The sequence below is a fragment of the Aquidulcibacter sp. genome (assembly GCF_020253525.1).
Taxonomy (GTDB): Bacteria; Pseudomonadota; Alphaproteobacteria; order Caulobacterales; family Aquidulcibacteraceae; genus Aquidulcibacter.
The window spans coordinates 1-55,130 of record NZ_JADCBK010000037.1 but is presented as its reverse complement, the minus strand read 5'-3'; the positions used below and the strand labels follow the sequence as shown (position 1 = coordinate 55,130).

The following is a 55,130-nucleotide window of genomic DNA, read 5'->3' as shown; positions in this document are numbered from 1 at the left end:
TGAGATTGGTCGCGTCAATATCGCAGCCCGCTCGGTCGGGATCGCCAAGCGCGCTTTGGCCGAAAGCGTCAAATATGCCCAAATGCGCAAGACCATGGGCAAACCGATCTGTGAGCATCAGGCCATCCAGCTGAAGCTGGGCGAAATGGCCGCCAAGACACGCGCCGCCGAACTTCTGACCCAGGATGCCGCTGCCGCCTTTGACCGGGGTGAGCGGATCGACATGGAAGCAGGCATGGCGAAATTCTTCGCCTCGGAAACCGCTGTCGAAGTCTCGCTGGAAGCCATGCGCATCCATGGCGGCTATGGCTATTCCAAAGAATATGTCATCGAACGCCTCTATCGCGACGCGCCTTTGATGTGCATCGGCGAAGGCACCAACGAAATGCAACGCATCATCATCGCCAAGCAATTGGTGGCCCGCAATCCGATTTAGGGGGGTGGAATGAAAGAGCGAATGCGGATGAAGCCACCCTCAATTCTTAGGGCTCTTGTCATGAGGAATTTAGCGTACTCTTTGTTGCTGATTGGATCGCTAGTGCCTTTAAGCGGTGCTGCTTCTGATCGAATTGTGGCGCCAAGCGATCGGGATTTGTCACCCGTCCTGCCATTGTTATGGATTTTGCCGGTCAATGAAGGCACCGCGGCAACCAATGAAAGCGAAGGTCAACCAATTGTTGAAGTTAATGTCGTCCCTGACGGTGGGGTCGAGTTAACGTCGCCAAAGGGCGCAGAGTTTCTTGACCCAGCTTTGCCGATTGGAACAAGGCTCGCCAAAGTGCGTGGCGGAAGTAATGCTACAGTTTATTGCGATACGCGGTTCAGCTCGACCGTGCGCCGATGTTTTGGCGATTCGAAGAATAGCGGCACCCTTGATTATGTTTGCACGACGAAAGGTGGAGGCACATTTCAGACATCCTGGTTGCCGGCAAGAATGCAATTTGGCACTATGGGCGTCGGATTATGTATCTATATCGATGCTAAAAATCGGGCCACATACCGCCCTATCGGTCGCGAGGCGTTCACACCCGATACCATTTGGTTCAAAGTTGAGCGTGGATATGTAAAGTGGGACTATCGCCTCCACTGGGGTTTCAAGAACCAAAATGGTGATGAGGAGCTATTTGGCTTATTACCGTTCAAATGGAACGAAACCGATCAAACAATTACCCAACGCTTCGGTGGTGTGACAATTGAACTCTTGCGGCCTTCCGAGATTGGCAAGCCCGTTATGCTCCGTATTCAGTCTATTGATCCTAGCCGTCCTCTTGGGTGCTTCTCACCAATTTCGCGCCTTGGTAGCGGTGGGCCCTTGATGCCGGAGACGACTGGGTCACTGACTTCATTATGTTTAGAGAAGATTGCCTTGCAGCGCTTACAACGTGAGGCAGGTGTCCCAAACCCATGATGTCTGAAGGCGAAGGTACCAACGAAATGCAACGCATCATCATCGCCAAGCAATTGGTGGCCCGCAATCCGATTTAGGGGGGTGGACCGCAATGATCCTAGAGACCGCCCGGCTAATTCTGCGCCCTCCCGCCGAAGCGGATTTTGAGGCTTGGGCCGCCCTTTTGGCCGATCCAGACTTGCTTGAAGAGGGCGAAAAGCCAGTAACTGGCCCTGAAGCTTGGCGTGCGTTTGCGGCGGCGGCTGGGTCTTGGTATCTGCGTGGCTATGGCGTGTTTGGGGTTTTTGAGCGGGAAAGTGGGTCATTCATTGGCCGTGTTGGACCTCATAAGCCCTATGGCTGGCCAGACCGAGAACTCGGATGGGTCATTGCGCCGCGTTACCAAGGTCAGGGCTATGCCGTCGAGGCCGCAAGCGCGTGTCGTGACTGGATTTTTGATGTCCTGAAATGGCCCCACATTATCCATACGATTCGTCCTGAAAATCTTGCTTCTTGTGCCATCGCGACGAAAATCGGATCCAGAAATTTAGGGCCGGTCCAATTGCCGCCCCCCTATGACAAAGTCCAAAATGACAAATGGGGCCAAACCCGAGACGCGTATTTGAAGCGGGAGCGCCATGTTTGACGGCTTATCCTAATAAGATTTCTCACCCGTAGCCCCTAACCCGGCAATCATGTATATACATGTATATACGACCATTGGAGGACAGGACCATGGCACCCTACAGAACCAAGACCTTCAAAAGCGGCAATAGCCAAGCGGTTCGCTTGCCAAAGGCGCTGGCCTTTCCGGATGGCACGGAGCTGGAGATGGAACGCGAAGGGGATGTTATTACCCTGCGACCAACCCCGCGGTCCGGCAAGATTAGTTTCCAACAAATGCTAGCAGAGCTCCGTAACCTGCCTGACGTCGCCGACATTGAAGCGCGCGATCCCGATATCTTTCCTGAACGCGAGGGGTTATGAGCCCGCTTTACCTGCTCGATACCAGCGTTGCCCTTGAAGTTCGCGATCGCAGTCGGGACATTCTAGATAAGCTGCAAAGTTTAAGCGGGCGGCTTGCGATTTCTGTCATCACGCGTGTTGAGCTTGAGGGTGGCGTACACCGAGAGCCATCGTCCGCAGCACTTAGGCGACAGCGACTTGATGTATTCCTTTCCTTCATGCCCGTGCTCCCCTTCGAAGAAAAAGACGCCGAGAAATATGGCCTCATCTTACGATCACGTGGGTTTTCACGTCGCAAAATCCTAGACCGGATGATTGCTGCCCAAGCCCTAAATGCACAGGCCACATTGGTGACGCTCAATCCGCAAGACTTTGAAGAAATCACGGACTTAGAGGTGTTGGGATGGTAAAGACTTGGCGCACCGGCTCGTGCCATTGTGGCGACGTGCGCTTTCGCGTGTTCACCTCCGATGCGGTTGAAGCCGAAGCCTGCAATTGTTCCATCTGTACACGGACGGGCTTTGTACATCTGATTGTGCCGATGGCGCATTTTGAGCTAACGGCTGGCGCGGATAAGCTGACGTCTTATCGGTTCAACACCGGAGTCGCCAATCATACCTTTTGCACCCGATGTGGCGTGAAAGCTTTCTATACCCCGCGCTCTAACCCCGATGGGGTCAGCGTCAACGCTAATTGCTTTGATCCCGGTCAAGCGCCTGTCCTTTCGATTGTGCCCTTTGATGGTCAGAATTGGGAAGCCAATGCCGCCAAACTGGCCCATAAGTCTGCTCCACCCACGGAAGGGGAAACAGCATGAGAATTTCACTTTTGGCCTCCATTCTGGCGGGCTGCGTTGCACTATCGGGCTGCATTGCCGGAACCATGGGGCGGGCAAAGGATGCCGCACCCCCCACCACGGTCGCCGCTGTTGATCTTAATCGCTATGCTGGCAAATGGTATGAGATTGCCCGCTACCCTAATAGTTTCCAGAAAAAGTGCGAGGGCGTGACCGCCGAATATGCCCTGCGCCCCGATGGTCGGGTCAGCGTCACCAACACCTGTGCGACAGGCACCAGCGACGGCAAACCGCGCAGCGCGCAAGGGGTGGCCGCGGTCATTGCGGGCTCGAACAATGCGAAGCTGGCGGTCAATTTCGCGCCGATTCCCCTGCCAAAGGGGCAAGGCAATTATTGGGTGATTTATCTCGACCCCGAGTATCAGACGGCCTTGGTTGGCAGCCCTAATGGCGCTTACCTCTGGCTATTGGCCCGCACCAAGACCATCACCGCCGAGCAGCGCGCCGCGTTGAATGCAGCAGCAGAGCGCAATGGCTTTCGCACAGACCTCCTCAAAGAGACGGTTCAGCCCTAATGCAGACATCTGGCCTTCCCCTAACGGGCATTAAAATCCTGTCGATTGAGCAATATGGCGCAGGCCCCTATGGCACGATGTTGCTGGCGGATCTGGGTGCCGAAGTCATCAAGATTGAGGCACCCAGCATGGGCGGCGATGTGAGCCGCGCGACAGGCCCTTACTTTCTGGGCGAGCAAGACAGCCAATTCTATCAGACCTTTTCGCGCGGCAAATCCTCCATCGCGCTCGAGATCAAGACTGCCGAAGGCCGGGCGCAGTTTGAGGCATTGGTCAAAGAGGCCGATGCTGTGGCCAATAATCTGCGTGGCGATCAGCCTGCCAAGATGGCCATCACCTATGAAGATTTGAAAGCCATCAATCCCAAGATCGTCTGCGCACATCTTTCCGCCTACGGACGGGATAATGAGCGGGCATCTTGGCCCGGTTATGATTATCTGATGCAGGCCGAAGCGGGCCTAATGTCGATGAGTGGCGAACCCGATGGCCCACCGGTTCGGTGCGGTCTGTCGATCATTGATTTTCACACTGGAAGCCAATTGGCCGTGGGCCTTCTGGCGGGCATTTTGGGTGCGCACCGTACCGGTCAAGGCTGTGACATCGATGTGGCATTGTTTGATACCGCGCTTCACCAACTCTCCTATCCCGCCACGTGGTATTTGAATGAGGGCGTCGAAGTGGGCCGCTTGCCGCGCGGAGCGCACCCGTCCATTGCGCCCAGCCAAGCCTTTAAGACCCAAGATGGCTGGTTGATGCTGATGTGCCAGACCCCCAAATTCTGGGAGATTTTTTGCGCCAAAGTCGGCCGCCCAGACCTGCTTACCGATCCCCGCTTTGCCAGCATCCCGGCGCGACGCCAGAATCTGGCGGATTTGACAGCGGTTTTGGATGACGTGCTGGGCAGAGATACAACGGCTGCGTGGATCGCGCTTTTGGGCGGCCACGTCCCTGTCGCGCCCATTTATGACATCGGCCAAGCCCTCGACAGCACCCATGTGAAGGCCATTGGCATGACCGATGCGGTCGACCATCCCGACGCACCGGGTGGCCGCTTGCGCATGCTGGCCAGCCCGATCAAAGTCAATGGCAAGCGGCCCGTTGGAAAACGGGCACCCAAAATGGGAGAACATTGAGCGATGAAACTCCAAGGCCTCAAAGTTCTGGACCTCTCCGCCTTTTTGCCAGGGCCCCATATGACCATGATGATGGCTGACCATGGGGCCGATGTGGTGATGGTAGAGCCTGCCAATGGCGTGGGCGAACCGACCCGCGTGATCGGCTATAAGACCGAAGACGGCGTGTCGGTCTGGTTTCGCAATATCGCGCGGGGCAAGCGCAGCCTGAAGATCAATCTGAAAGATCCTGAGGCGCGTGCGCTGTTCTTGAAGCTGGCCGCAGAGGCGGATGTGATTGTTGAAGCTTTCCGTCCGGGCGTCGTGAAGCGGCTTGGCGTGGATTATGACACGATTGCCGCGATCAATCCGCGCATCGTCTACTGCTCTATCGCGGGCTTTGGCCAAGACGGCAAATATGTGAACAAACCCGGTCATGATCTCACCATGGAAGCCATGGCGGGGCTGGTTGATCTGAACCGGGGCCTGACCGACAATAAGCCCGCCAGCCCGTCTATCCCGGCGGCGGATATGGCCGCGAGCCTGATGGCATTTGCCGCGATCATGATGGCCCTCTATCGCCGCGCAGAAACGGGCAAGGGCGATTATATCGATCTTTCTATGTATGATGCCCTTCTGGCTTGGACGCCCAATGTTCTTGGGCCCGTCTTTGCCGATAATGCCCATCCCGTAGCAAAGGAGATGCGGCCATTTGGTGGCGCGGCCATGTATCGGCCTTATGAGACCAAGGATGGAAAGTTCTTGGTCTTGGGTGGGTCCGAGCATCATTTCGCGAAAAACTTGCTCGACGCGTTGGGCCGGCCTGATCTGTTCGACTATGCCAAGCTTGAGCCCGGCCCCGGCCAAGACCCGCTCAAGCGCTATTTTGAGGAAACCTTTGCCAGCAAGACCTTGGACGAGTGGAGCGACTTTCTAAAGGACGTCGATCTGTGCTGGGCCCCCGTGCGCAGCCTAAAGGATGCGATGGAAGACCCCTATACAATCTCGCGCGGCATGGTGCTGACCGATGCAGACGGACATAAGCATTTGGGCATTCCCATTCGCTTCCGTGATGAGCCGGGCGAAGCGCGCTTGACCTTGCCAGACTATGGGGCCGATTCGGAAAGCTTGGCGGCAGAGGCAGGCCTTGATGCCAGCGCAATTGCGGCCTTGAAGGCGCGTGGTGCGATCTGATGGTAGATGTCACAATCCCAGAGGCTCTGCGACAACAAGCCATTTGGTGCAAAGCGTTCGACTCCCCCTTTACAGCCCAGCTCTGCGACATCATGGCCGCGGACTTTGAAGCGGGTGGCATCATCGCAGACTTGACGCAGGCGTGGATAACCCATCCGATCCAAGATGCTTTGGCGCTGCGCTTGGCAGGTGCCCTGCATGCCCTTGTCCTGACCGATCCTGATGGCAGTTTGGCGCAAGTCTGGCCGCAGCAAGGCCGCCCTTGGTCTATGGCGGAAGCTTGGCCGGTCGCGGTGGAAAGCCTGCGCATGCGAGGGGCGTGGGTGCGCGAATTTCTAAAGTCCCCACCACAGACCAATGAAGTGCGCCGCGCTATGGGCCTGTGGCCCGGCCTGTGTGCCGCCGCTGAGGCTTTTGACGGGCCGATAGACGTGCTGGAGCTTGGGGCATCGGCCGGGCTCAATCTCAGCATGGACCGCTTTCATTATGATTTTGGCAGCTGGCAGTGGGACAGCCCCATCGCGGGACCGCGCGTCGAACTCTCAACCCAGTGGAGCGGCCCTGCTCCGCGCTTTCCAGCCCATGCCGCCATCCGCAACCGCGCGGCCTGCGACCAAAACCCCCTGAACGCGGCTTTGCCAGAAGACCGTTTGCGCTTACGCGCCTATATCTGGCCTGACCAGCCCGAGCGGTTAGAGCGGTTGAATGCGGCGATGGAAATTGCCGCGGCTCAGTCCATCACACCCGACAAAGGCGATGCAGGTGACTGGATTAAGGCCAAGCTTGCGGCCCGCGCGAAAGATGCTTTGACGGTCATCTATCATTCCGTCTTCTTCCAATATCCGCCGCAAGCCGTACGCGATGCCATCACGCTGGCCATTGAGACCGAAGGCGCACGCGCCACGCCTGAGGCCCCGCTGGCGTGGTTACGGTATGAGCCCGGTGGGATTTTGGGACGGGCTCAAGATGGTGCCAGCATGACTCTGGAACTGATCGAGTGGCCGTCTGGGCGCAAGCGGGTGCTGGCAGATATTGATCCCCATGGCCGCTTTGTGCACTGGCATGGGGCCTAAAGCGAACTCACCTCAATAATGCGGTGGCTTTTGATCCGGCGGTGGCGGTTCTGAGCTGTCGTGCTGGCGCTGCGCCTCCCGCTCTAACAGGAGTTCCAGCCGACGGTTGAGGCGCTTAATCTCATCGGCTTGCTGATGGGATAGGTCCGACAGCTCTTCAACGGTGCGCATCAAATGCATGACGTGAACTTCTAAGGCTTCCACGCGTTCTTCCATACTTCCTGCCCTCTTTATGCCCTGCTCTTAAAGCAAGATTGCTGAATGGGTGACATTATTGTCAGCACAAGCCGCCTTGTTTCTGCCGCCGCCTCAGACCATGTTCGCACCATCCCTTTAGGAAAGTAGAATTTATGCGCCTCGTCCTGACCCTCTCTGCCTTGAGCCTGCTATCGTCTGCCGCCTTGGCCCAAACCCCTACCCCCGCGACAGCACCAACAGCCCCTGCCGCAGCTGTGACACCTGCTGCACCGGCCTTCACGCAAGTGGCTCTGCCCTATGCTTATGGCGCTCTGGAGCCGATCATTGATGAAGCCACCATGCGCCTCCATTTTGAGCGTCACCATGGCGCACAAGTCGCGGGTCTCAATGCCGCTATCAGTGCCAATCCAGCCTATGCAGGCAAAAGCTTAGAAGCACTGCTGGCCTCGGCCTCTACCGCGCCAGCCGCCATCCGCAATAATGCTGGCGGGCATTGGAACCACAGCTTTTTCTGGAAGATCATGACCCCTGTGGGTACGGGCGGCGCGCCTTCACCCGAACTGACCGCCGCAATCAACCGCGACTTTGGTTCGCTGGATGCCTTTAAGGCCCAGTTCCGCGCGGCATCCATGGGCCGTTTTGGCTCTGGTTGGGCTTGGTTGATCGTGAAGCCAGACGGCAAATTGGCGGTCGGCTCTACCCCCAATCAGGATAATCCTCTGATGGATATTGGCGATTTCCGCGGCAAGCCGATCCTTGGCAATGATGTGTGGGAACACGCCTATTATCTGAAGTACCAAAACAAGCGCGCCGATTATGTCGATGCGTGGTGGAGCCTGATTAACTGGAACCAAGTCTCCAAACTCTATGCGGAGGCCGTAAAGCCTTAGGGTTCAGAGTGAGGCTGATTTATAGACGACACGTGGAAGGCTTTGGTGAGGCATAGGCCGTACCAAAGCCATGTCCAGACGAGTCGAAACAAACACCCCGCTAAACCTGCGGCGGAAGCACGATCACATAGTGCTTTTCCATATCTTCCAGCACGTCCCACACGCCCTCAAACCCGTTAGGAATGACAAAGCCATCTCCGGCTTGCACCTCAATGACCTCGCCCGCAGACGATGTTAGACGCGCGCGGCCCTTGGTGATGTGGCAATATTCCATCTCGTCATAGACAACCCGCCACGCGCCACGTGTGGCATGCCAAATGCCAGCAAAGACCCGTCCATCAGGGCTTTCATATAAATTCTGCGTTCCCCCTGCCGCCCCAGCCTGCACCACACGATCCGGCGCAGGCTGCCAGGGTTCGACTGGTTCCACCGCATCGCGAAACAGGATGATCCGCATCAGGTCTTCGCGGCTGTGGAAGCGGGGGACGGCGCGGCCGGAGCTGGAGCCACCGTTGGCACCGGGGCCGGGGGCGGGATAATACGTGGGGCCAAATTCGTCTTCACATCCCGCGCATCATAAGCATCGGCGCGGTCTGTTGGTTTTGGACCCTTGCCAAGGATGATCTCTGCGGTGGCTTGAAACCGTGTGATCTCTTCGGTGTCAAACCGATCGAAGAACGGATCATAAAAGCCGTTAGACCAGAAGGGATCATAATAGCTGACCCAGCCATAGCGGGGATGGAAGGTCCGGAAGGAAGAATAGCCAAATCCGCCGCCAAACGCCCATCGCGACCTCAATTGAGGGCGGCTATAGGTCTTGGGATCGGTCGCGCGTTGGGCAATCTGAAACCAATCATAGCCGTTATCAATGGTCACATCGGCAGCGCGTAGCAAGAGCGAATCTTCAACCCGTTGGCGGGTCGTCTTGCTATTGCCTTCAAACGTAATGCGATAGCGATTGGCTTCAATCCGTTGATCCGTGAAGCCAAATTTGCCTGTTGCTGCGGCCTGATAAGGCGTTGGTCCTGACTTCGTCGTCGTTGTGGCACAGGCCGATAGGCCGACCGTCGCAGCAAGGGCAATCAAAGTTACAAGCGTTTTCATCTCATCTCTCCACTTGCCCGTCCCAAGGCTAAACATGCGCGCAAGCGCCGCATTCGGCAAGGGTTAACCACTGTTCCGGCGGACATATTTTTGTGTTTGGTGGACCCGGATGGCAACACCCACACCACCACCCAAAACAATGTCATCCCCACCGGAACGAAGTGGAGAGCGGAGACCTCAGGGGACTTTGCGGCAGGAGATCCCGGATCGGCTACGCCGTCCGGGATGACATCGCCCTTGGTGTCATCAAGGCGAACCCCGCGCCTTGCCCCACAAGGCCTCGCGCGCTAAAGCCAGCCGATGACAGACGCACTTGAAAAAACCATTCCCAAAGTTGGCATTGTATCGCTGGGCTGCCCGAAGGCGCTGGTGGATAGTGAGCGGATTATCACGCGCTTGCGGGCTGAAGGCTATCAGATTGCCCCCGATTATAGCGGGGCAGACCTGGTGTTGGTGAATACCTGTGGCTTTCTCGACTCGGCACGCGAAGAAAGCTTGGATGCCATTGGCGAGGCGATTGCCGAAAATGGCAAAGTCATCGTCACCGGCTGTCTGGGGGCAGAGCCGGATGTGATCCGCGAGCGTCATCCAAAGGTTTTGGCGATCACCGGCCCGCAGCAATATGAGAGCGTGATGTCGGCGGTGCACACCGCGCTGCCGCCCAGCCATGACCCGTTCTTGGATCTGGTGCCCGAAGGCGGGGTTAAGCTGACGCCGCGCCATTATGCCTATTTGAAAATCTCTGAGGGCTGCAACAATCGCTGTTCCTTCTGCATCATCCCCAAGCTGCGCGGTGATCTCGTGTCGCGCCCCGCCGCCCATGTCATGGCAGAGGCTGAGAAATTGGTGGGCGCAGGCGTGAAAGAACTCTTGGTGATCAGCCAAGATACCTCCGCCTATGGCCTCGATATTGGCTATGCCACCAGCAGCTGGAAGGACCGCGAGTATCGCGCGAAATTCTATGATCTCTGCAAGGACTTAGGCAGTTTGGGTGCGTGGGTGCGCCTGCATTATGTCTATCCGTACCCCCATGTAGATGAAGCCATTCATCTGATGGCAGAGGGCAAAATCCTGCCTTACCTCGACATTCCGTTTCAGCACGCAAGCCCGCGTGTGTTGAAGGCGATGCGCCGCCCTGCCAATCAAGACAAGCAGGCCGCCCGCATTGCCAAATGGCGGTCAGAATGCCCTGATCTTGCGATCCGCTCGACCTTTATCGTTGGCTTCCCCGGCGAGACGGAGGAAGATTTCAGCCTCTTGCTCGACTTCATGCGCGAAGGCCAAATCGACCGAGTTGGCTGTTTCAAATATGAAAATGTCGTCCATGCCGCCTCGCGCGACCTTGAAGGCCAAGTGCCCGAGGAAGTGAAGGAAGAACGCTGGCACCGCTTTATGGAAGTCGCCCGCGAAGTCTCCGAACAGCGTTTGGCCACCAAGATCGGGAAAGAAGTCGATGTCATCATTGATGAGGTTGATGATGAAGGCCCGATTGGCCGTACGGTTTGGGATGCGCCAGAAGTGGATGGCGCGATTGAGCTGCACGGCTTTAAGAAGGCCAAGCCCGGCGATATCGTGCGGGCGCGCGTGGTAGATGCGGGTGATTATGATCTGGTTGGCGAAGCGATCTAGTTTTTCGTCGCCAACCACCAGCCGCCAAAACTGAGGCCCAGCACCAGGGTCAATAGGACGGCCTGTTGGCTGAGGCCGTAAGCAGCAGCACTTCCCAGAACGGCCGATTGGATAATGGGCAGACCCGTGGGGGCCAGATAGGCAAGCAGGCTCAAAACGATCACCATGAGCATGATCCCAGTCACGTCGCGCCAAACCTGTTTGCGCGCGATATCGGCTTGAACTTCCTTCATGACGCCCGCCACAAAGGCTTCGTTAGAGGCAGCTTCTTCAAAAGCCTGGGCTTCCAAGAATAAGGATTTGAGAGCGAGATCGTCTTGGTTCATGGCTGATGGCTTTCTGACAGATCGAATTTGGCCGTTGGGGCCGCGGGGCGCAAGTCCCGCATGACTTCGAGGGCGCGTTCTCGCCCGCGCTGGGCGTGGCTTTTGACGGTGCCAAGCGGCATGGACAAAGCTTGGGCGGCTTCGGCATGGGACAGGCCAGCCCCGAAGCAGAGGGAAACCACCAATCGCTGATCGGGGGAGAGGGCTTCTAGCACTTTATCGAGGTCGAGCTTGGCGGCGAGGCCTGCTTCTTGGGTGCCAATTTGGTCTTGATCGGCGAGCCAATCGGTGTCGCGCTTTTGCGACCGGGCTTGGCTGCGACGTTGGTCATGGGCGGCATTGACGGCGATGGAAAACAGCCAACCCCGAAAACTGCCCCCCGCTTGGTCTGCCCCGCGCCAACGCGAGAGATTTCTCCAAGCTTTCAAAAAAGTCTCCTGTGCCAGATCGTCGGCCAAGCTTGGCTCTTGGACCATCCGGCACAGGAAGCCACGAACGGCGGCTTGATGACGGCGCACCAGCTGGTCAAACGCGTTGGAGGAACCCGTGCGGGCGCGCTTGACCAAGGCTTCATCAATATCGCTGACAAGCGTTTGACTGGTGTGCATGGTCATGACCGAGTTCGCGTTTCCCCTCGTCTTATTGCGGTTCAGACGAAGGAGCAGGGCGGCGCAAGCGCCAGCTCAAAAGCTGACCTGCGCCGGTAAAGGCCAAAACAACACCAATCAGGATCAAGATTGTGCCCACGCCGAAGCCTTCGTCATTGCCTGTTAGCATCACAATTCCACCTGCAACACAAAAGCCCAAGCCCATCATCAGGCTGATAATGCCAGCGCGAAGGTCCATTTCTGGCGAGTTGGGGGCCTTCACCATGAGCTTTAGCGTGGTCTCATCCAGCTTTTGGCCAGAGGCGATGACTTGGCGCAGGGTTTCTTGCTGGCCTTCGCGGACTTTGGCGTTCCAATAGAGCGTCGCGAGTACCCCGACGGTGATGCAGAAGAAGAGCATGAAGGGGACGAATTCACCAACATTTTCCATTTTTTATTCCTTTTCTCATGTGCGGCGACGGCAAAAATAGGTGACGCCGCCGCAGCTGGATTTGGATGCAGCCAAGCTGCATTCTTTAGGACTAACGAGCAAGCGTGGCTTGGGCGGGGGCCGAGGCGGTGGCAATCACCACCAGATCATAGGTCTCTAGCCGCTCTCGTACGCTTAAGGGCAAGGACAGCCAAACCGCACGATTGGCTTTCAAGGCCTTGATATCGATGGCCTGGCCTTCCGCCGTCGGTTTCGGCGACAGCTGGGTTAGGATTGAGCAGGTCTTGGCACTAAAGGCTTGGCGGCCCGTGGGTTGGCACAAGGTATGTCGGCTGACGGGGTGAGCTAAGTCTTTTGCCCACGCCAATTGGGCAGGCTTTAGGGGGGTGACGACCTGTTGTGGTTTGGCTTTCGCCTGCGGAATGGCTGCAAATACGGGGCTTGCGAGGCCTAGGCTCAAGCAAAAATGGCCGGTGGCGAGGATCAGGGGGAGGGTTTTCATGTTGGTATCCTTATTGTTGGTTGGATACAGATAAGACGCCACTGCCCGAGGATTTGGATGCGCCAGATTTCCGCATGGGATGATATTTTTCGTGTTGGCAAAACTAGTCTATAGGATTTGCTATGGCTGATGACGTTTCCCCCCTCTCGACAGCGCAATCCATCACTTCTGATGGGCTGTTGCTAGATTGCTGGTATTTTGCCGCGACGTCGGCAGAGCTGAAGGCGGGCAAGCAATTCCGGCGCATGATTGTGGGCGAGCCCGTGCTTTTGGGCCGAACCGCACAGGGTGAGGTTTTGGCGATCCGCGACGTCTGCCCGCATCGCGCGGTGCCCTTGTCGGCTGGGCGTCAAGTTGAGACCAATGGCCAAGCCACCATTGAATGCCCCTATCATGGTTGGCGCTTTGGCGGCGATGGCGTTTGCAAGCTGATGCCGTCCTTGGTCGAAGGCCAACCCTATGACCCGTCCAAAGTGAAGGTCCGGCGCTATCCCCATGCAGAGCGCAATGGCCTCGTCTTTATCTATCTCTCGTCCGACCCCCGGTTTGACGGCACGCCCGACCTTCCCCCACCAGATTTCGGGATTAAAGCGGATAAGCCCAAATTCGTGGTCAGTCGGGTGTTTGAAGCCCATATGGACAATGCGGTGGTGGGGCTGATGGACCCGGCCCACGTGCCCTTTGTGCATAATCAATGGTGGTGGCGGCCGCCGTCTGTTGGCCTCAAGATCAAGGAAAAGCAATTTGAGCCGCGGCTGTATGGCTGGGCCATTGCGCGGCACGCCCCGTCGTCAAACTCTCTGGCCTATCGCCTCTTGTTCGGGGAAGGGGTGACGACCGAGATTGTGTTCATGGTGCCGGGCTTTCGCTGGGAAGTGGTGGAAAATGACAAGAGCCAATTCTTTACGCTGACCTGTCTCACGCCAATCGACGGCAAATCGACGCTGATTACTCAAATTAGCTATTGGACGGCGGCCCCACTGCTCGATCTGATCAAGCCGATTTTAATCCCCGCAGCCCGCGAATTTCTGGACCAAGATGGCCGCATGGTGGACCTGCAGAATAAAGGCCTGCCATTTACCAAAGGCATGCTTTGGATTGACGACATCGACGTACAAGCTAAGTGGTACAACAAACTCAAGCGGGAATGGGCGCAAAGTCGGGCTGAGGGGCGGCCCTTTTCTAACCCTATCCGTCCACAAAGCTTGAAGTGGCGCAGTTGATTTAACGCACGTGCGACGAATAGGCTTGCGTCAACGCGGTAGGTCAGCCATCGTGTTAACAAAGCACGTGCAGGGGCTCAGGGGAGATTAAGCTTCATGCGAATAGCCATATTGAAGGAAACGCGCGACGGGGAAACCCGGGTGGCGGCCTCGCCAGAAACGATCAAGAAACTTACCGCAGCGGGCCATCAGATCGTGATCGAAACCGGTGCCGGGGATCAGGCCTCTTCGCCAGACCGTCTATTCGTCGAAGCTGGCGCTGAAATCGCTGCCGATGCGAAGGCGACCCTGAAGGGCGCTGACCTTGTGTTGAAGGTGCGTCGCCCCAGTGCGGCTGAGCTGAAGCTGGTGCCGAAGGGCGCGGGCGTTGTGGCTTTTTGGAATCCCCATGGCGATAAAGCGCTGATTGAGTCGGCTGCCAAGGCTGGCGTGGTTGCGTTGTCGATGGAATTCACCCCGCGTATCACCCGCGCGCAGGCCATGGATGCTTTGTCCTCGCAAGCAAACTTGGCAGGCTATCGCGCCGTGATTGAAGGTGCGGCGCTCTATGGTCGGGGCTTTCCGATGATGATGACGGCAGCAGGAACGGTTGCCGCCGCCAAATGCTTTGTCATGGGGGCAGGCGTGGCCGGTCTTCAGGCCATTGCAACCGCGCGTCGCTTGGGGGCCATCGTCACGGCAACCGATGTGCGCCCAGCCGCCAAAGAACAAGTTGCGTCACTGGGGGCCAAGTTCATCGCGGTTGAGGATGAAGAGTTTAAAGCCGCCGAGACCGCCGCTGGCTATGCCAAGCCCATGAGTGCGGAATATCAGGCCAAGCAAGCTGTCCTTGTTGGCGATCATATTGCCAAGCAAGATGTGGTTATCACCACGGCCCTAATCCCCGGCCGCCCCGCCCCTGTTTTGGTGACGCCTGAAATGGTCGCCGCCATGAAGCCCGGCAGCGTGATCGTGGATTTGGCGGTGGAGCAAGGGGGCAATTGCCCATTGTCCAAGGCCGATGAATTGGTGATCACCGAAAATGGCGTGACCATTGCGGGCTTTGCCAATTTGCCCGGTCGCTTGGCTGCGGATTCCAGCGCGCTTTATGCGAAGAATTTGCTCAATCTTCTGCCTTTGTTGACAGACGCAGAAACCAAAGCCTTCGCCCCCCATTTCGACGACGATATCATTCAGGGCATGCTGCTCACCCGCGATGGCGCGGTGGTGCACCCCTCCCTGACAGCAGCATGAGGATTGAACATGGAAGCCGTTGATCCCACCGTTTTCCGCCTCGCCATTTTCGTGTTGGCGATTTTTGTTGGTTATTATGTGGTGTGGAGTGTGACTCCCGCCCTGCATACGCCTTTAATGGCCGTGACCAACGCGATTTCCTCGGTCGTTGTCGTGGGTGCCTTGATCGCAGCTGCCGCCACCCTGCCAGATGGCGGGGCGGATGGCGCGACCTGGGTGTCTCGTGGCATGGGTGCTGTTGCTGTGGCCTTGGCCGCCGTCAATATTTTCGGCGGATTCCTCGTGACCCAACGCATGTTGGCCATGTACAAAAAGAAGGAGCGTACAGCTCCTGGAAAGGGCGGCCACTAAGATGACCCCATCCATTGCAGCCCTTCTCTATCTCGTCTCCGGGGTCCTATTCATTCTAGCCCTGCGAGGGCTTTCGAGCCCAGAGACAAGCCGCCAAGGCAATATGTATGGCATGGTCGGTATGGCGATTTCGGTCGTCACGACTTTGCTTGCCGTCAAACTGGATGTGACGACGATTGGCCTCATCCTCGCCGCAACCGCTGTTGGCGGTGGCGTCGGGGCGGTTCTGGCGCGCAAGATCGCCATGACCAGCATGCCGCAATTGGTAGCAGCCTTCCACTCGCTTGTCGGTCTGGCCGCTGTTCTGATCGCGGGTGCGGCTATGTATAGCCCCGAAGCCTTTCGCATTGCGGCGGAAGGCGGCGGTATCAAGACCGTATCCTTGGTCGAAATGGGCCTTGGGATTGCCATTGGCTCAATCACCTTTACCGGCTCGCTGATCGCCTTTGCCAAGCTAAATGGCAATATGAGTGGCGCGCCCATCATTCTGCCTGCCCGCCATTTGCTGAACATCTTGATTTTGGTCGGGATCATCGCCCTGATTGGCATCTTGATCGCAAGCCATGGTGCAGCGCTTTGGGCCTTCTGGGCGCTGGTTGCTCTGTCCTTCCTATTGGGCGTCACCTTGATCATCCCCATCGGTGGGGCCGACATGCCGGTCGTTGTTTCGATGCTCAACTCCTACTCAGGTTGGGCGGCAGCAGCCTTGGGCTTCACGCTTGAGAATAATGCCCTGATCATCACCGGGGCCTTGGTTGGTTCGTCAGGGGCGATCCTCTCCTACATCATGTGTAAGGGCATGAACCGCAGCTTCATCTCGGTCATTTTGGGCGGTTTTGGTGCTGCCGATGGCGCCGCAGTCGCGGGTGGCAAGATTGAGACCCGGCCCGTGAAGCAAGGCAGCGCCGATGACGCGGCCTTCATCATGAAAAATGCAGAGCGTGTCATCATTGTGCCGGGCTATGGCATGGCGGTGGCGCAGGCTCAGCATGCGCTGAAAGAAATGGCCGACAAGCTGAAAGCCGAAGGCGTTGAGGTCAAATATGCGATCCACCCCGTTGCGGGCCGCATGCCGGGCCATATGAACGTCCTCTTGGCCGAGGCCCAAGTGCCCTATGACGAAGTATTTGAGTTGGAAGATATCAACTCAGAATTTGGTCAGGCTGATGTGGCCTATGTCATTGGTGCCAATGACGTGACCAATCCTTCCGCAAAGACCGATCCGCAAAGCCCCATCTTCGGCATGCCGATCCTGGACGTGGAAAAGGCCAAGACGGTCTTGTTCATCAAGCGCGGCATGGGTTCTGGCTATGCGGGGGTGGAGAATGAACTCTTCTTCCGCGACAACACTATGATGTTGTTTGCCGATGCCAAGAAGATGACGGAAGCTATCGTGAAGTCATTATGATGAGGGAAATCTTAAACTGATCCCTCTAAGACAAGGGTTTTCCTGATCCGTTTGAGCGTATCTGAGAACCCTATGACGCGACAGAAGCTTTCAGATTACCTCGCCAAGCCCAAACTCTTGGGCGCTTGCCTGAGTTTGGCTTGGCTAAGTAGTTTGATTATCGGCCTGCTTTTAGAGCCGACGACCGACATTACGTGGCGCAGCCATATTGCGGGCGAGATTCTGCAAGGCAAGACGCTTTATCGCGATATAATCGACCTTAACCCGCCACTCTGGTTTTGGGCGGCCATTCCCAGCGTTTGGCTTGGGCAGATTTTTGGGGTTGGCACACATGTCGTCGCCATGACGCTGGCCCATCTTGGTGCGGTATTTGCCGTATGGATGTTTGCCAAGGGCGTGGATGGGCTAATCTCCAAGGCCGAACAAGGCCCTGCCATACTGGGCTTTTTGATCGCAATAGTGTGGGTGGCGGTCGCTGATGTTGGCCAGCGTGAACAATCGGCCCTAGTGGCCAGCCTTTTGTGGCTGGTACTTGCGCTGCGCCGCGACGCGCAGCTTCCCGTCTCGCTTCCCCTCGCCCTCGGCATTGCCGGCTTTAGCGCTTATGGCTTTGCCCTCAAGCACTATTTTGTTCTCATTCCGATTGTCATGGAAGCGGTTCTGGCGCTGCGCCTTGGCAAGAAGTGGCGACCCTTCCGGCCCGAGACCTTAGCCTTGGCGGTGTTTGCACTGGCCTATGCGGTGGCTGTGCTTCGCCTTGCGCCGGACTTCTTGACGCAGATCGCCCCGATGGCGGCCATATCCTATGATGCTTTCAATGCGTGGACGGGAAAGCCAGCTTGGTTTGCGCTTCTGATGATTGTGGGGCCGGCCCAATTTATCTTGGTTCCATTGGTTCTGGCACTTCGGTTAAGAGACACGCGACCGATTGTTTTGGGCCTTCTTGGCCTGAGCCTGTTGTTCCTGCTGATCATCGTCGTCCAGATGAAGGGCTTTTTCTATCATTACATCGCCTTGAAAGGGACGTGCGTCCTCCTCTTGATCCTGTGGAGTGTTCGCGAAGCGCCCTTGCCCAAGCTCGACAGTCTTTTGGTCCGGCTTGGGCTGTTGGGCTATTTCATTTCGATGGTCATCAGCCCCTTGGTTGTTGTTGTGACCACCGGGGCGACACCTGTCTCAGAAAATTTGCGTCAGCTGATCAACGCAGAGCCGGCTTCAAACCGCATCATGATCCTTTCAACTGTCCCCCAAAACAGCTTCTATGTTTTGGTTCGGGAAGGGCGCAGCTTTGGTTCGCGCCATTATTCCATGTGGATGGTTCCGGGCCTGATGGTTCGGGCAGAAGATCCGAAAGTGGCGAAAGCGGCCCAAGATCAACTGGCTCGCGTGCGCCGGGATTATCTGGAAGATATCCAGTGCTTTGCCCCCGCCATTTTGATCTCCCAAAGTGAGCGCTTTGAAGGTCTAAGGCCGATCCAGACCGACGGGATGGGTTTCCTCCGCGAAGACCCCGTCGTGGATCGCTGGATTGCGCAGCATTATCGCCCTGAATCCCGACTTGAGGATTTCCAAGTTTGGCGACAGGTAAAGCCAATCCCTATCGCGGCCACCTGCCCGTCACAGTGGCGGTAGGCCGAGTGCCTTGCGAATAGCGGCGGCAATTTGCGCCGCTGCCCCAAAGGCGGTTTCAGATTGTGAGCCCTGCACGCCTGTGCCGCCGGAGACGATCAAATCTGCATTCAACCGGCTGGGCCCTGTCCAACGCTCATAGGCGGGCCGGACAGTCGACAGATATTGGGCCGCCACGGTTTCTGGCGTGCGCCCGCGCTCATGAATGTCGCGCAAGAGACGACGCAGCAATCGAATATCAGAGGGTGTGTCGACAAATACTTTGAGGTCGCACAGATTGTAGATCGCACTGTCACACAGGGTGTGGGTGCCCTCTAAGATCACCACATCGCAGGGTGGCAGGCGGTGGGTTGCTTCCCGTCTTCCATGAATGGTGAAGTCATAGATGGGCACATCGACAGCTTCGCCTGCTTTGATCGCCTTCAAATGCTGCTCCAGCAGCACATGGTCACGCGCTTCGGGGGTGTCAAAGTCATAAGTCGCCGGGTCAAAGCCTGGCAGAGAGCGGCTGTCCTTGTAATAATCATCCTGGCTGACAATGCGCGCGGTCAAGGGGCGCAATAAGGCCACCAATTGCGCTGCCGTTGTCGTCTTACCAGAGCCGGAACCACCGCTGATCGCGACCAAAAAGGGGGGATTACTCACGCCTTCTATCCAAGGCGCACGGCGGTGCCGCTGGCGGCCACCATCATCATCGTACCTTGGTGGACGCCGCCTTCAAAATCGATGGACACGCCAATTACGGCATCTGCGCCAAGGGCTTTGGCTTCGATCATCAGCTCATCAATCGCCACTTGGCGTGCTTCGCGCAGGGTTTTTTCATAGGCGCCACTGCGCCCGCCAATGACGTCGCGAATGCCAGCAAATAGATCGCGGAAAACATTGGCCCCGATAACCGCTTCGCCCGCGACCACGCCCAGATAATGGGTCACTTTGCGGCCCTCTACGGAATCAGTTGTTGTTACGATCATCCTAAGCTCCTTCAATCATCGTGGGGCTGGTGCCCTAGTCGTTCACGGGTTCTTTCAAGACGGGGGCAGGCATGGTGCCAACAAAGGTCTGCACATTACAGCCATAACCGGGCTTTAGGCGCGCTTCGGCTTGGTTGAGGCCCGAGAAATTCACGATCACCCGCTCGTCCATATAAACGATCTGGGCACCCTCGATCTGAGGCCCGATTTCGGCGCGGCAAGCCTTCTCGTCTCTGTTTTGCACGTAGAGGCAGCTACACATTTGGCGCGCGATAAAGCCTGCACCAATCTCGCCATATTTGCGCGCTTGGTAGCCAACCGCCAGCACGATGATGAATATGGCAACAAGGACGATGCCAACGATCGTGGAAAAAGAAGGCAGTTTGCGCACTGGCCATAGAACCTTATAAAGAGAGTCGTTAGAGACCAGCCTAATCCGGTCTGTCCTGTTCATCTAGAGGCTAATGATGCGCCGCGCCATGCGTCCAAGCAGAAATTTCCCCACACTTTCCCGCCCAATCTGGCTTTGCCTTGCTGCTTGCGCAGCAATTGCGACCGGCGTGGGTACATTTGTGGTCGCGCAAGACAGTCAAAAGGCGCAAATGGCAGCCTATGCCAAGGCCCCATTGGTGCCTCTGCCGCCCCAGCCCAAGGGTGTGCCTTTCCCGACCGAGACTTGGCCACGAGGGGAAGCGCCCGAAGCCGCTGCCCAGGTGATCAAGACCCAGTTTGATAAGGCCTTTAACGACTCAAGCTCTCCCATGGGGCAGACCCGCGCCGTGATCATCGTTCAAGGTGGCCGGATCGTTGCCGAACGTTATTCAACCGGCTTTGACGAGAAATCGAAGCTCATATCGTGGTCGATGGCCAAAAGCGTAACCTCCAGCCTTGTCGGTATTGCGATGCTGGATGGCAAGCTGAAACTGGACCAGCCCTTGAACGACCCGCTGTGGGATGATGGCGACCCTCGCCGCAACATCACCATTCGTCAGGCGCTGCATATGAGTGATGGCCTGCGCTGGCGGGAAGATGGCTATTCAGACCCTGTTTCCAATGATGCCGCCAAGATGTTGTTTGGCCCGGGGCGGGAAAACATCGTGGCCTATGTCGCCGATCGTCCGACGGAGTTTAAGCCCGGCGAGAAGTGGCGCTATTCTTCTGGCACCACCAATTTGATCTCGGCCGCTGTCGCCCGTGCGGTGTCGCCCCGCAGTCTCAAAGACCCGACGGGTGCAGAGGGCTATCGCAATTTCATGTATGATCGGCTGTTCCGCCCCATCGGCATGAATAATGTGGCAGCCGAATTTGATTTGGCGGGCAATTTTTACGCCTCTTCCCTCGTGCATGCGACCGCGCAAGATTGGGCCCGCTTCGGCCTCCTTCATTTGCGCGACGGGGTTTGGGACGGCAAGCGCATCCTGCCCGAGGGCTATGTTGACTTCCTGCGCACGCCCACCACGGCAGAAGGGGCCACCAGCTATGGCGCGCATTGGTGGCTGAGCCTGCCAAACAAGCAGGGCACGCTGAAGAACGGCCCCTATGATTCGTTTGAAGCGCACGGCTTCCAAGGACAATGGATCGGGGTGATTCCCTCCAAGGATCTGGTGATTGTCCGCCTTGGTTTGATGACGGACGAATCAGGCTGGGATACGTTGGATGCGTGGCTGCAACCAATTGTGGATGCCTTTCCAAATGTGACCCGGCCCTAGGGCCCACCATTACCCCAATAAAGCGACTAGAATCGCGGGATTTCTCTTCATCTTCATGAAGAATCCCTAGCGGCTGCTTGTGCGCGTTAATCAGTCATTAACTGAAAAATACATTTTGCGTGAAAAACCCCATTGACCGTTCTGCCAAGCCACATCCACTATATATGGTGTCTTGCTCTGGGGGCGGGCGCAAATTCTAGGCAGAATGCCGAATCATCTCAATCTGCGCAAACATGTGAGTCGCGCGAACGAACTTGTGTGCACCGCCACATTAGGGGCTGTTCAAAGGTTGGGGAATCGGGTGTTCTGAACGGCTGACGGGCCGGTAACGATTTGGGAGCAGGAAGAATGAACGGGAATGATGCAGCTACCGCTAATGCCATTGAAGCTGTCGCCAGCGCAGCACCGGCACTTGCGCGCCGTGCCGTCCATCGGGGTAAGCCTAAGGCCGTTCAGCTGCGGATCGTTGAAAGCGTCAAAGTAGATCGGTCGCGCGATGCCCTCTTGACCGATTTCGGCAAAACCACGCTGGAAGATCGCTATTTGCTGCAGGGCGAAAGCTATCAGGACATGTTTGCCCGCGTCGCCACCGCTTATGCCGACGATATTGCCCACGCCCAGCGCCTCTATGATTATATCTCAAAATTGTGGTTCATGCCCGCAACGCCTGTCTTGTCGAACGGCGGGGCAGAGCGCGGCCTGCCCATCTCCTGCTTCTTGAATTCGGTGGACGATAGCCTGGATGGCATCGTGCAATCCTGGAACGAAAACGTCTGGCTCGCCTCTAATGGCGGTGGCATTGGCACCTATTGGGGTGGCGTGCGCTCTATCGGGGAAAAGATCGGGGCCAATGGTCACACCAGCGGCATCATCCCCTTCATTCGCGTGATGGATTCCTTGACGCTGGCGATCTCTCAAGGCTCGCTGCGCCGCGGCTCGGCTGCCGTCTATCTCGATGTGCATCACCCAGAGATCGAAGAATTCCTCGAAATTCGCAAACCTTCCGGTGACTTCAACCGCAAGAGCTTGAACCTGCACCATGGCATCAACATCACCGATGACTTCATGGAAGCAGTGCGCAATGATGGCGATTTCAGTCTGATCAGCCCCAAGACCCAGGAAGTGGTGCGCACTGTTAAGGCGCGCAAAATCTGGCAGAAAATCTTGGACCTGCGCCTGCAAACCGGCGAGCCCTATTTGCTGTTTGTCGACACCGTCAACAAAGCCATGCCAGCGCACCAGCGCAAGTTGGGCTTCAAGGTTCGCCAGTCCAATCTGTGCAGCGAGATCATGTTGCACACGGGCAAGGACCATTTGGGCAAAGACCGCACGGCCGTGTGCTGCCTCTCTTCGCTCAATGCGGAAACCTATATGGAGTGGAAGGACGATCCAAACTTCATCGAGGACATCTTCCGTTTCCTCGACAATGTGTTGGAAGACTTCATCCAGCGCGCACCCGACGAGATGGAGCGCGCAACCTATTCGGCCTTCCGCGAGCGGTCGGTCGGTTTGGGCATCATGGGCTTGCACTCCTTCTTGCAAGCCCAAGGTGTTCCCTTCGAAAGCGCCATGGCAAAAAGCTGGAATATGCGGATCTTCAAACAAGTCCGCCAAGCAGCCGATGCGGCTTCGGTCAAATTGGCGCAAGAGCGTGGGCCCTGCCCAGACGCCGCCGAACAAGGCGTGATGGCCCGCTTCACCCACAAGCTGGCGATTGCGCCAACGGCTTCGATCTCGATCATTTGCGGCGGCACCAGTGCGGGCATTGAGCCTATCCCCGCCAATATCTACACCCACAAGACCTTGTCGGGCTCCTTCTCGGTGAAGAACCCGTATCTGGAAAAACTGTTGGAGACCAAGGGCCGCAATAATGATGCGACTTGGACCTCGATTCTTGAGAATGAAGGTTCGGTCCAGCACCTTGATTGCCTGACGGACTTGGAGAAGTCGGTGTACAAGACCGCCTTTGAATTGGACCAGCGCTGGGTGATTGAACTGGCAGCAGACCGCACGCCCTATATCTGCCAAGGCCAAAGCCTCAACGTCTTTATTCCAGGCGATGTGGATAAGTGGGACCTGCACATGCTGCATTGGTCGGCTTGGGAAAAGGGCATTAAGAGCCTGTATTACTGCCGCTCTAAGTCCATCCAGCGCGCCCAAATCGCGGGTTCAGCCAATAAGGGCGAAGACGTGGTCGACATGGAAAGCAGCGCGCCCACCAATTATGATGAGTGTTTGGCCTGCCAATAAGCGCTTTACACTGAGAGTCTTAAAAGCGGGTCTGTCCTTATCGGGCGGGCCCGTTTGCTTGTGGGCCTATCGCAATCTTATTGATCCGCGCAAAGCGCAAGAAAGAGCCCATTGGGAATTCGGTCCAGCTGCGGTTGGCGGTATCAAGGCCTAGGGCTGCGGCCACATCAAACACATAGTCCTGACAGCCAAAGGTCTTGCCTTTGTCGGGGCCGATCAGGCTGGGCCGCAGGCGATAGCGGTTTTCAGCGCGCCAGCGCCGATCCACAGCCAGGGCTGCCTGATAGCGGGCTTCATCGACGCGGACATGAACTTGCAAATGCCGCCACCAGCCATCATCCACCTTCATCAGGCCCGGCACAAAGTCCTGACCCGTCACCGCGCCCCAAGGCAGGATCAGTGCCGCGGCCATCGCCTTGATCGCTTGGATCTGGTCTTGTGCATAATAGCCGCCCTCGCGCGTGCCGGGCTTTGCCAAAGGCGGCGTTTCAGGCCACTCCAGCCATAAATGGCCGATAAAATCGCCCTTAGACGGGGTGGGCTTGGTGGCAATAATGGTGATGACGCGACCGGGCACAGATGTATCGGTGCGCAGATCAAGCGAAGCCGCACGCGGCACAGGCTCTATCGGTGCATAATAGGACCGCATCCAAGCAGCCACGACGAGGCCTAAATTCAAGACAATCCACGCCAAAATCGCAAGCAAGGTCATCAAAATGACTTTGCCGCGCCGCTGCTTGGTTGCGCCTTCGGTCTTGCTTGTGGCAGTCTCTTGCGATGCGCTATTCAATTCGACCTGCCACGTTAGAGGATGCAGCCTCTATTCAAGCAATCTATGCCCACCATGTCAAAACAGGCACCGGCACCTTTGAGCTGGACCCGCCTGACTTGGCAGAAATCCAGGCGCGCATGGACAAAATCTTAAAGCGCGGCAGCCCTTGGCTGGTGGCCTGCAGCGAAGCAGGCACGATCATCGGCTATGCCTATGCCGGGGCATTTCGCGAGCGGCCGGCCTATGATTGTACGGTGGAGGATTCCATCTATTTGGCACCAGAAGCCATCGGCCATGGCGTCGGTCGCGCGCTTTTGGCCGAATTGATCGCCCAATGCACCCGGTCTGGCTATACCCAAATGCTGGCGGTAATTGGCGATAGTGGCAATTTAGCCTCGATTGGTCTGCATCGGGCCATGGGCTTTAGCGATGTCGGCGTGCTGCGCGATGTCGGCCATAAGTTTGGCCGCTATTTGGATGTCGTGATTTTGCAGAAAAGTCTGTGAACAAGTCGCCAGAAACGGGGAATCATTGTTTCGTGTTCGCGCGATGTTGTTAAGCTGGTCTTAACCAAGCCCCGATCTATATATAGGGGCGCACAGCACGAAACACACACGATATAGGGGCGATCAATGGCATTTGGTGATAATGGTACGGGCGTCGGGTTGGTCACACCATCTCATAGTTACAAGCCATTTCGGTATCCATGGGCCTATGAATTCTGGAAGCGCCAGCAGCAAGTTCACTGGTTGCCAGAAGAAGTGCCGCTGGGCGAAGATTGCAAAGACTGGGCAACCCGTCTGAACGATAATGAGCGCAACCTTCTGACCCAGATTTTCCGCTTCTTCACCCAGTCCGATGTCGAGGTGAACGACAATTATATGGAGCGCTACGCCCGCGTCTTTAAGCCGACTGAAGTGAAGATGATGTTGTCGGCCTTCTCGAACATCGAGACCGTGCATATCGCCGCTTATGCGCTGCTGCTTGAAACCATCGGCATGCCCGATTCAGAATTCTCGGCCTTCATGGAATATGAAGCCATGCGCGACAAGCACACCTATATGCAGGACTTCGGCGTCGATACCGAAGAAGACGTGCTGCGTACCTTGGCCATGTTTGGCGGCTTTACCGAAGGCCTGCAGCTGTTTGCTTCCTTCGCCATGCTGATGAACTTCCCCCGCTTCAATAAGATGAAGGGCATGGGTCAGATCGTGTCTTGGTCGGTCCGCGATGAAAGCCTGCATTGCGAAGGCATGGTGAAATTGTTCCACACCTATGCCCGCGAGACCGGAAAGCTGTCTGCTTCGGTGAAGGACGATATCGTCGATTGCTGCAAGACGGTGGTAAAGCTGGAAGACAAATTCATCGATCTGGCGTTCGAAATGGGCCCCGTTCAAGGCATGGTGCCCGAAGATATCAAATCCTACATCCGCTATATCGCCGATTGGCGCTTGACCCAGCTTGAGCTGCCAACCGTCTATGGCGTGACTGAGCATCCGCTGCCCTGGCTCAGCCCCATGTTGAACGGGGTGGAGCATGCAAACTTCTTTGAAGCCCGTGCCACGGAATATTCCAAAGGCGCGACTAAGGGTGATTGGCATGGCGATGATGGCGTGTGGTCGATGTTTGACCGCATGCTGCAAAAGCGCGCCGCCGAAGGCGCCCTATAAGACCCTCTGTTTGACCATTCGTGCCGCGCAAGCGGCACGAATTGCCTAGCCACATGACAAGTTGGCTTCAAAATAGCTGAATTTATCAAGCATTTGGCTGGCACGCTTCTTGAAATGAGACCATCGAACAGGATGGTCTCATATGCGTCTCGAACTACTTCCCGTCGATAGTCTGACCCGTATTGCTTGGGCGCTTGTAGATGCCCATGGACCAGAGGCCTTGGGCGTGGCCGACCGCACCATCCACGAACTAGAAAGCGAAGGCTCCCCCGTGGTGGCCGATGCTTGGCGCGGCCTGCGGTCGGTTTTGGAAGACGTGCTAGAAGGTCGCCTCGGCCGTGACGCCCCGACGATCCACTAGCGCCAAATCCAGACCAAGACGGCGGTAATCCCAATCAAGACGGCAGCTTGCAGGCGGTAATTCTGCCAGAGCGGACGGGTGCGCAAATGCTCGGTCTCGGCGTCATAATCGGCCTTGCGCCACATCAGGGTTTCAATCTGGGCAAGCTCTGGCGCGGGGGCCAGCAGCGAGCCTAACACGGTTGCGACCAAGGCGACTGCAAAGATGACCACAGCCGCAATCAAGAAGTGCATCTTCAGCGTGCCCAGAAGGGCAATCACGATGAAGAGATAAATGCCGCACAACGTGCCCAAGGTCAGGCCGATGCGGGCCCCGGTCGCATTGGCGCGCTTCCAAAACAGGCCCAACACAAACAAGGCCACGATGGGGGGCACAGCATAGGCCAGCACCGCTTGGATATATTGCCACAGCGAGTCTGCGTGTTTTTCGATGACGGGGATCCAAGCAATCGCCAACACCATCAACACCAAAGTCGTGATACGTCCAATGCGCACCAGTGCCGTTTGGCTTAAATCCGGTGCGATCTTGCGGGCAAAATCCATCGTCACAAGGGTGGAGGCGGAGTTGAAGGTCGAGGCAATGGACGACATGATCGCCGCTAAAAAGCCCGCAATCACAATCCCAACAATCCCAACCGGCAAGAGATCAAAGATCAGGGTTGGATAGACCATGTCGCCCTTGGACAGGTCGGGATAGATCAAGATTGCGGCGGTACCGGGTAGAACCATCAAGAACAGGATTGGCAGCTTCAAGACCCCGGCAAACAAACTGCCCCACCGCCCATGGTCGAGGGTTTTGGCGCTCATCACCCGCTGGGCCATGAATTGGTTGGTACACCAGAAATAAAAGCCCAACAGCGGCACGCCCGTTATCAGCCCGAACCACGGCACACCTTGATCATCATTGGGGCGGATCAGGCTGAGCTTTTCTGGGTCCACTTGGGTCATCACCGCATGCCAGCCGCCTGCTTTCTCAAAGGAAAAATAGGCGATGAAGACAGAAGCCCCGAGCAGCAGGATCGTCTGAACAACTTCGGTCACCATCACGGCGCGTAGCCCGCCAAGCGCGGTATAAAGCCCTGCCGTAACCGCTAAAATGGCCGCAATCTCCCACAAGGCGAGACTGGGGAATAAGAGTTTAAACAGGATGGCGCCACCAAATAGGGTCGCCGCGGTATCCACAACGATGTTGAGAAAGATGGTTAGGCCGGAGAAATAGAGCCGGATCGAGCTAGAGTAACGCCGTTCTAGAAATTCTGGCATCGTATAGACTTGGCTGCGCAGCACCGCCGGCAACACAAAAACGCAATAGATGGCCAGAATTACCGTAGCCATCCACTCGTAATTGAACACCGAAATGCCAATCGTATAGGCCGCCCCGGCCAGACCGATCAGTGTGGTGGCCGAAATATTAGAGCCAATGAGCGCAAGGCCAATGGTTGGCCAGGTTGCAGAGCGGGAAGCGAGAAAATAATCCTTGGCATCTGTCTGCCCGCGCGAGGCGATCAGTCCCAACAGGATAATGCCCACCATATAGCCGATGACAATGATCCAGTCCAAGCTCGCCATAGATGCTTGCAGCGTGTCCATGTCTCTTCCCCCAGATTTGACGGGTTATCTGCGCAACCGTCTGATCACGCTAAAGTGACCACTGGCATTCGACAACCATTGCAGCGAGAGTTTTCACAGCACGTCTCGGCACGGGCTTTGCCGCCCGAACATGGCTTGACCGCATTCTAAACTATAACCGATACTCACCCCTTGGTAGCAGCCAAAGCGCGCGGGGCGGAGACGACAACACATGCTGGACTCTTTGGTGGCAAATCAGCCTTTGTGGCTGTTAGGCGTGATCTTGCTGGTCAGTCTGGTTGTTTTTGAAGTTCTGGGTCGTGCCTTGCGCCAATTTCTACGCCGTCGTGCTGGGGCAGGGGCGGACGCTGCGGCAGATGGCATTGATTATCTGCTCTCTAGTGTCTTTGCGCTTTTGGGCCTCTTGATTGCGTTCACCTTCGGCATGGCGTTGGACCGCTATGAATCGCGTCGTGACTTGGTGGTGCAAGAAGCCAATGCGATTGGCACCGCCCATATTCGCACCGCCTTTGCCGCCGAACCCATGCAGAGCCAATTGCGCGATCAGTTAGAGGCTTATGCCAAAACCCGATTGGCCTATGGGCAGGCTGCCTTTCATGACAAGCCACCCTTGGCCGCAGAATCCGAACGCCAACGCGCGGCTCTGGCAGGCCTTGGAATTGCGGCTACCCAAAGCGTCGCCTCTGCCCCAATGGGTCCTGCCGTCATGGCCAGCGTGAACGAGGTGATTGATGTGGGAAGCGCGCGCGAAGCCATTAATCTCGCCAAAGTGCCCACCAGTGTGGTGGCGATGCTGGTCGGCTATGCATTTATCGCAGCCTTTGTTTTGGGCTATTCGCAAGCCATGCCCAGTCTGGTGCAGCGGATTGGCAATGGCTTGTTGTTTTTGCTGCTGACCTTGTCGCTCGTCACCATCTTTGACCTCGACCGCCCGGCAACAGGCACGATCAAAGTCAGCCAACAGCCGCTTGTCGATCTCATTGCCGGGTTTAAGAAGTAGGGCCGTCAGCTCGCTTTGCCGTCACGCAGGGCCAGGATGGCGGCTTGCACTTCACGTTGGCAATCCTGCCACGCCGCTTCAGAAGTCGTCTCCAGCTTGGTGACCCGCTTCATCGCCTTGTCAGCTGGCGACCAGACCATCGTCATTTCTGGCAAATTGGGCATGGCGATGGCCGACAGGGCTTGTGCCTTATAGGCCTGCGCAATCGGGTTTTGGGCGACCTCGGGCACGTCATAGACCGCGCGCAGCGTCGGCAATTCCCCGCCTTCAACGGCCATGACTTTTGCCGCCTCAACACTGGTTAGGAATTTTGCAAACGCCCAAGCTTCGGCTGGGTCATGGGTGCCCGCACTCATAAAGATGGCTTCCACGGCCATATAGGGGGCCATTGGCCGATTATTCGCGGCCGTAATCCTTGGCAAAACGGCTGCGCCATACTCAATCTCTGGCGCGATTTCGCCCAGAAACCATGGGCCATTAAAGATCATAGCGGCTCGGCCTGAATTGAATAGCGAAGCGACGAGTGACGAGGTCGGGTCATCGGGCAAAATACCCAAATCGCGCCGCCAATGCTGAACCAGATCCGAGGCTGCAATATTGCGGGGATCATCCAGCATCAGCGTGCCATTGGCATCAAACACCCCTCCGCCATAGCCATTCATCAGGGCCGCATGGAAGAAGAAGTCGTCATAGGCATAGGCAAGACCAAATCGCCCGCGGGCTTGGTCGGTAAGTTTGATCGCCAAGTCCTGCATCTCTTCAATGGTCTCAGGCGGTTTGGCGACCAGCTTCTTATTATAGAGCAAAGCAGCAGATTTATAATTGAAGGGCAGGGCCCAGACCGCATCCTTATAGGTCACCGCCTCAAACATATTGGGCAGAAAGGCAGCTTTGGTTGCCTCATCCAGAAAGAAGTCTAGCGGTGTGATCGTATCGCCCACCTCGGCCCAGCCGCCCAGCCGATCATGGCCAAAGATAAACAAGTCTGGCCCTTTGCCGCGTGGAACCGAGGCTGAAATCTTATCCGCCATCGCATCACTGGGGATGGCCACGGCGCGGACCGGGCGTTGGCCGGGTTTTAGTCGGCTGGAATAAATCGCCGCCAGCTTTTCAAGTGAAGCTTTCTCGGCCCCGCGAAAGCCATGCCAAATTATCAGATTGGGGCGCAAAGTCGGCTTCTTTGGCCCACAAGCCGACAGCGCCAGCGCGCCAGTTCCGGCCAATCCACCGGCAACGCCTTTAGCCATCCAGCTCAAGGCCTGTCTTCGGTTTGGACCCTCAACCATGGCTATCCTCTCCATCTGGCCTTTGACGTGGCCTTTCGAAAGGTGAAAGCAATTTAGCGCCTATGCAACCGATTTCTGCATGGCATTTGTGGGCCTCTTGTAACACGTGCCCTCTCTTGCGCCCTAGCTTATTTGGGGGGTCGAAGCCTGACACCATCAGCGGTCGCGCAAGGTCCCAAAGACTCGCGTGGCACGGGAATCGCTTCTCCAGATAGGCTTGTCCCAAACAGACACATATGCCGTTGGCGGTGTCTCGGGCCCTGATTTGGAGTGAAGAAAATGCGCAAACAAGTCATCGTCGCCACAGCACTCGTCGCCGTTACTTTGGCAGCAGGATTTGCTGTTGCCGGGGTAAAGACCTCGGGCGATCACGCCATCACGCCAGAGCGGCAAGCCGTTTATACCAGCTGCTTGCAGGCAGCAGACGCTAAGTTTGACGGCATTCACCTCGACCTTTTGGTTGGCGAAGCCGCCGACAAAGTCGCCCTGCGGAACCGCGCCATGCGCGCCCATTGCGACGCCTATCGCGCCGACCTCACCGCCCGCTGGAACGGCTTTGCCGATTCCTGCCAAGACACCGCCGCTTATTCCGGCATCGAAGGCCGGACCCTCAACGCCAACAGCGTCGAGACCATGCGCAAAGTCTGCACCGCCATGACGGCCACCCAATCCGCCGCGAAATAGCCGATTGGGCTTTCCCATTTTGCGTCGCGCTTGGGGGTGGGTTCTGCAAGGCATGCACCTTTTTCGTTCCCGATAGGTTTGGTTTTGGTTTTTTCTCTTGGGACAGCCTTTGCCGCAGGCTCTGCCTGGGCAAAGGCTTAGGTTGAGTTTGGGCGCGCAAGATCTGGCGTCAAGGGGCGCGCCTGCGGCGCGTCGGCGAAGCCGATTGCACCCCTTGACGTCATATCTTGCGCAGAGACAATCGTCGTGCGGCTTCAAGGCAAGCGGAGTGCGGCCTTGAACCGTTCCAAGTGATTTGACTACGGCCCAGTATCGACGATCTATGAGGTTGCTTGACCATGGTGCATTCCATTGTTGGAATGTACCTTATCGCGCGGAGTGCATTGCTATCCTGTATGGCACCATCCTGCAGAGACCACGGGGGCTAGCGCAGCTGCTGTGCAAGACGGAGCATACTTATCCAAGGCTACTGCCAGTGCTGCATCCAGAGGGCATCGGAGGGTTCAGAAACTTCTATGGTAATTGACGATATCCGCGATAGCTCGCGCAGCGTTTTAACTGCGCATGGCCTATTTGTTCCCGACGGCCTTCCGGCCCTCGACGTGGCAAATCTGCGTTCATTCAGGGAAATTTTAAATCGACTTTTTTGCCTCAATGCGGTTGCCGCCACGTCGTACGGCCTTGACTCAACCAAAGCGATTTCTTGGCTTCATCAAGAGCAATTAGATGAAGAACTTACCCAGCCTGAGCGCTGCTTTTTGGAGCATGGAAAGGGCGACCGCGATGCATTTAAAGTCCAAATTGAAGGAATGTGGGCGCTAGCATGGGCGGTTAATATCGTGCCTGAGATCGACTTTTGGCGTGATTGCAACTCAGGCTTTGTGACCCTTCTTCCAAACCTGAAAACGGGGGAGAGTGTTACGCGGACGATGGGCCAAGCGGAACTGCGCGCTAGTGACCAAATCATTGCGGCCTGCGATTTGTCCTATTGCCTTCATTGGATCATCCGCGAAGCCTTGATCAAGGGCGACCAGTTCCCTCCCGATCTGAAGCCCTATGTGGTTATTGAGCGCAGGCGTGCCCTTGAATGGATGTTCAGCGAAGACGCGTGGGATATGGTAAGCCTCGATACGTGATGGCAAGATAAAAGGAGTGCCAGCTCCTGTTCCTTGAGTGCTTTGGGATGCTCTGTGTTTTTTTGTAGGGCATCCCCCCGCCTAGGGCATCGGTCAAGCCGCCCCATTGGTGTGTAAACGTTCGGGCCAAGGTGATGCGTTCACTATGACCGGGAGTGTAAAGAGAGCGTCAAGCGGCCCATGCAACAACCGCGCCCGGTGCCTTTGCCAATGCCACTGACGACAGACAAATTCGCTTTGGACCGCCTCTGAAGGTCCGCTTTCGCCCCTTCGCCCTCCAAAGCAGACCATCTCCTTTCGGCCAAACCCGGCCGATAACTGGTGTGCCAGACCATCCATTGGCTTTTGAGTTTGCGGACTAGTTGAACAACATCTGAGCCTGTCTGAACTGGCAATCACCTGCCAAGCAAAATTGCAACAAAATCTTGCCTTGCCGGCTACATTGGCAATAGTGCTTGGGCTTGGTCGTTCAATCGTGCGTGCCCTTGATGTAGGCGTGTTCTCCAACCTTCGCCACTGTCCAAAGCTTCCTCCCACACCTCAAGCAATTCGTGTTGTCGCCGGGCTTGGGTGAGGGCTTGGATTAGAAGCTCTGCTTGGGTGATGTCCTTTGCAGCTTTAATTGCACCGGGGCCTTTTCGGTCGATTGCGACTATCAGTTTATGGACTGCATAACGGGCGGGGTTGGGGACTGACACCAAAACACCTGAACGGTGCAACAGCGCTGCCTCGATCGGATCACGTAATAGGAAGTCTAAGAAGCGCAACGCGACTGCCCCTGTCCCGAGGCTGGGCAAAGCACTCCCACCCCGAGATGGCGCGCCGCGATTGGTTGTCAGAACATCTACGCGAAATTGGTCGGCGTTGACATAAGCAAGCGGTAGGGCGGGGTTGAAGGTGTCGGGTATGGCACGGAAACTTGGATCCACGCTTTGCAAAGCTTCCAGCAAAAGCGGGTCGATGGTGTCACCTAATGCCAGGGACACACCATAGTCCTGGGCGAGGTCTAGATCGGCAGTCCTGACGGCTGAACCGGGCAAACGCACGCCTAACAAAGGCCCATAGGCTTGAAATGCTGATGTGCCGATAAGGACGCCACGCAGGCGGAATAGTCCAGCTTTTGCCAATGCATCGGCCAAATCGCCTGTGAGCGCATCAGGCGCAAAGTAGCCAGCCGAAAGCAAAGAACGAACAATTGAGCGTCTGGCCTTGCGGGCAACGCCTGCTGCTTTGGTTTGGGCGATTAAGTCTGCCAGCTTTGGACTATCTGGCCCTAGATAAATCTCTTTTGGTCGCCCCGTTGGCGTAGTAGGTGGTTGTGCGTACCAGTATTCACGATTTGAAAGGGTCTGTTTTCGAAAACTTGTGCCAGCGGGTAGATCGCCGACTTCTGCCAGTCGCAATTGGTCTAGCAGCTCTGCGTAGAGCGTCTGCAGAGCAATCGGAAATGTAGCTATAGCAGTCATTATCGGCAAATCTCACATTTTGCCGATAAAGTCGATAGTTGCCTTAATCTGTGGCCACCAGCCCCGTGTTCGACCTGCCAGAGGCAAGGTCGAAGAGTGATGACGGGACGCGCCCCGCGTCCCGACACCTAATGGTGCACCAGAGCGCGAAGGGCGGGTCAAGGTGGGCGAAGCCCCCTTCAAGAAGGTTACCTTGACGCGCCCAAGCCCTCTGGCACTTAGCGAAGCTCGGTAGTGCAAGAGATTACCGCCCATATTGGCTGGTGTTGGCATACAAGCGATCCAACGCCCAAGCATCAAGCGCCGTGACAAGGTAACGGACAAGCCGGGGGCCGTATTTGATAAATGGAGGGCCTTCCCCTGTTACACGCCAACGGTTTAGCGTGTGCTTGGAAATCTTCAAATGGGCGGCGGCATCTTCGACGGTTAGAAGTGTATCGGTATTCATGAGTTTCATCCTCTCTCAGGCTCGACAAGTATCGCAGAACTGCGATCTCGCAAGACCAAGAGAACTCATAAAAACCACACTAATCCAGCATGTTCACCAAAATCGGGAAGCCCCAAAACGAGGACTTATCCACCTGATATCCACAGATGGATCGATCTGTTTCGAAGGGTTCCAGCACGCACCAGCTTAGCCAAATATGACCCGCCATGGCCCATCGCCACAATGCGCGTGATAGGGGAATTTGGGTGGGGCATAAGCGCTCAAAAGCCCAATTGGCTGCAGAAAATTCGGTGCCACTGCAAAAATCAACTGACCCTGGCGGCAATCCAGTCTGACAAATCAGCCCGGCGATAGCCAATAGCCCGTCCACCAAGCCGAACAAAGCGAGGCCCAGCACCTTCGGCTCGCCACTTCTTCAGCAAGCTCAATGACACTGAAAGAACCAATGCTGCTTCTGCGGGTCGCACGACTTCGGACGGAAGAGTGCTGAGGCTCTTGCGCGGGACTGGTTCGACTTTGACTCGCGAGGGTACATTGTTGGGCAAAGCATCAGGCTCTCGGAATTGGCTGGGACCAGTAGGCAATGTCTTCTCAACCTTCGGCTTCTGGCCAAGCGCCAAACTCTCGCCAAACAAACCAAGCTGGCGCTGATCCACATCTGCCTTGAGCCGTCTTCCCATCAGACATCTCCGTGTTCGGACTGAGCAAGGAGCAAGTTTTGCGCCAGCTTTTGAGAGCGGCGAGCGGCGAGCCAAAGTGGCTCCAAGGAACGCGCCTAAACGACTAATGTTGACCATTCCAACGCAGTCCGATTTTGGCAATAACTGGCCGACAAGAGACTGGTGGGTTTGGGACTGGAACGGCCGGTAAGCTAACATTTAAAAGGGAACGTCCTCTCATTACGAGGGAACGACGAACGCTGTCTACGCGTCCGTGAACTTCGATGCTTTCATGCCAAACCTCCTCGTCGAGCGAAGGAAAACTACGGCAAAAAACTCTAATTCCAAATGGTCCAAGTTTCAGGTGGCAGAGCATCCACTTGATGGGCTCTCCTTTCAAATGACGGACCAATCGGGGCTCAGGTCCGGTCTGCTAAGGGCACTTCTGCCAAGCTTCCCAGAATCCAATATGCATTGCTGCTATAGGTTCCAGATACGGCAAATGTTGGTAAGTGATGGGATCAAGTTCTGCATATGCAGCTTTAATTGCGTCGTCGCCTGATTGCGCCGCAAGTCTCAAAAAGACTGTTACTTCAGCCTTTTCCTCTAATGTTTGTGACTCCTTAAATGCGCAAATTGCCGCACCGATACTTCCATGGGCCGGGATGTAGTTCATAAAGCCAAGCATAAAGAAGACCCAAGCATTTGGCACAGTAAGGTTTGTCATGGGCTCTTTCACCGTGAAAATGGAATTGTTGGAAAGGCGGTAAATACACGGATTCCGCCTGGCATTGTCGGGTCTGGCCTGGTAACCACAGCTACGCCGAACGTAGTCTCAAAATCAACACGCCCCTGTGGCCTGAAAATTGGTACCATCTCACGCCTGACAGCGGCAGTGCCAGTCGGCGAACTAAACTGCTTATAGCAATGCGCTCCGCGTGCCTTGAAGCCATCCGACAATTCTTATTGCGCAAGATGGGGAGTCAAGAGGTGAAATCGGCTCCGCCGACGCGCCTAAGGCGCGCTTGTTGACGCCCTATCTTGCGCGCCCAAACTCGAGCAAAGCCTTTGCCTAAGCAGAGCCTTCGGCAAAGGCTGTCCAAGTAGAAATAGCCAAGATCGGAACCACAGCTCATGGGGGTGCAGGTCGATCAGGCTGCCCCCTAAACATGGCGCTTATGGTGCCTTTCTGAAAACAAGATAAAGCCCGACCAGAATTATGGGCACAACTCCATAATAACAGATCATCGCCAAGGGTTCTCCGAACGGGACCATTGAAAGATAAAGGAGGAAAATGTAGTTGGTAAGGCAAAATGAAAGAAAGGCCAGCATCAGTAGCCCCACTAAGATTAGGACTGATCCTATCTGAAGGCGATACTTTTTCAGCAGCATTTCTGGACTGGCCGCCCATAAGTACTGCTCTCATAATACAAGCTTCGTCGAGGCGTGGGAATGTCCGCTTTCGAGCAACGGTCAACCCGCCCCAAATGGCAACCACTGGCGCAAAGCAGACCCCCTACCGCCCCAACCCATACCCAAGGCTGAGGTCCTGCACGACCTGCACGGCACCGCCGCGCCCGAGGCTGCTGAGGCTGACATTGTCGCCGATATTGATCGCGCTCTCGATGGGTGTTGGGACCATCACCACATGATTGCCCATGCCAGAGGCACGTTCGAGGAGTGCGACGCGGCCAGCGTGTAGTTCTTCAAACGAGCCAACCCGCCAGCCGTCATAGACTGTGTGACTTGGAGCGGTGAGGGTGCCACGTCCTTGTTCGGCGAAGGCCTCACTGAAAGCATTAATCTCGGCTGCTTGAAGGGCATCCTTTGCCCCGTCATGGAACGAGAAGACCCCGTCTTGATCACAAGCCCCAAGCCCTGCCCTGACATGGTCTTGCGCCCGTGAGGCGAGGGCCTGATCGATGCGGGCATTGCCGGTAAAGAAGCGCTCTTCCCCGCGCCCGATCCGGTCCAGCTCCCGATCAAGGGCGGTAAAGGCTGTTGCCCCAAGCTGATCTTCGAGTGGGTGATAGGAGAGGCGCGAGAGATGGCCCGTCTCATCGACATGAACCCAAGACCCCTTCTGAAGATGATCCGCTAAGGGCGACTTGGTATTGACCATGGTTTTGGTCTTGTTGCCGGTATCAAGGATCAGGACAGTGTTTCCAGTGGATCGCTTCTCAAAGCCGACAACCTCACCAACAAATTCCTTACCCCGTCCATCAAGCTCTGCTGCAAGGGCCTTATCTAGCCGATTGAACCCCTTGGTAAGGATATCCCGATCAAGGGCCATGCGAAGGGCTTGCCTTGGCAGAAGATGCCAGACCTTGTCAGGCTTGGTCCGTCTACGGACATTCTGGTTCTGGGCTCGGGGCCGATGGCAACAGGCGTGCTCCAAGCAGCGCTTAAAAGCTTTGATGGCGCGATCCTGCGCTTTGGTAAGGAAAGGCTCTTGGGTGGCCTGATTGATGACCGTGAAGTTTTACGAGTGGCTGAAGGCGCCATCGCCAATTTCCCGCTTGATCCATTGCGGCAGGTCCGAACCGGTGTTCTGGCATGGGGGGATGTATGGGCGATGCTGTCGCCGTGTGGCTTCACAGAGCGCCAGCGACTTTTAGCAACCGCTCTTCTGGTTCATGGGCTTGAGACAGCTCCTCCCTATGAGCGGACCTTTGTCGGGGTCATGGCAAAGCTACCCAGTTCCGATCAGCTCTATGCGCGTCTCCACGGTTGGCTAGCTGGGACAGAGATCTTGAAGCCTGCCGCCTATGATCAAGTGACAGCCTTGCTCGCCTTCTGGGCACAGTCTCAAGAGCAAGTCGCTGAGGATCTGGCGCTCATCCCCGAGCGCTTGTGGGCCACTCAGAAGGGGTGGAGTTTCAATTTGGGCTGGGCAACTCTGCCCACATTGGCCAACATCTGTGAGTACGGGCCACGGGCTCTCTCTATAGAAATGAGACCTAAGAACACCCGAGATGACTTCGATCCCGTGAGCCTGCCCATGATGCATGCGATCACACAGCTTCGTATCTTGTTCCGCGATGCCCTGACGTCTGGCAATCGCTCTATGTTGATCGCGCTAGAGCCCGACATGCCAGATGATCTGGCTTGGATGATCAAGGCGGTCCACGCCGATCTCAAGCGCAGCGGGGTCTCTTTCCTCGTGCACGCGAGAGCACCCAGGGACATACGTGCTGCCTTCAAGCTTGGGGGCAAAGAACCCATGTGCTCCATCTTCGACACCGTCATCATGACTGAGCCTGATTACATGACCTTTATCGAGGTAGTGGATAATTATGCGATCTCGAGTGAAGGGGTCAGGCATGTTCGTCGTGGTGAGATCCTGATCGCGGAGGCTGGTCGTCAGCCGGTGCGCTTGCATCCTGCAGAGCCTGACATGCTCGCAATGGCTTCTTATACCCCGACCGAGCCAGTCCAAAGGCCGGAGCCTTGGAGTGAGCCTGCGGTCATCTATCCGCTGGGCGCAAGTCTGCCCAAGCAGGTAGTGGTGAAGATACCCAAGCAAAAGGTGACAAAGCGACAGGAGATTGTCCCTGTCACTGCGAGCCAGGGCACGCCACCCAAAGCGTCAAAGTCCGAGCCGCTGGTGACCAAGGATGATCTCGCTTCTGGGACTGCCCGCCTGAAGCGGGCGCTGGCGAAGCGGGTCGGTGGCACGTCACCCTCCCAAGCACGGCTGATCTGAGGGCACACCCATGACCACGCGCAAGCAACTCACCCTCCACCTCGATGACTCAACAGCCCGCGCCCTTGATCACGAAGCCAAGCTGCGCGGCCTAACCCTCTCACGCGCCGCCAACGATGCTCTGAAGCGCGTCCTCATCCATGACCGCGCCGACGCCATCGCCGACACGATCAAGGCGCGGCTTGATCAGTTGGATCAGCGCGATCTGGCGCGGGGGCGGGAGTTGGCTATCCAGCGCGAAACCCTTCTCGCGTTTGTCCGTGTCTGATTCACCTATGCAGGGCCTCTCGAACGCCAGGACGACGATGATCAGGCTGAAGCGCTGTTTGATGCGCTTCTTGATGAGGTGGCGCGTGGGGTGCGGGGGTGAGGCGGAGAAGATCTGTGCCTTTGGGTCTGCTTTGCGCCAAACTAGGTCAATAGCGGGCAATTCACGGAACCCCAGAAGCGGACATTGCGGAAGTCGGCCATTGGTGCCGCTTCAAGCCAATTGTAGATCCATCAAATATAGATATCAGATCATCTATTGGTCTAATCAATCGAGGACTAGTTGTCATTGACCGATCTTTTAGGTTGTGGTTCTCTCGACCTGATTTGATGGGGCTGGTTTGGTGCAAGAGTTATTCCAGATAGTGCGCGATCCAAAGCGTGAGGGGCGTGATCGCGGATTTAATTTGGCCTGTACCAATGAACATGGCTGGGGCGGGGTATTCTAATGCGCGACCGCTTCTTTGCACCAGAGTCGACCCTTTCGAGAATTGCCAAACGGCTGGCTTTGATGGTTACGTTGATGCTGTCATGCGTGCTGGCGGCGTGTGCACCTTCCATGACCCAGCGGATCAAGGTCACGGTTACGGTTGAGGATAACGGCACGATTTATACCGGGTCAGCGGTCCAACAATGGACGTGTACCGAGACGAATAATGCATTGGGCGGAATGTCGATTGGCGGCTGTGACCTCAAGGCGGAAGCTATCCCGATCAAGATTGGCGATAAGGGTTGGGCTTTTATGCTGCTTTCGAGCAATGAGCAGGATGGGTTCGATCCAGAGTATTATCCAGGAGCCATTCAGGCTGGAAGGTCCAAGTCAAATCCAAAACAGCCATGGAGCGTGCCGTTTGAAAAAGCGCCGATGTTTGTAAGATTTCGAGATCTGAATGATCGGATGACGGTTGAACTAGTTCGGCCAAATGCATTTAGCCAAGTCTTTGGCAAAGGTGTCGCGCTCGTGTCGATCAAATCCGAACCGACGAACGACTGGCTAACACGGGGTAAAATCAAGAAAACCTTGCCTTGGATCGAGAACATTAGATCCGGCCCTTTTGACTATAGCCCACCCAAAAGTCCAGATGAAATATTAACTAAAGTTAGCCGTGAAAATTTTAAGTGGGGGTTGTGATTATGACAAGTTATTCTGATTTGTTGAGCGCTGCGCCAAGCGTGCCAAAACTCATCCAGTGAATTTGGAACGCGTCAAAACGTCCGCTTTCGCCCCCACGCCCCCCCAAACCCGACCATCCCCTTTCGGCCAAGTTCAGCCAAAATGCGGACAGTCTCAAATGCGCTAAAGTTGGTTATGCTGAAGTTCGTTTGGCCTCCCGCATAGCAGACATCTAGACAGCATCGCCCTTATACGACGCTTACTTGCGGGCCAAACTTTACATGCTTTGAGCCGTTCAATCGGATTGTTTATATCAATGACTCAATGTGCTGATTGAGCGACAGGATGGGAAGTCCCTCAGGTCGCATCTGCTTACATTCAAGAAGAGGAACAGGGCCTGTTCCTTTCCCCCGCGCTCATCAGTCCAATTGGACAGAGCCTCTTGTTGACGATTTACGTAATAGCGCTTGACGCCACCTCTTTTTTGCGATTACCTTATTGACTAAATCTATTATAAGCGCGTTGCGCAAAAAAGGGCGGAAAAATGAAACAGGCAAAAGCACGGGCTGTAAGCCCTTCCTTGTTGGTACTGATTGCGACGTTGGGTTTCTCAGGTCCTGCTTTGGCTCAGGGCGCGCCTCAAACTGATAATCCGGCGATTGAGACCATCATCGTTGTCGCCCAAAAGCGCGAGCAAGCCGCGCAAGATGTGCCCATCGCCTTGTCGGTCTTCTCTGCCGCTACACTAGAGCGCGCTCAGATCGAAGATGCGACGGACATCCAGTTCTCGATTCCCAATGCTGTCTTGACCGGCAATGACCGGTTCACCTTGCGCGGCATAGGCACCAATGCTCTAGGCTCTTCTGATCTAGGTGTGCAATCCTTCGTTAATGGAGCAGCAATTGGTTATTTGCCTCAAAATGAGTTTTTTGACCTCGCGCGTTTAGAGGTTCTGCGCGGTCCACAAGGGACGCTTTATGGCCGAAACACAACTGGCGGTGCGATCAATGTGATTACGCAAAAGCCCAAGGCAGAATGGGGCGGTGAAGCTAGTTTGCAACTCGGCAATTATGGCGGCATTCGTGCGGGTGGAGCAATCAACATCCCCTTGGGCGAACGTATCGCAACGCGTTTGTCGGGCTATGGATTGAGCCGTGAGGGCTATACGGACAACCAAGGGACGGGTAACGGGATTGATGGTCGCGATCAGTGGGCTTTACGATGGACAACAACATTCGATTTAGGCGAGAACACTGACATTACCTTCGTTTACGGTAAGTACGAAGAAGATTCCAGCCGCGCCCGTGAAGGAAAAAGGCTATGCAAAGCCCATCCGGTTTTGGGTTGTGATCCGCGCGAGCTAGGGTTTGATTCACCTGACGCTAACACAACGATTCTCCAGACATTATCTCGCATTTTCACGCCATTCCCGGCTGGTGGCAATATTTATGCGGGTGCGCCTAATCCATCGGACTTGCGCGCCGTAAACGCCGACACCGACCCTCGTTACAAGCTAGATCAAACCTTCGCGACATTGAATGTAGAACACAATTTTGATGACTTCACTTTATCGGGTATCTTCGCTTGGTCTGAGGGCAGCACTGAGCAAAATACCGACTGGGATAATGCGAAACTGCCATTTCGTTTCACTCGACCGATTACTTACACCGCCGCACGCGGTCAGGTAATCACCACAGACCAATTGATCACAACTGACAGCTTCACGTCGCAGACGGAAACCCAAACAGGCGAAATCCGTTTAGCAAGCAGCTTTGAGGGACGTTTCAACTTCTTAATCGGTCTGTTTACCCTCGATGGTGAAAGCGCTGGCGGCTTTGAAACTTGGCACCCATCTATTGAGCTTTTCCAAAAAGCCAATGGTCGACCAGAGGAGTCTTGGCGGGTATCGGCTTTGTCGCGCAATGGCAAAAACAGCACAGACGCGGTATTTGGAGAGGCGTATTTCAAAATTTCCGATACTTTGCGTTTGACACTGGGCGCACGCCAAACAGACGAGAAACGCTCTGGCGAGTCGCGCTCAATCGTCTTGGCACCGGTTGGTCCTTGGGTTGCATCTAGCTTTTCGGGGTCTAAGGCCACTGGCAAAGTGGCGCTCGATTGGACACCCGACTTGAGTTTCACTGACCAGACTTTGATCTATGGTTCTTATTCGACGGGCTACAAAGGTGGCGGGTTGAATAACTCGAACTCCGCGCCGACTTATGGTCCAGAAGAGGTCATCGCCTACGAAGTTGGTGCCAAAAACACTCTAGTTGGCGGGCGCGTACAGGCGAATGTAACGGGCTTTATCTATGAATATACCGGCCTTCAACTTGGGCAGCGGATTAATGGCGGCGTGGTGACGCGTAATGCTGATGCCGATATCTGGGGTCTAGAGGGCGAATTCCTCTACGCACCTAGCCGCAATTGGCTGTTTGATATGAACCTTTCTTATCTCAATACTGAGATTGCCAACTTCGTCTCAGAAGACGCCGCTAATCCGGCGCAAAGCCTGACCGCAACGACACCCACCGTGGCGGTCAATCTGGCAGGAAATGAACTGCCCCACGCACCAAAGTCCAAGATCAAAGTGGGCGGTCAATATACGACTGCCGCGTTTGCAACCAATTGGACTGCAACTTTCCGTTTAGATGCCGTTTGGCAAGACAAGTATTTCGCCCGCGAGTACAACAGTCCAACTGACCGGATTGATGCTTGGGGCGTGATTGACTTGCAAGCTCGCCTGGATAATCGCGAAGAAGGTTTCTCGATTCGGGCTTTCGTCAAAAACGTCAGTGATGAAGACAATATCACCAATATCATCATCGAGGATGCGCTGGTTGGTCGTTACCGGAATGTCCGTTTGCTAGAACCCAGAACATTTGGTGTGATCTTGGAGAAAAAATTCTAGGACAATTGTGACGTGGTGATATCAAAGATATCTTCTTCGGGCCAATACAATGAAAATGCGGGAAACCCTCATATGTTGGGTCTTCATAGGAAGGCCGGGTAAGACCTAACAATGACGTCTGATTCCGCGCTTCAGGAAGGTATGATGAAAACTGTGGTTGAAAGCTTTGAAACCGTCGCGTTGCGTACACACTTGGAAGCCAATAATGGCATAAAGGGGCTAGAGCTGCTCCAACCACATGAGGTAGATAGAGCGGTCAAGCTGTTCCAGCGCGATGGCTTTGTGGTTGTCACTAACGTGTTGGATGAAGAGCAGACAAGGTTTTTGGCCAATGGTTGCAGCGAGGTCGCAGCCCAAATACTCGCTTTGGATCACGAGCGCAGCGGTAATCGCGGTTCGCATCGCTATTCCTTTGGTGGTTCAAGCCTGACTCGCAGCCAGCTTCACCGCCCCGAATGGCAAATGTTACTCGAGATTGCGGTGGTAGACGAGCTTGTGACGGCGATATTCGGTTCGGGTGATTATTCGCTGCGCGCTGCGAGTGGTGATTTTTGTTTGCCCGGTGCAACCGGCTATCAGCCACTTCATTCAGATGTAAGCGACTGGATTAGCCCGACAAAGTCTCGTTTCAGCTCATTTCACGATCCACGTGGCCAACTGACAATTCGCGACCTACCGTGCCCCTATGTTTGCGTGAATTTTTTGCCTCAAGATGTTACACGTCTCAATGGGCCAACCCGGCAAATTCCTGGAACTCAGCATTCACGTGTTCCGATCCCAACACTTGAGGACGAACCTGAATGGATGCGGTTGAGCACTGTTTGCCCAGCACCTGCAGGGGCCATCATGATCCGCGATGTGCGCGCCTGGCATGGCGGCACGCCCAATATATCAGATAAGATGCGGGCAATTCCCAATCTCGAATTTTACGCGCCATGGTTCCGTGAGCCGATCGTTCCAGGAATTAGCTATTCCGATCACAAGAAACTATCCAAGCGCGCCCAATTCCTCTCGCGATTCTGTGTTGCGGATTCTAGCGAGCCATTGAAGACGGAGGCGACCTTATGGGCACCGTGACCTCAGCTTGGCGTTCGCGACTATGAGGTACCGTCGGCTTGGCAAAACCGCGCTAAAAGTCAGCGAACTGTGCTTGGGCACGATGAATTTCGGGCCGCGGACCCCAGAAAAGGAGAGCCATGAAATTCTGGACCAAGCCGTCGAACTAGGCATCAATTTCATCGATACTGCGAACCAATATGGGGGCCATCTGGGCGTTGGAGCGACGGAAACCATACTTGGCAAGTGGCTGTCTGCCAAAAGTGGACGCCGCGACAATCTGGTACTGGCAACTAAAGTCTATGAGCCCATGTCGAGTGACATTAATGATCGTGGCTTGTCAGCCCGGCATATTCAAAAGGCCTGCGACGCCAGCTTGAAGCGCTTGCAAGTCGATCACATCGATCTTTACCAGTTCCACCATATCGACCGAAATGCGCCGCCCGAAGAGATTTGGCAGGCTACTGATCGGCTAATCGCCCAAGGCAAGATCACATATGCCGGGTCGAGTAACTTTCCCGGTTGGAAGATTGCTCAGATGAATGAAAAGGCGGCAGTCAGAAACCGTCTTGGACTGATCTCAGAGCAAAGCCTTTATAATCTGATCGAACGACGCGCAGAACTAGAAGTCATCCCGGCCGCGCTAGAATATGGCTTAAGCGTGATTTCTTGGAGCCCGCTTGCCGGGGGCCTGTTGTCGCTCGATTCAGGCGAGGATGGCGGACGACGGCGGTCAGATGCAATCAGAACGGCAAGGGAAGCGAGGCAGGATCAGCTTACGCGTTTCAGTCAGGTTTGCGCCGAAATAGGAGAGGCCCCAAGCGCAGTCGCCTTGGCTTGGACATTGCATCAAGCAGGTATCGCCGCGACCATAATCGGCCCGAGCAACAAAGAACAACTGACCTCAATCGCACATGTACCCAACATCGTTTTGAACGCTGATATTCTATTGAAAATAGATACTATTTTTCCACCTTGCGGCTCAGCGCCTGAAGCTTATGCATGGTAGGCGCTGAACCCCCCAACTCCGCCAACACGAGCAGCGATTGGCAATCAGGGCAGGTTTCAGTGTCTGGCGGGTACTTGGCATACCACCGCACGGGAGGCTCTGGACCAGTACTGGTTCTGTCGCATGGTTTGACTGACAATGGTTTGTGTTGGAGCAGACTTGCTAGAGCCTTGGAAGACGACTTTGACATTGTCATGCTGGATGCGCGAGGGCATGGGACAAGTTCGCGATTGCCAGACGGCGCGCATTTCAACGCTGGTCGAGACATTGCCGAAGCAGTAGAGGCTCTTGGCTTGAGAACGCCAATCGTAATGGGTCATTCTATTGGTGCGCTCGCGACAGCAACCTTTGCCGCTGACTATCCCCACCTCGTCTCAAGAGTCATTTTAGAAGACCCACCGTTTGTTCCCGCTTCTGACTTATCGTCACGAATGGGTCGCAAAGAGAAGTTTCGCCTTCAAGTCTTGCGTTTGCAAAGCATGTCGGACGCCGAAATCACCCAGATGGGCAAGGAAGCAACACCCGACTGGCACGATGATGAGTTTCCAGCCTGGACTCTCGCCAAGCGGCAAGTCGACCCTGACGCCATGCCGGTCGTATTTCCATTGTGGCAAGCTGTGATCGAGAAAATTCTTGTGCCAACCTTGCTAGTCTATGGAGAGCAGGCACGCGGCGGATTGGTGACACCCCAAGTTGCCGCTGAAGCGATGAGGGTTAACCCGCGCGTTCAGTCTGTCGAGGTTCAACAAGCGGGACACAATATCCGCCGCGAGAATTTCCCTGCTTATCTAGCTGAGATACGTAAATTTCTGCTTGAAAACAAAGAGACATAAATAGCTGGGGGATGAAAAGTGGCAACTCTAGAACAGCCTAAAGGCCCGGCAATGACCGAGCAAAAGCGGAAGTTGACTATCCCTTTGAAGCTTGCGTACGGCTTAGGTCAGGCAGGCCAAAACGGTGGTTTTGATGCAGCCGTTGCGTTCATCTTCTTTTATTATTCTGCGGTCCTTGGGCTGTCGGGTACGTTGGTCGGTGCGGCTTTGGCTGTCGGTTTGGCGGCAGACGCCTCTGTCGATCCTGTGATCGGGTCTTGGTCGGATAACCTCAAGTCTAAATATGGTCGTCGATTGCCTCTTATGGCTATCTCTGTGCCGCTGATCGCATTATCCTTGGGATTGCTGTTTTCACCCCCAATAGGCCTTGGTCAGATCGGTTTATTCGCGTGGCTAGCTGTGATGTCGGTTGCGGTCCGAAGCTTTATCTCATTGTTCAACGTGCCCTATATTGCGTTGGGTGCGGAATTGACGACCGACTACGCCGAGCGAACCAGTGTCGTCGTTTATCGGGCCTTTACTGGAATTTGTTCTGGTGTCGTGGTGACCGCTATCGGCTATTCGATCTATTTCGCAAATGGTGGCCTTCAAAAGCCTGATGGATACCCAAGCTTTGGATGGTCAGTTGCTGCCTTGATTTTCTTTTGCTTGACGATTTGTTGCATTGGTATTCGCAAGTACGCAGCGGCTTTGCCCCAACCCGAACAAGTGCCAGGATCAATGCTGCGAAGGCTGCCTAGCGAGGTGAAGGAGATTTTCAGTAATCGTTCGTTTCGGTTGCTGTTCCTTTCTGCTGTCATCATCTATGTGGCCGCAGGTGCAAACGCCAGCCTGAATAGCCATGCCTTTGTTTTCGTGTGGCAGATCGAAAGTGAACAGATCCAGTTCATAAGCTATGCGTTTTTGGTTGGTATCTTGCTTGGTGTGGTTTTTGCGCCGGCTTTCCAAAGGCGGATGGAGAAGAAAAATGTTGTCATTATCGGCTTCGCGTTGCTGATAGCCAACTGGCTGGTCCTTCAAGGCGCGATGCTTGCGGGCCTTTACCACCCGCTTGGTGACGCGGCACTTCCACCGATGCAGTTCAACTCCTTTGTTGCCGGGATCGGATTTGGGTTCATAGCCGTCGCTTATCCGTCCATGATGGCTGATGCCGCTGATGAGCACGAGCAACTGTTTGGCCGTCGTCGTGAAGGCCTCTATTTTGCGGGTCTTGGCTTTGCAAACAAAGCGGCCACTGGACTGGGTGTTATGGTTGCAGGCGTCGCGCTTGACCTGATCAAGTTTCCAAGCAGCGCCGGCAAGCCGGGTTCTGAAGTTGTCCCGGACTCGACGCAGAACCTCTTGGTACTTATCTGGGGACCCGTTCCAGCAGTGATTGCAACTATTTCGCTTATTATCCTAGCTTCTTATGGGATTACGCGCGCTCGGCATGACCAGATAGCCAAAGCCCTCGGGCGTGAAACTTAGGAAGACGCTACTTCCTAGAACTGCTGCAATCTGTTAAGGTCTAAGTTCTTAGACGTAATCCCGCCGTTTCAACCTTTCGCCAGTTGGCGTAGTCCTTCTCAACGGCTGAGATATTGGCCATTAGCATCGAAACGATCATATCTTCAAGCAAATCAATGTTGCAGCCAGTACGGTCCAAATAAGCTCCTCCAGCACCTGTCAGACCCATGCCAAGCTCTGTCAACATGCGCGCAAGCTCAATCGGCATTGAAAGGCCTTCTTTGAGTTTGATGGCAAAGTACTCAACCGTGCGCGCTCGCCCTTGCCGCTCCATTTCACCCATACCTTGAGCAATTGAAGGCTCGCTCATGAGACGTTCGATCAACACGCCTTTTTTGGCGATATGATCAAGATAGGCCCGCGTCGTTATCCGGATGAGCGACTCAACGTCAGGGGCGCTTTCAGCCGCGCTGAGCTGTTGGGCTTGATACAGACGTACTTCGCGCAACAGTAAAGCGCGCAACAACTCACTGCGGTTGGGATAATAATTGTAAACCAGCGCTTTGCTAATCCCCGCATCACGGCCGAGCCGATCCATGTTTACAGCACTAACGCCCTCATTAACGACAATTTGGGCCGCCGCATCGAGGATCAATTGACTACGCTCTTCAGGAGCAAGACGTGTCCGGCGCGGTTTGGCAGTTTGGGTCAAAGGCATACCTTATTAAACCTGTGAATTTATTTTTCTAATAACGGCTTTCTGACAGTTTGTGAACCTCTGACTTGCAAGCAATTGACGAATGTTCCAATAAGTAGAGATGACGTCTCTGTGTACTCCCTTAGGGTTCGATGAAAAGCCGATAGTTTGTGGTGCTATCACGTTGAATGTCGGCACGATTGGAGAGGGGCCGCCGGTTGTTTTTCTGCACGGCTTCCCAGAACATTGGCGCGCCTTTAGCCCAATGATGAAGTCCTTAAGCTCACGCCATCATTGCATCGCGCCAGACCAACGCGGCTTTGGCCAATCGTCACGACCACGTGACCAGAATGACTATAGAGTAGACTTTCTCGCAGATGACATTGCCAATTTGATTGCTGCCTATGGCTATCAGCAGGTGGATATTGTTGCCCATGACTGGGGGGGCTAGTTGCTTGGCATTTTGGGAGCCGCCATCGCGACCTTGTGCGCAAGATGGTGATTTTTAACGCGCCTCACCCTTATTGCTTGCAGTTGGCGCTCGATACCGACCTCGCACAGCGCGCTGCGTCATCTTATGCTGCGCAGTTTGCGCAAGCCGATTCCCACAAGGCCTTTGAAGCGAAAACTGACAGCGAAACATGGGACGCTATCTTTGGCAAAGACTTCGCTGAAGGGCTCCTGAGCCAAGACGACAAGGCCATTCAGATTGCTCAATGGAAACAAGATGGCGCATGGGAAGCTATGCTTAATTGGTATCGTGCGGCCAGGTTCGACTATAGCGGTAACCCAAGTCAACGCCGCCAACCTCCTAAACCCGTGATAAGTCCGACACTTTTGGTTTGGGGTACGAATGATGCACTCTTCGCGCCATCTACCCTGTTGGGCCTTGGAGAGATTGCTCCAAATTGTGAGATCAGCGAAATTGAGGGCGCAGGACATTGCGTGTTTCGCGAACGTCCTACCTTCTGCGCCCAACTCGTAGAGGGATTTTTGTCCCAGTGTTGTTAGGCGGCGGCAACATACCTTGACTTGAGCCGGATCTTCGTTATCGACGATATGTATAATAGGAAATGAAGTGACGAGGAAATCTGTGAATCGATCCACTAATTTGCCAAACTTGGGCCTTGAAAACCGAACCGTCCTGATCACAGGCGCGGCCAGTGGCATTGGCTTGGCGGCGGTCAATTTGTTTATGAGGCATGGGGCCCGCGTGATTGCCTTTGATATGGATGAACAAGGGCTTGAGGCATTGCGCGCCGCTAGAAAAGACGAGGCATTAGCAACGATCTGCGGCGACGTTTCGAAAACTGCGGACTGGATCCGTGCCCTAGCATTGGCAGAGCACGACTTCGGCGGACTGGATGCGCTATTTAACAACGCTGGCATAACAGGTCCACGCGCATCCATTCTCTCTTACCCAGAGGCTGAGTTTGATCGCGTGATGGCAGTGAATGTGCGTGGTGTATTCTTAGGAATCCAGCACGCTGGTCTGGCCATGAAGGCACGTGGCAAAGGCGCCATTGTAAACACATCGTCGATTGTCGGCTTTACAGGCGGGCGTAACATAAACGCTTATACCGCCAGCAAACATGCCGTGATTGGTTTAACCAAAGCTGCAGCCGTTGAACTCGCAGCACATAACATACGTGTAAACGCTGTTTGTCCTTCGCCGACAGCAACTGAAATGATGTTTAAGCTAGAGCGCGAATTGGCCCCCGATAATCCCAGTTCTATTCGTGCGGCTTTTGCCGCCAATTCCCCAATGAACCGCTATGGTGAACCTGAAGAAGTCGCTGAGGCAGCTTTGTGGCTGTGCAGCGACGCGGCCTCTTACATCACCGGCGTCTCGCTACCCATCGATGGTGGCATGGTGGCGCGCTAAACCACGAAAGGACACACGTTCATGGACCTCAATCTGAAAGGAAAACGCGCTGTTGTTACCGGCGCAACGCGCGGCATTGGCTATGCTATTGCGCATCGACTAGCGCGCGAAGGTTGTGATGTTGCTTTTTGTGCACGTTCGCAAGGTGGTGTTGACAAAGCCCAAGCAGAGTTTGCCAACCTCGGGGTCCGCGCCTTTGGACAGGCTTTAGATGTTCGTGATGAAAGTGCTTTTGGCACATGGTTCGAAGCGGCTGTGAAGAACCTTGGCGGCCTCAACATTGTCGTCAGCAATGTGTCCACGCGGCCAACTAAAGGAGGCGAAGAAGCCTGGCGCGAGAGCTTTGAAGTTGATCTTCTCCAGCACGTTCGGATCGCTACAGCGGCTATCCCATACCTCAAGCAAGGCAAGGACCCCTCATTAGTGTTTATCGCTTCCATTGCCTCAGGCCTAACCCAGTTGCCACCGGGAGAGGATGCGTACGGCGCGATGAAAGCCGGTGTGATCTCACTGACCGGTCAATTGGCTGCCAAGTACGGTCCAGCAGGCATACGCGTCAATGCGGTGTCGCCGGGACCGGTGATGTTTGAGGGCGGATTCTGGGATGAGGTGAGGACTGGGGCACCACAATTATTTGCTGCCGCCGCGCGCTTAGCAGCGCTGGGCCGACACGCGACGCCCGAGGAAGTAGCCGATCCGGTCGCCTTTCTGTGTTCACCACTAGCAAGTTACATCACGGGCGCAAATCTGCGCATTGATGGAGCCGCCCTGAAAAGTGCCAACTTTTAAGTTAAACTAACTGAGAGCTGACTCGCGCCAAAATGTCTCTGTGAGGTAAGTTTTTGATCGCCATGGGATCATCGGCATCATCAAAAGCAATCAGCCTAAAGCCATTGCCTTCCGGGTCCTTGAAGGCTGCACTTTTGCAGGCTGTCAGTTCTAAATGATATTGTGTGTCGGGCACACCACCCTGACTCACGACATGAGCGTAGTCAGCCTCGAAATCGGTGCATTCAAAACATAAATACTGAAACCCTGTGCTTACTTGCGTTAGGTCAGGGGCTGGGACGGGATTATGATATTGCCAAAACTCGAGGCCCAAATTCAAACCAGGCAGCCACATGGCGCTGAGGTCAACATCTTTCAGGCCAGCCACTTTATCCACACCTGCATTGGCCTGCAGCCTCAAAACCGCGCTGGCTTTTAACCCAAGTGCTCGTGCGTAAAATCCAACCAGGGGCTCGATATCGCGTGCAACAAAAGCGATGTGTCCAATCCAATAACGAGGGTCGGCGTCGCGAACAAATGGCGCGCCTTCTAATTCCAGCAATATACCGTCATCGGTATGGGCGTAAAGGTAACGAAAAGGCGTCCCTAGATCGACTGGCTCGGATAAAGGTACCAGTCCAGCCTGCAAACCGCGCGCTAGCCCTTCGTCTATATCACGGGACTGAAGGGATATGTGCGCTATCCCCGGCATGTTTACCGGCCGGCTTATTGTCGGTTGTGCAATTGGGTTATGGTTGACCTCAAGTTTGAGATGAATGTTTGGGCCAACACACCATCCATCGGCTACAAATGTGCAGATGTGCTCAAGCCACGGCGCATGCAAGCGTTTTGCGACCATTAAGCCTATGTGGTGAACGCCAATGATCATTCTTGCTTGACTGTTTCCAATTTGGGCGGGTTTTTAACAGCGCACGCCATAGTCTCTTTGGCAGCGTTCTACTCCAGAAATCTAAGCTACTCAATCTCTATTATATAATAGGTCAATAAAGCATTGGCAGAGCGTAAAGGTCGCGAGATCGTCACTGGAAGGTAATGTTAGTAAATCGGGTCGGGGCCAATGTAGCCCTTCTGCTCCAGCTATATGTTGAAGTTTAGCCAGCTTTACCAAAAGAAGCAGAAATTCGATCGCTGGACGATAGCTTGATAAGATTAATGCATAAGGCGCTCTTGCCATTGTAGGATCGGGTATCTGATTGCTCGTGCGTCATAGCGTCAACTAGGTCAAAGCGGCGGCCGCAATTTGACTTTCGGAACTCCAAACCGTCCCTTCCGCAATCGGCCAATGATTGCCAATCTTAGCTAGGATAAATCAGCCGTAGCTGTGCTGAGATAGGATTGCATTTTCCGTGCGTTATCGAACCAGACAAAATTGCCAAGCCGATTGCTGGCACCATGGTTGACCAATTCACTTCGCAATAAACCGACAAGGGTCATCGTAAGTCACACTTTGAATGCGCGGGATATGCTCGACTTGCAGATTTATTTGCAGCCCCCGTTACCCACCAAGGCCTCCAAACCTTGGTAGCAAATTGGTAGCAAACCAAAAATAGGTATATAATCCCACCTATTTCGAAGCTTGATCCCGGCTGTAGATAATTGATTTTTAAGAAAAAACTGGTGCCGCAAACAGGATTCGAACCTGCGACCCCATCATTACGAATGATGTGCTCTACCGACTGAGCTATTGCGGCACGTTTTTGATGTGGGTGGGCCCACGTCTGGCTTTTGCTGATTGAGGGCAAAAGATGGGGCCTGATACAACGACGCAGGGGTTTGAGCAACTGTTCGTGAACACGCTCTTGCATGCAAGGCGCAGCCTCCCAATCTATGGAACATGGCTTGGAATGAGTGCCAGCCCCGAGGAGACATGAGACATGTTTGACGCCAATAAGATTTTCGCTGCGCTGCAAAGCGAGCTGCCTAAAGCCATCTCTGCCATCAAGACCGAGGGGCAGGCCGGTGTGGATCGCGTCAAGACCGATGCAGATGCTAAAAATATTGCCCTGGGCGCTGGTGCGGCTGGCGTTTTGGGTGGGCTCTTGTTGTCGGGCGTTGCGGGTAAGTTTGGTCGCCAAGCGGCAACCTTGGGCGGCCTCGCGGCTTTGGGCACTTTGGCCTATAATGCCTATCAGAAACATCAAGGTAAGGCCGGGACGGAGACTGCGCCCAGCGGTGTGTTTCTGCCCAGCAATGCGCAAGATCAAGAAGCCGTGGGCAAGGCAACCATTCGCGCCATGATCTCGGCCATGAAGGCAGATGGTCAAATTGAGGCGGCTGAAAAGGCTAAATTGTTTGACCATTTGGCCAAGATCGACTTGTCCGACAGTGAAAAGGCCTTCTTGTTTGATGAATTGGCCAAGCCGTTGGACATTGGGCAAGTGGTGGCCGATGCCACGTCGCCTGAATTGGCGCTGGAGATTTATGCGGCCTCTCTGGTGGCGATCAACACCCAAGGCCCAGCTGAAAAGGCCTATTTGGCAGATTTAGCGACCCGCTTGAAGCTGGAGCCGGCACTGGTTGCAAAAGTGCATGATGAGGCATTGCTGCCGGCCTAAGCTTGCGGTGCTTGGTAACAAATAGGTCGGCCCAGCATGCGCTGTGGCCGACCTTTTTATGCGGCTTCAGAGGCCGACGATTGGGTGGTAAAGGCGTGAATGGCGGCCGCAGAGCGGGCTGCGCGCAAGCCATCGCGTACATCTTGACGGCGGAGAAAGCGGGAAATGCGCGCCAGCGCCTTTAAGTGATCGGCACCTGCTTCTTCGGGCGAAAGCAACAGCACAACAATATCGGCAGGCCGACCATCGGGTGCTTCAAAGTCAACCGGCGGATCCAATAAGGCCAAAACCGCGGCTGGGGCCTTCAAGCCCTTCAGGCGGGCATGGGGAATGGCCACGCCTTCGCCAACGCCTGTGCTGCCCAAACGCTCCCGCTCAAGCGTCGATTCCAACGTGGCCGACAAATCGACCCCATAGGCTGCGACAGCCGCCTCGGAAAGGGCCAAGAGGACTTCATTCTTTGTCTGTGCTTTGATCCGGAAAACGATGGCGTCAGCACGGATAAGGTCTGCAAGATCTGGCATAAGGTCTTTTCTCGAGTCGACCTGCGCCCCCGCACAAGCCGACTGGTTTGAAAAAATACGTCGTCGTCATCAGCCCGATACACTAGGGGCTGGATCAATCCAACCAATATTCCCATCTGCGCGCCTATAAACAACGTTTAGCGCACTGGATCTGGGGTTTCTGAACATCAGAAACGGTGCTTCACCCAGCTCTAGCTGCATCACAGCGGTTGCCACAGGCATGGTGCGAATCACGGTTTTGGTTTCCGCGATCACGGCGGGGCCGGCAGGAATGCCTGCGTCTTGCCCATCATCGCCCTCATCCAGATCATCGGGCTCAATGACATTATAGCTGACTTCTTCGCGTGGCAGCGGCGCATGGTGCTTGGCGTGATGGTCCTTCAAGCGGCGCTTATAGCGGCGAACCCGCTTTTCAATCTTCTCTAAAGCGGCGGCAAAAGCGGCGTGTGGCTCTGAGGCCTCCCCATTAGCTTCTAGCGTAATGCCCGAATCGAGATGGACGATGGTTTCAACATGATAGAGGTGGCGTTGCTTGTCCAAGGTCACAATCGCTTCGCCGTCGCGCGACACATAACGCCCCACGCCGACCTCAAGATCTTCTTGGATTTTGCCCCGTAAAGCTTCCCCCACATCGATGTTGCGGCCTGTGACTCTGACTGTGAGATTGCCCATCTGAGGTGCCTCCCTATAACTGGGTGCGGTGTAGATCCACCGTCACATCAGTGTTGCACTGGAACTTTGCTTTGGGAAGATGATTTTGCGCTGAAGTGCGGCAAGATCAAGGCAATTTGACCGATAACTTCGAGATAAATAATATATTTATCAAAAGATTAAATGGCTTGATCAACTAAACCGTCAGTCGAACAATCTCGCCGATCAGCCAACCCGGCTAATGGTGCGGCGGCGCTGCACAGAGGAGGGAATCCGCAAGGCTTCGCGGTATTTCGCCACGGTCCGGCGCGCGATATCAACACCGGTTTCGCGCAGGATTTCAACGATACGATCATCCGACAAGGGTGCTTCAACCATCTCGCCATCAATCAGGCTCTTGATCCGATGACGGACGGCTTCTGCCGAGTGCGACTCGCCGCCATCGGAGGCATGAATAGCGGTGGTGAAGAAATACTTCAGCTCAAACACGCCGCGTGGGGTTGAGATAAATTTATTGCTGGTGACGCGGGAAACCGTGGATTCGTGCATCTCAATCGCACGTGCCACGTCCTTGAGAATGAGCGGGCGCAGATGCGCGACGCCATAGGTCAAGAAGCCATCTTGTTGGCGCACAATTTCCTTCGCCACTTTCAGGATGGTACGGGCGCGTTGATCGAGGCTTTTGACCAGCCAATTGGCATCGGCTTGGGCTTCGGCCAGATACGAACGCTCATCCTGCGAGCGGGCCTGTCGCGACACGCTTTCGGCATAAGCATTATTGACCAGCACGCGGGGCAAAGTGTCAGAGTTTAGCTCTATCAGCCAGGTGCCCATCGGCCCTTCGCGAACGAAAACGTCTGGGATGATGGCGCTTGATTCCGCACTGCCAAAGGTCGCCCCGGGCTTGGGGGTTAGGGCGCGGATTTCGGCAATCATATCGGCCAGATCGGCCCCATCGACGCCGCAAATGTCGTACAAGCTCTTCAGATCATGGCGCGCCAAAAGGGGCAGGTTCGCCAAAAGCGCTTCCATAGCCGGGTCATAGCGGTCGC

The 55,130-nt window shown here is 55.3% G+C and carries 59 protein-coding genes, 1 tRNA gene and 1 pseudogene; 37 read left to right on the top strand and 24 right to left on the bottom strand.

All coding sequences use genetic code 11. The annotated features are described in order from the left end of the window. From IOB61_RS05220 to IOB61_RS05175, 10 genes are all read left to right on the top strand, one after another. The coding region (locus IOB61_RS05220) for an acyl-CoA dehydrogenase family protein (protein ID WP_290813197.1) at nt 1–436 on the top strand (436 nt) is incomplete at its 5' end. Between the two features lie 9 nt (nt 437–445). Further along, nucleotides 446–1,408 carry a hypothetical protein gene (locus tag IOB61_RS05215; protein WP_290813194.1) on the top strand — a complete coding sequence of 321 codons (963 nt, stop codon included), beginning with the start codon at nt 446–448 and terminating at the stop codon, nt 1,406–1,408. Between the two features lie 91 nt (nt 1,409–1,499). Then, nucleotides 1,500–2,033, top strand: a complete 534-nt coding sequence (locus IOB61_RS05210; protein ID WP_290813192.1) for a GNAT family N-acetyltransferase — start codon at nt 1,500–1,502, stop codon at nt 2,031–2,033. A gap of 89 nt (nt 2,034–2,122) precedes the next feature. Continuing rightward, complete coding sequence (locus IOB61_RS05205) at nt 2,123–2,374, top strand: AbrB/MazE/SpoVT family DNA-binding domain-containing protein (RefSeq protein ID WP_290813189.1); 252 nt, start codon at nt 2,123–2,125, stop codon at nt 2,372–2,374. Then, entirely contained in the window at nt 2,371–2,763 is a 393-nt protein-coding gene (locus tag IOB61_RS05200; protein ID WP_290813185.1) for a type II toxin-antitoxin system VapC family toxin, read from the top strand. Before IOB61_RS05205 ends, IOB61_RS05200 begins: the two co-directional genes overlap by 4 nt. Continuing rightward, nucleotides 2,757–3,170 (top strand): GFA family protein, encoded by a 414-nt coding sequence (locus tag IOB61_RS05195; protein WP_290813182.1) that lies wholly within the window; start codon nt 2,757–2,759, stop codon nt 3,168–3,170. Before IOB61_RS05200 ends, IOB61_RS05195 begins: the two co-directional genes overlap by 7 nt. Next, a complete protein-coding gene (locus IOB61_RS05190; protein ID WP_290813179.1) occupies nt 3,167–3,724 on the top strand; it encodes a lipocalin family protein in 558 nt (185 codons plus the stop codon). The genes IOB61_RS05195 and IOB61_RS05190 overlap by 4 nt, the downstream gene beginning before the upstream one ends. After that, nucleotides 3,724–4,857: a CaiB/BaiF CoA-transferase family protein gene (locus IOB61_RS05185; protein ID WP_290813176.1), complete on the top strand. Its 1,134-nt coding sequence runs from the start codon at nt 3,724–3,726 to the stop codon at nt 4,855–4,857. Before IOB61_RS05190 ends, IOB61_RS05185 begins: the two co-directional genes overlap by 1 nt. 3 nt (nt 4,858–4,860) lie before the next feature. Continuing rightward, nucleotides 4,861–6,030: a CaiB/BaiF CoA-transferase family protein gene (locus IOB61_RS05180; protein WP_290813171.1), complete on the top strand. Its 1,170-nt coding sequence runs from the start codon at nt 4,861–4,863 to the stop codon at nt 6,028–6,030. Next, on the top strand, nt 6,030–7,103 hold the full coding sequence (locus IOB61_RS05175; RefSeq protein ID WP_290813168.1) for a DUF2332 domain-containing protein: 1,074 nt from the start codon (nt 6,030–6,032) through the stop codon (nt 7,101–7,103). The genes IOB61_RS05180 and IOB61_RS05175 overlap by 1 nt, the downstream gene beginning before the upstream one ends. A gap of 12 nt (nt 7,104–7,115) precedes the next feature. Here IOB61_RS05175 and IOB61_RS05170 read toward each other — a convergent pair whose 3' ends face one another. Beyond that, nucleotides 7,116–7,319 (bottom strand): SlyX family protein, encoded by a 204-nt coding sequence (locus IOB61_RS05170; RefSeq protein ID WP_290813165.1) that lies wholly within the window; start codon nt 7,317–7,319, stop codon nt 7,116–7,118. 134 nt (nt 7,320–7,453) lie between these two features. Between IOB61_RS05170 and IOB61_RS05165 the strand changes: the two genes are divergently transcribed. Then, nucleotides 7,454–8,191, top strand: coding sequence for a superoxide dismutase (locus tag IOB61_RS05165; protein ID WP_290813162.1), 738 nt, complete (start codon nt 7,454–7,456; stop codon nt 8,189–8,191). Nucleotides 8,192–8,291: 100 nt separating this feature from the next. Here IOB61_RS05165 and IOB61_RS05160 read toward each other — a convergent pair whose 3' ends face one another. Together IOB61_RS05160 and IOB61_RS05155 are read right to left on the bottom strand one after the other, a co-directional pair. Beyond that, nucleotides 8,292–8,648, bottom strand: coding sequence for a cupin domain-containing protein (locus IOB61_RS05160; protein ID WP_290813159.1), 357 nt, complete (start codon nt 8,646–8,648; stop codon nt 8,292–8,294). Beyond that, on the bottom strand, nt 8,648–9,295 hold the full coding sequence (locus tag IOB61_RS05155; RefSeq protein WP_290813156.1) for a hypothetical protein: 648 nt from the start codon (nt 9,293–9,295) through the stop codon (nt 8,648–8,650). Before IOB61_RS05155 ends, IOB61_RS05160 begins: the two co-directional genes overlap by 1 nt. Nucleotides 9,296–9,595: 300 nt before the next feature. Here IOB61_RS05155 and rimO point away from each other — a divergent pair, with 300 nt between their 5' ends. Continuing rightward, nucleotides 9,596–10,924 (top strand): 30S ribosomal protein S12 methylthiotransferase RimO, encoded by a 1,329-nt coding sequence (gene rimO, locus IOB61_RS05150; RefSeq protein ID WP_290813153.1) that lies wholly within the window; start codon nt 9,596–9,598, stop codon nt 10,922–10,924. On the opposite strand, the gene IOB61_RS05145 is transcribed toward rimO, so the two are convergent. From IOB61_RS05145 to IOB61_RS05130, 4 genes are all read right to left on the bottom strand, one after another. Then, nucleotides 10,921–11,250: a hypothetical protein gene (locus IOB61_RS05145; protein ID WP_290813150.1), complete on the bottom strand. Its 330-nt coding sequence runs from the start codon at nt 11,248–11,250 to the stop codon at nt 10,921–10,923. The genes rimO and IOB61_RS05145 overlap by 4 nt on opposite strands. After that, complete coding sequence (locus IOB61_RS05140) at nt 11,247–11,858, bottom strand: sigma-70 family RNA polymerase sigma factor (protein ID WP_290813147.1); 612 nt, start codon at nt 11,856–11,858, stop codon at nt 11,247–11,249. The genes IOB61_RS05145 and IOB61_RS05140 overlap by 4 nt, the downstream gene beginning before the upstream one ends. A 31-nt stretch (nt 11,859–11,889) precedes the next feature. Continuing rightward, nucleotides 11,890–12,288 (bottom strand): DUF6249 domain-containing protein, encoded by a 399-nt coding sequence (locus IOB61_RS05135; RefSeq protein WP_290813144.1) that lies wholly within the window; start codon nt 12,286–12,288, stop codon nt 11,890–11,892. 91 nt (nt 12,289–12,379) lie between these two features. After that, on the bottom strand, nt 12,380–12,790 hold the full coding sequence (locus tag IOB61_RS05130) for a hypothetical protein (RefSeq protein WP_290813141.1): 411 nt from the start codon (nt 12,788–12,790) through the stop codon (nt 12,380–12,382). Between the two features lie 122 nt (nt 12,791–12,912). Between IOB61_RS05130 and IOB61_RS05125 the strand changes: the two genes are divergently transcribed. The 5 genes from IOB61_RS05125 to IOB61_RS05105 all read left to right on the top strand — a co-directional run bounded on the left by IOB61_RS05125 (nt 12,913) and on the right by IOB61_RS05105 (nt 18,637). Then, nucleotides 12,913–14,013, top strand: coding sequence for an aromatic ring-hydroxylating dioxygenase subunit alpha (locus IOB61_RS05125; protein WP_290813138.1), 1,101 nt, complete (start codon nt 12,913–12,915; stop codon nt 14,011–14,013). Between the two features lie 96 nt (nt 14,014–14,109). Continuing rightward, nucleotides 14,110–15,246 carry a Re/Si-specific NAD(P)(+) transhydrogenase subunit alpha gene (locus IOB61_RS05120; RefSeq protein ID WP_290813135.1) on the top strand — a complete coding sequence of 379 codons (1,137 nt, stop codon included), beginning with the start codon at nt 14,110–14,112 and terminating at the stop codon, nt 15,244–15,246. Between the two features lie 9 nt (nt 15,247–15,255). Then, nucleotides 15,256–15,597 (top strand): proton-translocating transhydrogenase family protein, encoded by a 342-nt coding sequence (locus tag IOB61_RS05115; protein WP_085338326.1) that lies wholly within the window; start codon nt 15,256–15,258, stop codon nt 15,595–15,597. Nucleotide 15,598: 1 nt separating this feature from the next. Beyond that, nucleotides 15,599–17,005: an NAD(P)(+) transhydrogenase (Re/Si-specific) subunit beta gene (locus IOB61_RS05110; RefSeq protein ID WP_290813130.1), complete on the top strand. Its 1,407-nt coding sequence runs from the start codon at nt 15,599–15,601 to the stop codon at nt 17,003–17,005. A 72-nt stretch (nt 17,006–17,077) separates the two neighbouring features. Further along, on the top strand, nt 17,078–18,637 hold the full coding sequence (locus IOB61_RS05105) for a hypothetical protein (RefSeq protein WP_290813127.1): 1,560 nt from the start codon (nt 17,078–17,080) through the stop codon (nt 18,635–18,637). On the opposite strand, the gene udk is transcribed toward IOB61_RS05105, so the two are convergent. From udk to IOB61_RS05090, 3 genes are read right to left on the bottom strand one after another with little or no spacing between them, the layout of a single operon-like run. Then, nucleotides 18,623–19,279, bottom strand: coding sequence for a uridine kinase (udk, locus tag IOB61_RS05100; RefSeq protein ID WP_290813124.1), 657 nt, complete (start codon nt 19,277–19,279; stop codon nt 18,623–18,625). The genes IOB61_RS05105 and udk overlap by 15 nt on opposite strands. Nucleotides 19,280–19,284: 5 nt before the next feature. Continuing rightward, the gene (locus tag IOB61_RS05095) at nt 19,285–19,605 is read right to left on the bottom strand and encodes a heavy metal-binding domain-containing protein (protein ID WP_085338322.1); all 321 of its coding nucleotides are present in this window, start codon (nt 19,603–19,605) and stop codon (nt 19,285–19,287) included. A 34-nt stretch (nt 19,606–19,639) separates the two neighbouring features. Next, entirely contained in the window at nt 19,640–19,996 is a 357-nt protein-coding gene (locus IOB61_RS05090; protein WP_085338321.1) for a hypothetical protein, read from the bottom strand. 88 nt (nt 19,997–20,084) lie between these two features. Between IOB61_RS05090 and IOB61_RS05085 the strand changes: the two genes are divergently transcribed. Further along, on the top strand, nt 20,085–21,314 hold the full coding sequence (locus tag IOB61_RS05085) for a serine hydrolase (protein ID WP_290813121.1): 1,230 nt from the start codon (nt 20,085–20,087) through the stop codon (nt 21,312–21,314). A 348-nt stretch (nt 21,315–21,662) separates the two neighbouring features. Next, nucleotides 21,663–23,564, top strand: a complete 1,902-nt coding sequence (locus IOB61_RS05080) for a ribonucleoside-diphosphate reductase subunit alpha (protein WP_290813118.1) — start codon at nt 21,663–21,665, stop codon at nt 23,562–23,564. Nucleotides 23,565–23,601: 37 nt separating this feature from the next. Here the strand turns inward: IOB61_RS05080 and IOB61_RS05075 are convergent, their stop codons facing one another. Beyond that, nucleotides 23,602–24,354 carry a hypothetical protein gene (locus tag IOB61_RS05075; RefSeq protein WP_290813116.1) on the bottom strand — a complete coding sequence of 251 codons (753 nt, stop codon included), beginning with the start codon at nt 24,352–24,354 and terminating at the stop codon, nt 23,602–23,604. On the opposite strand from IOB61_RS05075, the gene IOB61_RS05070 reads away from it, so the two are divergent. The 3 genes from IOB61_RS05070 to IOB61_RS05060 all read left to right on the top strand — a co-directional run bounded on the left by IOB61_RS05070 (nt 24,342) and on the right by IOB61_RS05060 (nt 26,367). After that, nucleotides 24,342–24,842, top strand: coding sequence for a GNAT family N-acetyltransferase (locus IOB61_RS05070; RefSeq protein WP_290813114.1), 501 nt, complete (start codon nt 24,342–24,344; stop codon nt 24,840–24,842). The two genes, IOB61_RS05075 and IOB61_RS05070, sit on opposite strands and share 13 nt — an antisense overlap. Nucleotides 24,843–24,968: 126 nt before the next feature. After that, on the top strand, nt 24,969–26,006 hold the full coding sequence (locus IOB61_RS05065) for a ribonucleotide-diphosphate reductase subunit beta (RefSeq protein ID WP_290813112.1): 1,038 nt from the start codon (nt 24,969–24,971) through the stop codon (nt 26,004–26,006). Nucleotides 26,007–26,148: 142 nt separating this feature from the next. Continuing rightward, nucleotides 26,149–26,367 carry a hypothetical protein gene (locus IOB61_RS05060; protein WP_290813110.1) on the top strand — a complete coding sequence of 73 codons (219 nt, stop codon included), beginning with the start codon at nt 26,149–26,151 and terminating at the stop codon, nt 26,365–26,367. Here the strand turns inward: IOB61_RS05060 and IOB61_RS05055 are convergent. Continuing rightward, nucleotides 26,364–27,956 carry a sodium:solute symporter gene (locus IOB61_RS05055; protein ID WP_290813108.1) on the bottom strand — a complete coding sequence of 531 codons (1,593 nt, stop codon included), beginning with the start codon at nt 27,954–27,956 and terminating at the stop codon, nt 26,364–26,366. The two genes, IOB61_RS05060 and IOB61_RS05055, sit on opposite strands and share 4 nt — an antisense overlap. A gap of 211 nt (nt 27,957–28,167) precedes the next feature. On the opposite strand from IOB61_RS05055, the gene IOB61_RS05050 reads away from it, so the two are divergent. Further along, nucleotides 28,168–28,956, top strand: a complete 789-nt coding sequence (locus tag IOB61_RS05050) for a hypothetical protein (RefSeq protein ID WP_290813105.1) — start codon at nt 28,168–28,170, stop codon at nt 28,954–28,956. Between the two features lie 5 nt (nt 28,957–28,961). On the opposite strand, the gene IOB61_RS05045 is transcribed toward IOB61_RS05050, so the two are convergent. After that, the gene (locus IOB61_RS05045) at nt 28,962–30,242 is read right to left on the bottom strand and encodes an extracellular solute-binding protein (RefSeq protein ID WP_290813103.1); all 1,281 of its coding nucleotides are present in this window, start codon (nt 30,240–30,242) and stop codon (nt 28,962–28,964) included. Between the two features lie 279 nt (nt 30,243–30,521). Between IOB61_RS05045 and IOB61_RS05040 the strand changes: the two genes are divergently transcribed. Together IOB61_RS05040 and IOB61_RS05035 are read left to right on the top strand one after the other, a co-directional pair. Further along, nucleotides 30,522–30,926: a hypothetical protein gene (locus tag IOB61_RS05040; protein WP_290813101.1), complete on the top strand. Its 405-nt coding sequence runs from the start codon at nt 30,522–30,524 to the stop codon at nt 30,924–30,926. A 515-nt stretch (nt 30,927–31,441) separates the two neighbouring features. Further along, on the top strand, nt 31,442–32,062 hold the full coding sequence (locus IOB61_RS05035; RefSeq protein ID WP_290813099.1) for a DUF4272 domain-containing protein: 621 nt from the start codon (nt 31,442–31,444) through the stop codon (nt 32,060–32,062). 437 nt (nt 32,063–32,499) lie between these two features. Here IOB61_RS05035 and IOB61_RS05030 read toward each other — a convergent pair whose 3' ends face one another. The 5 genes from IOB61_RS05030 to IOB61_RS05010 form a co-directional block, all read right to left on the bottom strand. Continuing rightward, nucleotides 32,500–33,528, bottom strand: coding sequence for a GSU2403 family nucleotidyltransferase fold protein (locus tag IOB61_RS05030; RefSeq protein ID WP_290813096.1), 1,029 nt, complete (start codon nt 33,526–33,528; stop codon nt 32,500–32,502). Nucleotides 33,529–33,772: 244 nt separating this feature from the next. Continuing rightward, complete coding sequence (locus IOB61_RS05025; RefSeq protein WP_290813094.1) at nt 33,773–33,976, bottom strand: helix-turn-helix domain-containing protein; 204 nt, start codon at nt 33,974–33,976, stop codon at nt 33,773–33,775. Between the two features lie 305 nt (nt 33,977–34,281). Continuing rightward, nucleotides 34,282–34,656: an AlpA family transcriptional regulator gene (locus IOB61_RS05020; RefSeq protein WP_290813092.1), complete on the bottom strand. Its 375-nt coding sequence runs from the start codon at nt 34,654–34,656 to the stop codon at nt 34,282–34,284. A gap of 412 nt (nt 34,657–35,068) precedes the next feature. Next, on the bottom strand, nt 35,069–35,362 hold the full coding sequence (locus IOB61_RS05015; protein ID WP_290813090.1) for a hypothetical protein: 294 nt from the start codon (nt 35,360–35,362) through the stop codon (nt 35,069–35,071). Nucleotides 35,363–36,151: 789 nt separating this feature from the next. Next, the gene (locus IOB61_RS05010; protein ID WP_290813088.1) at nt 36,152–36,928 is read right to left on the bottom strand and encodes a DUF3363 domain-containing protein; all 777 of its coding nucleotides are present in this window, start codon (nt 36,926–36,928) and stop codon (nt 36,152–36,154) included. A gap of 24 nt (nt 36,929–36,952) precedes the next feature. Between IOB61_RS05010 and IOB61_RS05005 the strand changes: the two genes are divergently transcribed. The 8 genes from IOB61_RS05005 to IOB61_RS04970 all read left to right on the top strand — a co-directional run bounded on the left by IOB61_RS05005 (nt 36,953) and on the right by IOB61_RS04970 (nt 46,998). Further along, nucleotides 36,953–38,341 (top strand): hypothetical protein, encoded by a 1,389-nt coding sequence (locus IOB61_RS05005; RefSeq protein ID WP_290813086.1) that lies wholly within the window; start codon nt 36,953–36,955, stop codon nt 38,339–38,341. 10 nt (nt 38,342–38,351) lie between these two features. Continuing rightward, a complete protein-coding gene (locus IOB61_RS05000) occupies nt 38,352–38,609 on the top strand; it encodes a hypothetical protein (protein WP_290813084.1) in 258 nt (85 codons plus the stop codon). A gap of 447 nt (nt 38,610–39,056) precedes the next feature. Then, nucleotides 39,057–39,740, top strand: a complete 684-nt coding sequence (locus IOB61_RS04995; protein ID WP_290813081.1) for a hypothetical protein — start codon at nt 39,057–39,059, stop codon at nt 39,738–39,740. Between the two features lie 526 nt (nt 39,741–40,266). Beyond that, the gene (locus tag IOB61_RS04990; protein ID WP_290813079.1) at nt 40,267–42,633 is read left to right on the top strand and encodes a TonB-dependent receptor; all 2,367 of its coding nucleotides are present in this window, start codon (nt 40,267–40,269) and stop codon (nt 42,631–42,633) included. Between the two features lie 111 nt (nt 42,634–42,744). Beyond that, nucleotides 42,745–43,710, top strand: coding sequence for a phytanoyl-CoA dioxygenase family protein (locus IOB61_RS04985; protein ID WP_290813077.1), 966 nt, complete (start codon nt 42,745–42,747; stop codon nt 43,708–43,710). Nucleotides 43,711–43,732: 22 nt separating this feature from the next. Then, a complete protein-coding gene (locus IOB61_RS04980; RefSeq protein ID WP_290813075.1) occupies nt 43,733–44,698 on the top strand; it encodes an aldo/keto reductase in 966 nt (321 codons plus the stop codon). After that, a complete protein-coding gene (locus tag IOB61_RS04975) occupies nt 44,692–45,531 on the top strand; it encodes an alpha/beta hydrolase (RefSeq protein WP_290813073.1) in 840 nt (279 codons plus the stop codon). The genes IOB61_RS04980 and IOB61_RS04975 overlap by 7 nt, the downstream gene beginning before the upstream one ends. An 18-nt stretch (nt 45,532–45,549) precedes the next feature. Then, a complete protein-coding gene (locus tag IOB61_RS04970; protein WP_290813071.1) occupies nt 45,550–46,998 on the top strand; it encodes an MFS transporter in 1,449 nt (482 codons plus the stop codon). A 40-nt stretch (nt 46,999–47,038) separates the two neighbouring features. Here IOB61_RS04970 and IOB61_RS04965 read toward each other — a convergent pair whose 3' ends face one another. After that, complete coding sequence (locus IOB61_RS04965) at nt 47,039–47,632, bottom strand: TetR/AcrR family transcriptional regulator (protein WP_290813068.1); 594 nt, start codon at nt 47,630–47,632, stop codon at nt 47,039–47,041. A gap of 163 nt (nt 47,633–47,795) precedes the next feature. On the opposite strand from IOB61_RS04965, the pseudogene IOB61_RS16795 reads away from it, so the two are divergent. The 3 genes and pseudogenes from IOB61_RS16795 (at nt 47,796) to IOB61_RS04945 (ending at nt 50,348) form a co-directional block, all read left to right on the top strand. Continuing rightward, nucleotides 47,796–48,685: pseudogene (locus IOB61_RS16795) on the top strand (alpha/beta fold hydrolase). Nucleotides 48,686–48,767: 82 nt separating this feature from the next. After that, complete coding sequence (locus IOB61_RS04950) at nt 48,768–49,559, top strand: SDR family NAD(P)-dependent oxidoreductase (protein ID WP_290813062.1); 792 nt, start codon at nt 48,768–48,770, stop codon at nt 49,557–49,559. A gap of 21 nt (nt 49,560–49,580) precedes the next feature. Continuing rightward, a complete protein-coding gene (locus IOB61_RS04945; protein WP_290813060.1) occupies nt 49,581–50,348 on the top strand; it encodes an SDR family NAD(P)-dependent oxidoreductase in 768 nt (255 codons plus the stop codon). A 1-nt stretch (nt 50,349) separates the two neighbouring features. Here the strand turns inward: IOB61_RS04945 and IOB61_RS04940 are convergent, their stop codons facing one another. Both IOB61_RS04940 and IOB61_RS04935 read right to left on the bottom strand, forming a co-directional pair. Then, the gene (locus tag IOB61_RS04940; protein WP_290813057.1) at nt 50,350–51,216 is read right to left on the bottom strand and encodes a VOC family protein; all 867 of its coding nucleotides are present in this window, start codon (nt 51,214–51,216) and stop codon (nt 50,350–50,352) included. Between the two features lie 747 nt (nt 51,217–51,963). After that, nucleotides 51,964–52,039: transfer RNA gene (locus tag IOB61_RS04935), tRNA-Thr, on the bottom strand. 183 nt (nt 52,040–52,222) lie between these two features. Here IOB61_RS04935 and IOB61_RS04930 point away from each other — a divergent pair. Beyond that, nucleotides 52,223–52,903, top strand: coding sequence for a tellurite resistance TerB family protein (locus IOB61_RS04930; protein WP_290813055.1), 681 nt, complete (start codon nt 52,223–52,225; stop codon nt 52,901–52,903). A 56-nt stretch (nt 52,904–52,959) separates the two neighbouring features. Here IOB61_RS04930 and IOB61_RS04925 read toward each other — a convergent pair whose 3' ends face one another. From IOB61_RS04925 to rpoN, 3 genes are all read right to left on the bottom strand, one after another. Next, nucleotides 52,960–53,427: a PTS sugar transporter subunit IIA gene (locus IOB61_RS04925; RefSeq protein ID WP_085339347.1), complete on the bottom strand. Its 468-nt coding sequence runs from the start codon at nt 53,425–53,427 to the stop codon at nt 52,960–52,962. A gap of 69 nt (nt 53,428–53,496) precedes the next feature. Beyond that, a complete protein-coding gene (gene raiA, locus IOB61_RS04920) occupies nt 53,497–54,099 on the bottom strand; it encodes a ribosome-associated translation inhibitor RaiA (protein WP_290813052.1) in 603 nt (200 codons plus the stop codon). A gap of 204 nt (nt 54,100–54,303) precedes the next feature. Then, nucleotides 54,304–55,130 (bottom strand): RNA polymerase factor sigma-54 (gene rpoN, locus IOB61_RS04915; RefSeq protein ID WP_290813050.1); only part of this gene is annotated, 827 nt, incomplete at its 5' end.

Bases quoted from the DNA above. Each gene is read 5' to 3' on its own strand.
- IOB61_RS05215 (WP_290813194.1), top strand. From the start codon at position 446: ATGAAAGAGCGAATGCGGATGAAGCCACCCTCAATTCTTAGGGCTCTT.
- IOB61_RS05210 (WP_290813192.1), top strand. From the start codon at position 1,500: ATGATCCTAGAGACCGCCCGGCTAATTCTGCGCCCTCCCGCCGAAGCG.
- IOB61_RS05205 (WP_290813189.1), top strand. From the start codon at position 2,123: ATGGCACCCTACAGAACCAAGACCTTCAAAAGCGGCAATAGCCAAGCG.
- IOB61_RS05200 (WP_290813185.1), top strand. From the start codon at position 2,371: ATGAGCCCGCTTTACCTGCTCGATACCAGCGTTGCCCTTGAAGTTCGC.
- IOB61_RS05195 (WP_290813182.1), top strand. From the start codon at position 2,757: ATGGTAAAGACTTGGCGCACCGGCTCGTGCCATTGTGGCGACGTGCGC.
- IOB61_RS05190 (WP_290813179.1), top strand. From the start codon at position 3,167: ATGAGAATTTCACTTTTGGCCTCCATTCTGGCGGGCTGCGTTGCACTA.
- IOB61_RS05185 (WP_290813176.1), top strand. From the start codon at position 3,724: ATGCAGACATCTGGCCTTCCCCTAACGGGCATTAAAATCCTGTCGATT.
- IOB61_RS05180 (WP_290813171.1), top strand. From the start codon at position 4,861: ATGAAACTCCAAGGCCTCAAAGTTCTGGACCTCTCCGCCTTTTTGCCA.
- IOB61_RS05175 (WP_290813168.1), top strand. From the start codon at position 6,030: ATGGTAGATGTCACAATCCCAGAGGCTCTGCGACAACAAGCCATTTGG.
- IOB61_RS05170 (WP_290813165.1), bottom strand. From the start codon at position 7,319: ATGGAAGAACGCGTGGAAGCCTTAGAAGTTCACGTCATGCATTTGATG.
- IOB61_RS05165 (WP_290813162.1), top strand. From the start codon at position 7,454: ATGCGCCTCGTCCTGACCCTCTCTGCCTTGAGCCTGCTATCGTCTGCC.
- IOB61_RS05160 (WP_290813159.1), bottom strand. From the start codon at position 8,648: ATGCGGATCATCCTGTTTCGCGATGCGGTGGAACCAGTCGAACCCTGG.
- IOB61_RS05155 (WP_290813156.1), bottom strand. From the start codon at position 9,295: ATGAAAACGCTTGTAACTTTGATTGCCCTTGCTGCGACGGTCGGCCTA.
- rimO (WP_290813153.1), top strand. From the start codon at position 9,596: ATGACAGACGCACTTGAAAAAACCATTCCCAAAGTTGGCATTGTATCG.
- IOB61_RS05145 (WP_290813150.1), bottom strand. From the start codon at position 11,250: ATGAACCAAGACGATCTCGCTCTCAAATCCTTATTCTTGGAAGCCCAG.
- IOB61_RS05140 (WP_290813147.1), bottom strand. From the start codon at position 11,858: ATGCACACCAGTCAAACGCTTGTCAGCGATATTGATGAAGCCTTGGTC.
- IOB61_RS05135 (WP_290813144.1), bottom strand. From the start codon at position 12,288: ATGGAAAATGTTGGTGAATTCGTCCCCTTCATGCTCTTCTTCTGCATC.
- IOB61_RS05130 (WP_290813141.1), bottom strand. From the start codon at position 12,790: ATGAAAACCCTCCCCCTGATCCTCGCCACCGGCCATTTTTGCTTGAGC.
- IOB61_RS05125 (WP_290813138.1), top strand. From the start codon at position 12,913: ATGGCTGATGACGTTTCCCCCCTCTCGACAGCGCAATCCATCACTTCT.
- IOB61_RS05120 (WP_290813135.1), top strand. From the start codon at position 14,110: ATGCGAATAGCCATATTGAAGGAAACGCGCGACGGGGAAACCCGGGTG.
- IOB61_RS05115 (WP_085338326.1), top strand. From the start codon at position 15,256: ATGGAAGCCGTTGATCCCACCGTTTTCCGCCTCGCCATTTTCGTGTTG.
- IOB61_RS05110 (WP_290813130.1), top strand. From the start codon at position 15,599: ATGACCCCATCCATTGCAGCCCTTCTCTATCTCGTCTCCGGGGTCCTA.
- IOB61_RS05105 (WP_290813127.1), top strand. From the start codon at position 17,078: ATGACGCGACAGAAGCTTTCAGATTACCTCGCCAAGCCCAAACTCTTG.
- IOB61_RS05095 (WP_085338322.1), bottom strand. From the start codon at position 19,605: ATGATCGTAACAACAACTGATTCCGTAGAGGGCCGCAAAGTGACCCAT.
- IOB61_RS05085 (WP_290813121.1), top strand. From the start codon at position 20,085: ATGCGTCCAAGCAGAAATTTCCCCACACTTTCCCGCCCAATCTGGCTT.
- IOB61_RS05080 (WP_290813118.1), top strand. From the start codon at position 21,663: ATGAACGGGAATGATGCAGCTACCGCTAATGCCATTGAAGCTGTCGCC.
- IOB61_RS05070 (WP_290813114.1), top strand. From the start codon at position 24,342: ATGCGCTATTCAATTCGACCTGCCACGTTAGAGGATGCAGCCTCTATT.
- IOB61_RS05065 (WP_290813112.1), top strand. From the start codon at position 24,969: ATGGCATTTGGTGATAATGGTACGGGCGTCGGGTTGGTCACACCATCT.
- IOB61_RS05060 (WP_290813110.1), top strand. From the start codon at position 26,149: ATGCGTCTCGAACTACTTCCCGTCGATAGTCTGACCCGTATTGCTTGG.
- IOB61_RS05055 (WP_290813108.1), bottom strand. From the start codon at position 27,956: ATGGACACGCTGCAAGCATCTATGGCGAGCTTGGACTGGATCATTGTC.
- IOB61_RS05050 (WP_290813105.1), top strand. From the start codon at position 28,168: ATGCTGGACTCTTTGGTGGCAAATCAGCCTTTGTGGCTGTTAGGCGTG.
- IOB61_RS05045 (WP_290813103.1), bottom strand. From the start codon at position 30,242: ATGGTTGAGGGTCCAAACCGAAGACAGGCCTTGAGCTGGATGGCTAAA.
- IOB61_RS05040 (WP_290813101.1), top strand. From the start codon at position 30,522: ATGCGCAAACAAGTCATCGTCGCCACAGCACTCGTCGCCGTTACTTTG.
- IOB61_RS05035 (WP_290813099.1), top strand. From the start codon at position 31,442: ATGGTAATTGACGATATCCGCGATAGCTCGCGCAGCGTTTTAACTGCG.
- IOB61_RS05030 (WP_290813096.1), bottom strand. From the start codon at position 33,528: ATGACTGCTATAGCTACATTTCCGATTGCTCTGCAGACGCTCTACGCA.
- IOB61_RS05025 (WP_290813094.1), bottom strand. From the start codon at position 33,976: ATGAATACCGATACACTTCTAACCGTCGAAGATGCCGCCGCCCATTTG.
- IOB61_RS05020 (WP_290813092.1), bottom strand. From the start codon at position 34,656: ATGGGAAGACGGCTCAAGGCAGATGTGGATCAGCGCCAGCTTGGTTTG.
- IOB61_RS05015 (WP_290813090.1), bottom strand. From the start codon at position 35,362: ATGACAAACCTTACTGTGCCAAATGCTTGGGTCTTCTTTATGCTTGGC.
- IOB61_RS05010 (WP_290813088.1), bottom strand. From the start codon at position 36,928: ATGGCCCTTGATCGGGATATCCTTACCAAGGGGTTCAATCGGCTAGAT.
- IOB61_RS05005 (WP_290813086.1), top strand. From the start codon at position 36,953: ATGCCAGACCTTGTCAGGCTTGGTCCGTCTACGGACATTCTGGTTCTG.
- IOB61_RS05000 (WP_290813084.1), top strand. From the start codon at position 38,352: ATGACCACGCGCAAGCAACTCACCCTCCACCTCGATGACTCAACAGCC.
- IOB61_RS04995 (WP_290813081.1), top strand. From the start codon at position 39,057: ATGCGCGACCGCTTCTTTGCACCAGAGTCGACCCTTTCGAGAATTGCC.
- IOB61_RS04990 (WP_290813079.1), top strand. From the start codon at position 40,267: ATGAAACAGGCAAAAGCACGGGCTGTAAGCCCTTCCTTGTTGGTACTG.
- IOB61_RS04985 (WP_290813077.1), top strand. From the start codon at position 42,745: ATGACGTCTGATTCCGCGCTTCAGGAAGGTATGATGAAAACTGTGGTT.
- IOB61_RS04980 (WP_290813075.1), top strand. From the start codon at position 43,733: ATGAGGTACCGTCGGCTTGGCAAAACCGCGCTAAAAGTCAGCGAACTG.
- IOB61_RS04975 (WP_290813073.1), top strand. From the start codon at position 44,692: ATGGTAGGCGCTGAACCCCCCAACTCCGCCAACACGAGCAGCGATTGG.
- IOB61_RS04945 (WP_290813060.1), top strand. From the start codon at position 49,581: ATGGACCTCAATCTGAAAGGAAAACGCGCTGTTGTTACCGGCGCAACG.
- IOB61_RS04940 (WP_290813057.1), bottom strand. From the start codon at position 51,216: ATGATCATTGGCGTTCACCACATAGGCTTAATGGTCGCAAAACGCTTG.
- IOB61_RS04930 (WP_290813055.1), top strand. From the start codon at position 52,223: ATGTTTGACGCCAATAAGATTTTCGCTGCGCTGCAAAGCGAGCTGCCT.
- IOB61_RS04925 (WP_085339347.1), bottom strand. From the start codon at position 53,427: ATGCCAGATCTTGCAGACCTTATCCGTGCTGACGCCATCGTTTTCCGG.
- raiA (WP_290813052.1), bottom strand. From the start codon at position 54,099: ATGGGCAATCTCACAGTCAGAGTCACAGGCCGCAACATCGATGTGGGG.